The organism is Oceanobacillus locisalsi, from assembly GCF_042675985.1.
Classification (GTDB): Bacteria; Bacillota; Bacilli; order Bacillales; family Amphibacillaceae; genus Oceanobacillus; species Oceanobacillus locisalsi.
Genome location: NZ_JBHTKK010000004.1, coordinates 1 through 57,671, shown reverse-complemented (window position 1 = coordinate 57,671; position 57,671 = coordinate 1). Strand labels below are relative to the sequence as shown.

57 protein-coding genes, 4 pseudogenes and 1 other annotated feature (1 of these 62 running past the window's edge) are annotated in these 57,671 nt (G+C 37.7%); of the genes and pseudogenes, 54 read left to right on the top strand and 7 right to left on the bottom strand.

The annotated features are described in order from the left end of the window. The 14 genes from ACFQ19_RS05530 to trxB all read left to right on the top strand — a co-directional run. Window positions 1-232 carry the 3' portion of a hypothetical protein gene (locus ACFQ19_RS05530; RefSeq protein WP_379591126.1) on the top strand. It extends 74 nt beyond the left edge of the window, so the window shows 232 of its 306 coding nt (coding positions 75-306); its start codon lies beyond the left edge, outside the window; the stop codon is at window positions 230-232. Between the two features lie 474 nt (window positions 233-706). Beyond that, window positions 707-1,690 carry a quinone oxidoreductase family protein gene (locus tag ACFQ19_RS05525; RefSeq protein ID WP_379591125.1) on the top strand — a complete coding sequence of 328 codons (984 nt, stop codon included), beginning with the start codon at window positions 707-709 and terminating at the stop codon, window positions 1,688-1,690. Between the two features lie 235 nt (window positions 1,691-1,925). Further along, entirely contained in the window at window positions 1,926-2,303 is a 378-nt protein-coding gene (locus ACFQ19_RS05520; protein ID WP_379591124.1) for a hypothetical protein, read from the top strand. After that, window positions 2,260-3,018, top strand: coding sequence for a hypothetical protein (locus ACFQ19_RS05515; RefSeq protein WP_379591123.1), 759 nt, complete (start codon window positions 2,260-2,262; stop codon window positions 3,016-3,018). The genes ACFQ19_RS05520 and ACFQ19_RS05515 overlap by 44 nt, the downstream gene beginning before the upstream one ends. 69 nt (window positions 3,019-3,087) lie before the next feature. Continuing rightward, window positions 3,088-3,495: a hypothetical protein gene (locus tag ACFQ19_RS05510; RefSeq protein ID WP_379591122.1), complete on the top strand. Its 408-nt coding sequence runs from the start codon at window positions 3,088-3,090 to the stop codon at window positions 3,493-3,495. A 134-nt stretch (window positions 3,496-3,629) separates the two neighbouring features. After that, window positions 3,630-4,679, top strand: a complete 1,050-nt coding sequence (locus tag ACFQ19_RS05505; protein ID WP_379591121.1) for an IS1096 element passenger TnpR family protein — start codon at window positions 3,630-3,632, stop codon at window positions 4,677-4,679. 137 nt (window positions 4,680-4,816) lie between these two features. After that, window positions 4,817-5,251, top strand: a complete 435-nt coding sequence (locus ACFQ19_RS05500; protein WP_379591120.1) for a VOC family protein — start codon at window positions 4,817-4,819, stop codon at window positions 5,249-5,251. Window positions 5,252-5,264: 13 nt separating this feature from the next. Continuing rightward, window positions 5,265-5,771: an O-acetyl-ADP-ribose deacetylase gene (locus ACFQ19_RS05495; protein ID WP_379591119.1), complete on the top strand. Its 507-nt coding sequence runs from the start codon at window positions 5,265-5,267 to the stop codon at window positions 5,769-5,771. Window positions 5,772-5,995: 224 nt separating this feature from the next. Then, entirely contained in the window at window positions 5,996-6,595 is a 600-nt protein-coding gene (locus ACFQ19_RS05490; RefSeq protein WP_379591118.1) for a class I SAM-dependent methyltransferase, read from the top strand. 73 nt (window positions 6,596-6,668) lie between these two features. Further along, window positions 6,669-6,929 carry a metal-sensitive transcriptional regulator gene (locus tag ACFQ19_RS05485; protein ID WP_379591117.1) on the top strand — a complete coding sequence of 87 codons (261 nt, stop codon included), beginning with the start codon at window positions 6,669-6,671 and terminating at the stop codon, window positions 6,927-6,929. Between the two features lie 328 nt (window positions 6,930-7,257). After that, complete coding sequence (locus ACFQ19_RS05480) at window positions 7,258-8,034, top strand: sulfite exporter TauE/SafE family protein (RefSeq protein WP_379591116.1); 777 nt, start codon at window positions 7,258-7,260, stop codon at window positions 8,032-8,034. A gap of 228 nt (window positions 8,035-8,262) precedes the next feature. Further along, on the top strand, window positions 8,263-9,330 hold the full coding sequence (locus ACFQ19_RS05475) for a DsrE/DsrF/DrsH-like family protein (protein ID WP_379591115.1): 1,068 nt from the start codon (window positions 8,263-8,265) through the stop codon (window positions 9,328-9,330). Between the two features lie 20 nt (window positions 9,331-9,350). Beyond that, window positions 9,351-10,682, top strand: a complete 1,332-nt coding sequence (gene cstB / locus ACFQ19_RS05470; RefSeq protein ID WP_379591114.1) for a persulfide dioxygenase-sulfurtransferase CstB — start codon at window positions 9,351-9,353, stop codon at window positions 10,680-10,682. A 71-nt stretch (window positions 10,683-10,753) separates the two neighbouring features. Next, the gene (gene trxB, locus ACFQ19_RS05465) at window positions 10,754-11,722 is read left to right on the top strand and encodes a thioredoxin-disulfide reductase (protein ID WP_379591113.1); all 969 of its coding nucleotides are present in this window, start codon (window positions 10,754-10,756) and stop codon (window positions 11,720-11,722) included. A 156-nt stretch (window positions 11,723-11,878) separates the two neighbouring features. Here the strand turns inward: trxB and ACFQ19_RS05460 are convergent, their stop codons facing one another. After that, entirely contained in the window at window positions 11,879-12,433 is a 555-nt protein-coding gene (locus ACFQ19_RS05460; protein ID WP_379591112.1) for a cysteine hydrolase family protein, read from the bottom strand. 118 nt (window positions 12,434-12,551) lie between these two features. Here ACFQ19_RS05460 and ACFQ19_RS05455 point away from each other — a divergent pair, with 118 nt between their 5' ends. The 13 genes from ACFQ19_RS05455 to ACFQ19_RS05395 all read left to right on the top strand — a co-directional run bounded on the left by ACFQ19_RS05455 (window position 12,552) and on the right by ACFQ19_RS05395 (window position 20,476). Continuing rightward, complete coding sequence (locus ACFQ19_RS05455) at window positions 12,552-12,992, top strand: Lrp/AsnC family transcriptional regulator (RefSeq protein ID WP_379591111.1); 441 nt, start codon at window positions 12,552-12,554, stop codon at window positions 12,990-12,992. A 188-nt stretch (window positions 12,993-13,180) separates the two neighbouring features. Further along, a complete protein-coding gene (locus ACFQ19_RS05450; protein ID WP_379591110.1) occupies window positions 13,181-13,507 on the top strand; it encodes a metal-sensing transcriptional repressor in 327 nt (108 codons plus the stop codon). Window positions 13,508-13,577: 70 nt separating this feature from the next. Next, window positions 13,578-13,784, top strand: coding sequence for a copper chaperone CopZ (gene copZ / locus ACFQ19_RS05445; RefSeq protein WP_379591109.1), 207 nt, complete (start codon window positions 13,578-13,580; stop codon window positions 13,782-13,784). 82 nt (window positions 13,785-13,866) lie between these two features. Next, a complete protein-coding gene (copZ, locus tag ACFQ19_RS05440) occupies window positions 13,867-14,073 on the top strand; it encodes a copper chaperone CopZ (protein ID WP_379591108.1) in 207 nt (68 codons plus the stop codon). Between the two features lie 82 nt (window positions 14,074-14,155). Next, the gene (locus tag ACFQ19_RS05435) at window positions 14,156-16,582 is read left to right on the top strand and encodes a heavy metal translocating P-type ATPase (protein ID WP_379591107.1); all 2,427 of its coding nucleotides are present in this window, start codon (window positions 14,156-14,158) and stop codon (window positions 16,580-16,582) included. Window position 16,583: 1 nt separating this feature from the next. Beyond that, a complete protein-coding gene (locus tag ACFQ19_RS05430) occupies window positions 16,584-17,159 on the top strand; it encodes a YdhK family protein (RefSeq protein WP_379591106.1) in 576 nt (191 codons plus the stop codon). Window positions 17,160-17,259: 100 nt separating this feature from the next. Beyond that, window positions 17,260-17,928, top strand: coding sequence for a hypothetical protein (locus ACFQ19_RS05425; RefSeq protein ID WP_379591105.1), 669 nt, complete (start codon window positions 17,260-17,262; stop codon window positions 17,926-17,928). 36 nt (window positions 17,929-17,964) lie between these two features. After that, complete coding sequence (locus tag ACFQ19_RS05420; protein WP_379591104.1) at window positions 17,965-18,243, top strand: glutaredoxin family protein; 279 nt, start codon at window positions 17,965-17,967, stop codon at window positions 18,241-18,243. Window positions 18,244-18,394: 151 nt separating this feature from the next. Next, a complete protein-coding gene (locus tag ACFQ19_RS05415) occupies window positions 18,395-19,015 on the top strand; it encodes a nitrite reductase (protein ID WP_379591103.1) in 621 nt (206 codons plus the stop codon). 50 nt (window positions 19,016-19,065) lie between these two features. Next, window positions 19,066-19,278 carry a hypothetical protein gene (locus ACFQ19_RS05410; RefSeq protein ID WP_379591102.1) on the top strand — a complete coding sequence of 71 codons (213 nt, stop codon included), beginning with the start codon at window positions 19,066-19,068 and terminating at the stop codon, window positions 19,276-19,278. A 58-nt stretch (window positions 19,279-19,336) separates the two neighbouring features. Beyond that, on the top strand, window positions 19,337-19,870 hold the full coding sequence (locus ACFQ19_RS05405) for an MFS transporter (RefSeq protein WP_379591101.1): 534 nt from the start codon (window positions 19,337-19,339) through the stop codon (window positions 19,868-19,870). Beyond that, window positions 19,836-20,183, top strand: coding sequence for a hypothetical protein (locus ACFQ19_RS05400; protein ID WP_379591100.1), 348 nt, complete (start codon window positions 19,836-19,838; stop codon window positions 20,181-20,183). Before ACFQ19_RS05405 ends, ACFQ19_RS05400 begins: the two co-directional genes overlap by 35 nt. Next, window positions 20,177-20,476, top strand: a complete 300-nt coding sequence (locus tag ACFQ19_RS05395) for a hypothetical protein (protein WP_379591099.1) — start codon at window positions 20,177-20,179, stop codon at window positions 20,474-20,476. Before ACFQ19_RS05400 ends, ACFQ19_RS05395 begins: the two co-directional genes overlap by 7 nt. A 400-nt stretch (window positions 20,477-20,876) precedes the next feature. Here ACFQ19_RS05395 and ACFQ19_RS05390 read toward each other — a convergent pair whose 3' ends face one another. Beyond that, window positions 20,877-22,439 carry a BCCT family transporter gene (locus tag ACFQ19_RS05390; RefSeq protein ID WP_379591098.1) on the bottom strand — a complete coding sequence of 521 codons (1,563 nt, stop codon included), beginning with the start codon at window positions 22,437-22,439 and terminating at the stop codon, window positions 20,877-20,879. A 428-nt stretch (window positions 22,440-22,867) separates the two neighbouring features. Between ACFQ19_RS05390 and ACFQ19_RS05385 the strand changes: the two genes are divergently transcribed. From ACFQ19_RS05385 to ACFQ19_RS05335, 11 genes are all read left to right on the top strand, one after another. Continuing rightward, a complete protein-coding gene (locus ACFQ19_RS05385) occupies window positions 22,868-23,908 on the top strand; it encodes an ornithine cyclodeaminase family protein (RefSeq protein ID WP_379591097.1) in 1,041 nt (346 codons plus the stop codon). A 20-nt stretch (window positions 23,909-23,928) separates the two neighbouring features. Further along, on the top strand, window positions 23,929-25,476 hold the full coding sequence (gene pruA, locus ACFQ19_RS05380; RefSeq protein ID WP_379591096.1) for an L-glutamate gamma-semialdehyde dehydrogenase: 1,548 nt from the start codon (window positions 23,929-23,931) through the stop codon (window positions 25,474-25,476). A gap of 182 nt (window positions 25,477-25,658) precedes the next feature. After that, on the top strand, window positions 25,659-26,816 hold the full coding sequence (locus ACFQ19_RS05375) for an aromatic ring-hydroxylating oxygenase subunit alpha (RefSeq protein WP_379591095.1): 1,158 nt from the start codon (window positions 25,659-25,661) through the stop codon (window positions 26,814-26,816). Between the two features lie 107 nt (window positions 26,817-26,923). Beyond that, complete coding sequence (locus ACFQ19_RS05370; RefSeq protein ID WP_245833028.1) at window positions 26,924-27,295, top strand: Rieske (2Fe-2S) protein; 372 nt, start codon at window positions 26,924-26,926, stop codon at window positions 27,293-27,295. A gap of 80 nt (window positions 27,296-27,375) precedes the next feature. Continuing rightward, entirely contained in the window at window positions 27,376-28,611 is a 1,236-nt protein-coding gene (locus tag ACFQ19_RS05365; protein WP_379591094.1) for an NAD(P)/FAD-dependent oxidoreductase, read from the top strand. A gap of 261 nt (window positions 28,612-28,872) precedes the next feature. After that, complete coding sequence (locus tag ACFQ19_RS05360) at window positions 28,873-29,970, top strand: alcohol dehydrogenase family protein (RefSeq protein WP_379591093.1); 1,098 nt, start codon at window positions 28,873-28,875, stop codon at window positions 29,968-29,970. A gap of 54 nt (window positions 29,971-30,024) precedes the next feature. After that, window positions 30,025-31,077, top strand: a complete 1,053-nt coding sequence (locus ACFQ19_RS05355) for a proline racemase family protein (RefSeq protein WP_379591092.1) — start codon at window positions 30,025-30,027, stop codon at window positions 31,075-31,077. A gap of 190 nt (window positions 31,078-31,267) precedes the next feature. Next, window positions 31,268-32,839 carry a BCCT family transporter gene (locus tag ACFQ19_RS05350; protein WP_379591191.1) on the top strand — a complete coding sequence of 524 codons (1,572 nt, stop codon included), beginning with the start codon at window positions 31,268-31,270 and terminating at the stop codon, window positions 32,837-32,839. A gap of 103 nt (window positions 32,840-32,942) precedes the next feature. Next, complete coding sequence (locus tag ACFQ19_RS05345) at window positions 32,943-34,466, top strand: BCCT family transporter (protein ID WP_379591091.1); 1,524 nt, start codon at window positions 32,943-32,945, stop codon at window positions 34,464-34,466. Window positions 34,467-34,740: 274 nt separating this feature from the next. After that, window positions 34,741-35,676, top strand: coding sequence for a YitT family protein (locus ACFQ19_RS05340; protein ID WP_379591090.1), 936 nt, complete (start codon window positions 34,741-34,743; stop codon window positions 35,674-35,676). Between the two features lie 611 nt (window positions 35,677-36,287). After that, window positions 36,288-36,950: a TetR/AcrR family transcriptional regulator gene (locus ACFQ19_RS05335; RefSeq protein ID WP_379591089.1), complete on the top strand. Its 663-nt coding sequence runs from the start codon at window positions 36,288-36,290 to the stop codon at window positions 36,948-36,950. 195 nt (window positions 36,951-37,145) lie between these two features. Here ACFQ19_RS05335 and dps read toward each other — a convergent pair whose 3' ends face one another. After that, window positions 37,146-37,697 (bottom strand): DNA starvation/stationary phase protection protein Dps, encoded by a 552-nt coding sequence (dps, locus tag ACFQ19_RS05330; RefSeq protein WP_379591190.1) that lies wholly within the window; start codon window positions 37,695-37,697, stop codon window positions 37,146-37,148. A 422-nt stretch (window positions 37,698-38,119) separates the two neighbouring features. Between dps and ACFQ19_RS05325 the strand changes: the two genes are divergently transcribed. From ACFQ19_RS05325 to ACFQ19_RS05315, 3 genes are all read left to right on the top strand, one after another. Then, window positions 38,120-38,599, top strand: a complete 480-nt coding sequence (locus ACFQ19_RS05325) for a hypothetical protein (RefSeq protein ID WP_379591088.1) — start codon at window positions 38,120-38,122, stop codon at window positions 38,597-38,599. A gap of 106 nt (window positions 38,600-38,705) precedes the next feature. Further along, window positions 38,706-39,272 carry a GNAT family N-acetyltransferase gene (locus ACFQ19_RS05320; RefSeq protein WP_379591087.1) on the top strand — a complete coding sequence of 189 codons (567 nt, stop codon included), beginning with the start codon at window positions 38,706-38,708 and terminating at the stop codon, window positions 39,270-39,272. A 90-nt stretch (window positions 39,273-39,362) separates the two neighbouring features. Further along, window positions 39,363-40,700: a D-serine ammonia-lyase gene (locus tag ACFQ19_RS05315; protein WP_379591086.1), complete on the top strand. Its 1,338-nt coding sequence runs from the start codon at window positions 39,363-39,365 to the stop codon at window positions 40,698-40,700. 75 nt (window positions 40,701-40,775) lie between these two features. On the opposite strand, the gene ACFQ19_RS05310 is transcribed toward ACFQ19_RS05315, so the two are convergent. Further along, window positions 40,776-42,779 carry a copper-translocating P-type ATPase gene (locus tag ACFQ19_RS05310; RefSeq protein WP_379591085.1) on the bottom strand — a complete coding sequence of 668 codons (2,004 nt, stop codon included), beginning with the start codon at window positions 42,777-42,779 and terminating at the stop codon, window positions 40,776-40,778. Window positions 42,780-42,987: 208 nt separating this feature from the next. On the opposite strand from ACFQ19_RS05310, the pseudogene ACFQ19_RS05305 reads away from it, so the two are divergent. The 4 genes and pseudogenes from ACFQ19_RS05305 (at window position 42,988) to ACFQ19_RS05290 (ending at window position 47,432) form a co-directional block, all read left to right on the top strand. Continuing rightward, window positions 42,988-43,614 (top strand): annotated as a pseudogene (locus ACFQ19_RS05305) (Rpn family recombination-promoting nuclease/putative transposase). Between the two features lie 138 nt (window positions 43,615-43,752). Further along, entirely contained in the window at window positions 43,753-43,998 is a 246-nt protein-coding gene (locus ACFQ19_RS05300) for a hypothetical protein (protein WP_379591084.1), read from the top strand. Window positions 43,999-44,163: 165 nt separating this feature from the next. Further along, window positions 44,164-44,432 (top strand) — a binding site (T-box leader). Between the two features lie 64 nt (window positions 44,433-44,496). After that, window positions 44,497-46,182 carry a 2-isopropylmalate synthase gene (locus ACFQ19_RS05295; protein ID WP_379591083.1) on the top strand — a complete coding sequence of 562 codons (1,686 nt, stop codon included), beginning with the start codon at window positions 44,497-44,499 and terminating at the stop codon, window positions 46,180-46,182. A gap of 290 nt (window positions 46,183-46,472) precedes the next feature. Then, window positions 46,473-47,432: a 2-hydroxyacid dehydrogenase gene (locus ACFQ19_RS05290; RefSeq protein ID WP_379591082.1), complete on the top strand. Its 960-nt coding sequence runs from the start codon at window positions 46,473-46,475 to the stop codon at window positions 47,430-47,432. A gap of 74 nt (window positions 47,433-47,506) precedes the next feature. Here ACFQ19_RS05290 and ACFQ19_RS05285 read toward each other — a convergent pair whose 3' ends face one another. Further along, window positions 47,507-47,701: a GNAT family N-acetyltransferase gene (locus ACFQ19_RS05285; RefSeq protein WP_379591189.1), complete on the bottom strand. Its 195-nt coding sequence runs from the start codon at window positions 47,699-47,701 to the stop codon at window positions 47,507-47,509. A gap of 140 nt (window positions 47,702-47,841) precedes the next feature. Between ACFQ19_RS05285 and ACFQ19_RS05280 the strand changes: the two are divergent. The 5 genes and pseudogenes from ACFQ19_RS05280 to ACFQ19_RS05260 form a co-directional block, all read left to right on the top strand. Beyond that, a pseudogene (locus tag ACFQ19_RS05280) lies at window positions 47,842-48,396 on the top strand (bifunctional transcriptional activator/DNA repair enzyme AdaA); the annotation flags it as partial. Window positions 48,397-48,405: 9 nt separating this feature from the next. Further along, the gene (locus ACFQ19_RS05275; RefSeq protein ID WP_379591188.1) at window positions 48,406-48,924 is read left to right on the top strand and encodes a methylated-DNA--[protein]-cysteine S-methyltransferase; all 519 of its coding nucleotides are present in this window, start codon (window positions 48,406-48,408) and stop codon (window positions 48,922-48,924) included. 172 nt (window positions 48,925-49,096) lie between these two features. Further along, window positions 49,097-49,906: a DUF817 domain-containing protein gene (locus ACFQ19_RS05270; protein ID WP_379591081.1), complete on the top strand. Its 810-nt coding sequence runs from the start codon at window positions 49,097-49,099 to the stop codon at window positions 49,904-49,906. Further along, the gene (locus ACFQ19_RS05265) at window positions 49,906-50,430 is read left to right on the top strand and encodes a DUF2975 domain-containing protein (RefSeq protein ID WP_379591080.1); all 525 of its coding nucleotides are present in this window, start codon (window positions 49,906-49,908) and stop codon (window positions 50,428-50,430) included. Before ACFQ19_RS05270 ends, ACFQ19_RS05265 begins: the two co-directional genes overlap by 1 nt. Window positions 50,431-50,439: 9 nt before the next feature. After that, entirely contained in the window at window positions 50,440-50,667 is a 228-nt protein-coding gene (locus ACFQ19_RS05260; RefSeq protein ID WP_379591079.1) for a helix-turn-helix domain-containing protein, read from the top strand. A 574-nt stretch (window positions 50,668-51,241) separates the two neighbouring features. Here ACFQ19_RS05260 and ACFQ19_RS05255 read toward each other — a convergent pair. Then, a pseudogene (locus ACFQ19_RS05255) lies at window positions 51,242-51,379 on the bottom strand (MerR family DNA-binding transcriptional regulator); the annotation flags it as partial. Between the two features lie 261 nt (window positions 51,380-51,640). Continuing rightward, window positions 51,641-51,745: pseudogene (locus ACFQ19_RS05250) on the bottom strand (transcriptional regulator); the annotation flags it as partial. A gap of 244 nt (window positions 51,746-51,989) precedes the next feature. Here ACFQ19_RS05250 and uvrA point away from each other — a divergent pair. From uvrA to ACFQ19_RS05230, 4 genes are all read left to right on the top strand, one after another. Beyond that, window positions 51,990-54,446: an excinuclease ABC subunit UvrA gene (gene uvrA / locus ACFQ19_RS05245; RefSeq protein ID WP_379591078.1), complete on the top strand. Its 2,457-nt coding sequence runs from the start codon at window positions 51,990-51,992 to the stop codon at window positions 54,444-54,446. 194 nt (window positions 54,447-54,640) lie between these two features. Continuing rightward, window positions 54,641-55,360 (top strand): DUF998 domain-containing protein, encoded by a 720-nt coding sequence (locus tag ACFQ19_RS05240; RefSeq protein WP_379591077.1) that lies wholly within the window; start codon window positions 54,641-54,643, stop codon window positions 55,358-55,360. Between the two features lie 116 nt (window positions 55,361-55,476). After that, window positions 55,477-56,262, top strand: a complete 786-nt coding sequence (locus ACFQ19_RS05235; RefSeq protein WP_379591076.1) for an ABC transporter ATP-binding protein — start codon at window positions 55,477-55,479, stop codon at window positions 56,260-56,262. 106 nt (window positions 56,263-56,368) lie between these two features. Then, window positions 56,369-57,484 (top strand): hypothetical protein, encoded by a 1,116-nt coding sequence (locus tag ACFQ19_RS05230; RefSeq protein ID WP_379591075.1) that lies wholly within the window; start codon window positions 56,369-56,371, stop codon window positions 57,482-57,484. Window positions 57,485-57,671: the final 187 nt, after the last annotated feature.

The following is a 57,671-nucleotide window of genomic DNA, read 5'->3' as shown; positions in this document are numbered from 1 at the left end:
GTTTTTCGACCATACTGTTGATACGTCCGGTAAAATTATTAAATCAATTTCAGGTGAAGGAGGACTTGTTGAAAAGGCGACCGATGCTTCGGGAAATATTTTAAAAGGCGCAGCGGGGAAAGCGTACGATATTATCGAAAAAACATCAGAGGCACCCGGAAATCTTTATAAAAGTGTTAAAGGACGAAAAAATCAGAGAGGTGAAGAGAGAAAAGACCATAAAGATGAATAAGATAAGTAACAAGAAGCGACAGGGAATAGGTCCCTGTCGCTTCTTGTGTGTGCCAGGCATGCACACACTTTCCAGGGTTGAAGTCCCGAACTACAAAAACAGTAACAGTAGCCAGCTTAAGACAAGAGTGTCTGGAGCGCCCCAGAATTTGAAGGAAGCGACAAACCTCTGCCCTTAGGAACACGAACTTCATAGAAGGCTAGGTGCACTTGGGTGAGACTGCAATACAAGTCAAATCTCTCCACTGCACAATAGAAGTATGAAGAGATATAAACTTGCTTATATGTATTAAAAAGGGCATTGGAATAATCAGGGGGCAGATCGATTGTATAAAAAATCAAATATATAGACGTGAAAGAAAAATGCCTTTTTGTGATTCGTAAAGAGGTGTTTTTCATACAAAATCAGCAGCCAAAATAATTAAAAACGATTCGCATGTTATACTAAAACAAAATCCCAAAGCAGGTGATATATATGCGGGCTGCTATAAGCAACTATGATAAAGAGAATAATCAATATGTTGTCATCCAAAATGTATCTGTACCAGTTCCGCGAGAAGATGAGGTTCTCGTGGAGGTATATACAAGCAGTTTGAATTTTGCGGATCTCTTGGCGGTTAAAGGAGCATATCATCAGCAATCACGAGAATCCTTCATTCCTGGTTTTGATTGTGCAGGATATGTTGTCGATAAAGGGTCGAAAGTAAAGCATTTTAAAATAGGAGATAGAGTTGCAGGTTTTCCTTCTGGCGGGGCATTTTCAGAATATGTATGTGTGAATGAAGACTTGCTCTATCCTATGGAGAATAATCTTGATTTTGATGTAGCCGCTGCTTCAATCAGTGTGGGAATCACAGCATATGAACTTATACATAAAGTCGCCGGATTACGAAAAGATGAAACAGCAGTCATACATGCAGCTGCTGGAGGTGTCGGGCTCACATTATTACAACTTGCCAAGCATATTGGAGCTAAAGTTATCGGTGTTGTTGGCAGCGAAACAAAAGCAAAGTTTATCAGACAATATGGTGCTGATTATGTCATTCAACACACTGAAGTGGATTTTGAAGAAAAAGTGTTACAAATTACAAAGGATAAAGGAGTAGATATTGTTTTCGATTCCATCGGAGGGCATACATTTGAAAAAAGTTTAGCCTGTTTAGCCCCTTATGGCAAACTAATTACTTTTGGACATGCTTCCGGGAAAAGCGGAACTGTCCGTTCATATGACCTTCATACCACATCAAAATCCGTTCTTGGTTATAGTTCTGGTCAAAGACAAAAAGGCTGTCCGCATTCTTTAAAGACAAGTGCGATTCGCTTTTTCCGTTTAGTAGCAAATGCAGAAATTAAAATACCGATATCGCATCATTTTAAATTAAGCGATATGAATCAAGCATTCAAATGCATGGAGAGCAGAAATGTGATAGGTAAGATTGTCATTTTCAACAATCGATAAAAAAGACAAAACGTTTATCTATTGATAAGCGTTTTTTTGATAACAGTAGTTTTAAGAAAAAATGCTCGCTTTAAGAACAAAAGTTTGGTATAGTAATAAAAGCGAACGAATGTTCTTTTATGATTGGAGAGGATTTGCCAGTGGTTGTACGATGATGTGCAAATAAATTGTAACCGATTTATCTTTTATAAACTGCCTTTATGCAGGAATAAAAACATAAGAGGAGGAGAAAAGGATGGGTGTTTATATTTATATGGATATGTTGCCGTATGAAATTGGCCAGGAGGAATGGGAAGCAGTATATGAGGAATCACTGAAATTAATCCGGGCTTATCCGTTTTTAGGTCCTGGTGCAGACAAAGATACTTATGGTATACCTTGGTTATATGCTGCTCGCGCAGATGAAATGGAATTGGGTACCGATCAAAAAGGGTGGCGTGTATTTGGAGAGTATAAAACGATGCATGGGGCAGAATCTTTCATTCTTTTCCGGGATATCGAATACTACCGAGAACGAAATCCTCTGCCTGAAGGATGTCCCGATATTTTAGCTCGCTTGATGAATTGGTATGTATTTGACGGCCAGAAAGAACGTCAAATACCGGTTATTTGATGGTAAGACGCAAGGAACTCCATATCATAAGTATATATTAGCTATTGCCTGTCTGTTTGAAAGCAGGTTTCCGGAAAAAGTTCTTGTAAGAGGAGACATAACGATTGACCAGATGCATGATGCCATCGAATGGGCAAATACTATTTTGAACAAGCCTGTCCAATTGACAGAGCGGGCTGACAGCGAAAAATTACTGAAAAGAATTCGTAAAATAGCTTGGAACGAGTATGACGCCCTGACATTTTTTATGGATCTGAACATGCAGGGAGTAGACGTTGCTTTGGGAGAATTAGTGAGAAGAGAATTTAGTGATGATATAATAACAGCCTGCTTTACAGAAAAATTTAAAAAATCAGGTATGCGAACAGCTTATTTTGATATTTCATTAAGTCATTTTTTCAGTATGGGATTTTCTGTTGAAAAGGCATGTGAGATTTGTGTACTCAACCAGGATGGCTGTCAGCATAATGCGCAAGAATTTGCAGAAATGATATACACAAAGTTTGGAAAACTCATCATTCCTTCAGATGGTTTCCAGAAAAGTATGATTCAAAATCTGTCTCCGAAAGAAGTTGTGAATAAATTAGAGAATACATTAGGGGGACTGGTGGATTTAGAGACAATAAAGACATCCGTACAAAAAGAAGCAGATCGGGCAAAGGCAGAACAGGAAGAATCGGATCGAATTAAAGCAGAGAAAGAAGAATCAGATTAAAAAGAATCAAAACAAGAGGGTTCAGATAATGGTAATAAAGAATCCATTCAGGAACTTGTGTCTCAATTAATGGCAGAGTATAGAAAAGAAAGAGAAACGGGTGTTTCCAAGTACACCATCAGTGATATAGATTATTTGATTCTCTGGAAGCCGGGAGACACTCTGGATCCGGAAATAGAGGAACGCTTATGGAATTTAAAAGCGATTACCGCTGAGATAATAGAGAAACACAAGGACACATTGAATCAATTTAATAAAGAATCGGAATATGATAAAATGCAAAGGCTAATCCTTGCGAACCGTCATTTTCTAATACGAAAAGACTTTTGGGATTACTATATCGAAAATTTGAATGAACCAGACGTGATAAATAAAGTGCTCAGTGTTTTGTATGTGAAAGCAGACGAAATAAATATGAATAAGCTGTGCAAATCGGTGTTGAATAATAGAAGTTTATTGAAGCATTTCATACTATAGATAAACAGATTGCTCATGTATAAATTATCCTTGCGAGGTTGCATGTAATCTTGTTGGCATTAGAAATAATGTTTCATATAATAAAGTTAGTCATATGAAACTTGTACACAAGTAAGATTGGAGGAGGGAAAAAAGTGAAAAACAATAAGAACATGGCGAACGAAGAAATTGATCCTGTCCGTATGCATCTGGCATTAACAGATGATTACTTGTCGGATTTTGAAAAAAGAATGTTGAAAAGATATGGAGAGTCCTTAGATGGTAAATCTATATCAAGGGATATTCTTATTCCGTCTGACATGCCGCTGCACAATCTGCATTATGCGATCCAAAAATTATTTGGATGGCAGAATTCGCATCTACGCAAATTTCAGCTGCCGGAGTCTGTCTATCAAAAATTAACCGGTAATACGGTGAAAGGCTGGTCCGATTTAGTAGGTGATCTCTTTCAACCGCCTTCTGAAGCAGAGCATGATATTTTTTGGGATGAAGATTACAGAAGCGGAAGTATTAATACGTGGCTGAAGAAAAAGTATACAGGCCCTTATGTATATGGCGGAAATTTAGAGCATCCGGAAGCGGCAAAACAAGACATACAGCAGATGTTAGATCATTTTTCAATGATAGAGGTACAGGAATCAGTCAGGGACTATCTGGATCGGATGAAAGAGGATCCGGATGCCGAAAGGAAAATCTTGCGAAAAGCACCTTTAATTGATCTGACACTTGATGAAATGAATGCTACTCTTACAATGGAGGGCGGTACGGATAGTTTGTTGGAACGTTTAGAAGCAGATAAGCTGCTGGCTGCACAAAATGAACCAATGAATGATGAAACGCTGTTTCCGGTTACCAGAGAACTGTTTTATGAATATGATTTTGGAGATAGCTGGACGGTGACCATAACAAAACATGAGGATTGTGCCGATTTATTGCAACAAAATCTGATTAGTGAAGAGGAACTGGCGATAGCGGAGGCAGAAGTTTTGGATAAGCATAAGCCGGTATGCATTCATAAACAAGGAATTAACGTTTGTGATGATGTTGGCGGATTGAGCGGCTTTGCAGAATTTTTAGGAACGATTTATGAAGGAGAAGATAAATCGGAAGCATCAGAAGCGCGTGCATGGGCAAAGAGTCTTGGCTGGAACGTGCAAAAAATATCCAATAAAAAGATGTTATAATGATTGGTTTACAGCACAATTATAAGAAGGAATAATGGTTTGCAAACAAATCAAGAAATATTGTAACGTTTAACAAGGCATCATCTAAAAGGTACTCTTATAAAAGATGATACACCTATAAAAAAGGAGAGAGCTGAATGGTACAAGGAGTAGAATTTGATTTTGTAGTTAAAGACAGCAAAACAGCATTGGAACAATATAAATCCATTTTTGATGTAGAAGTGGTAGAGGAGACCAATTTTAAGGTTGGGAATAACGAAGCGGTATTTACTATTTATGGTACACGATTCCATATGCTTGATGAAAATCCGGAATATCAATTATTTGCACCAAAAGAAGGTCAAGCCCAATCCTTTTGGTTTAATGTAACGGTTCCAGATATCCAAGAAACATATGATAAAGCAATGGCTGCTAATGCAACGGAGATTCAGCCTGTCACAAGAATGGAAGAAATGGGTATTTCCAATGCAATGTTTTTAGATAGCTTTGGATATGTGTGGATGTTACATGAAGTGCATCGTGAGGTATCTTTTGAAGAACGGGTTGATATTTTAAGTAAAGATTTTGAATAGAGGTGAAGCTCGTATGCCATTTAAAATCATTCAAAACGATATAACAAAAGTCCAAACAGATGCCATCGTGAACCCTGCCAACTCCACATTGTTAGGAGGAGGCGGGGCTGATGGAGCCATTCACCGTGCGGCAGGACCTGAATTATATGAAGAATGCCGTACCCTCGGCGGTTGTGAAACAGGGCAGGCGAAAATAACAAAAGGTTATCAGTTACCTGCTAGTTATGTTATTCACACTGTTGGACCGGTTTGGCACGGTGGAAAAGAGAATGAAGAGAAACTGTTGGCAGATTGCTATCAAAATTCCCTTCATTTAGCGAAAGAATATCAATTGGAAAGCATTGCGTTTCCGCTAATCTCTGCTGGTGTTTATGGATACCCTCAGGAACAAGCGTTTAAAGTTGCTGTTTCCGTTATTCATGACTTTCTATCAAGCAATGAGATGAAGATTTATCTGATTGGGTTTGATGAGGAAACATTTAGCTCGATGAAGAAGTGGTATGCTTCTATTACGGACTGATGAGATATGAATGAGGTAATAAATAAAATAGGAGCGGGAGGCTTTCTCTAGTTATATAGATCTCTTTATAGTTTATCGCAGTATAACTGGCTGCGAGCCTCCCGCTCCAAACATAGAAAAACACAATTCTTTCAGGACATAATAATAAATAAAGTACTATAAGTTTAAATAATTTACATACCCATAGGGGTAGTGGTATATTGTTTAAAGAAAGGGTTGATTAGATGAATCATTGGGATAAGAAATTTAATACAAATGAATATGTGTATGGCAAAGCACCAAACGAATTTTTGAAAGAAATGCATAATAAACATCATTTTTCAGGTGAAGCTTTGGCAATTGCTGAAGGAGAAGGGCGCAATGCGGTATTTTTAGCTGAAGAAGGTTTAGATGTCACGGCATGGGATTCCTCTAAAGAAGGAATCAAAAAGATGCAAAATCTCGCCGATGAACGAAAGGTACATGTTGATACGGAGAATATTGACTTAAACCAAGCTGACTGGGCTGAAAATAAATGGGATGAAGTGGTTTGTATATATGGACACTTCCATTCAGAATTACGTCATAACGTATTAGAAAATGTGAAGCGTTCTATCAAACCTGGCGGCTATTATGTCTCTGAAGTTTATTCAATGTATCAGATTCCATATCAAAGCGGCGGACCGCAAGACGAAGACATGTTATATACACCTCAAGAAATATTAGAAGCCTTTAGGGATTGGAAAATCATTCATTTCTTTATGGGTGAAGTCGAGCGTAATGAAGGAAAATTTCACAGCGGGACTGGACATATTATTCAAATTGTTGCTCAAAAACCAGCTTAAATTGCAATGTTGATTACTTACTTGCAAGGGTATATGGTTTTATATAAATCAATTCGTAAGAGAGGGATATATGATGGAATATAATGATCAAATGAAAAATCGAATTAAACGTATAGAAGGACAGCTTCGAGGCGTTTTGAAAATGATGGAAGAAGGACAAGACTGTCGCGATGTTGTTTCGCAGCTATCTGCTTCACGTACTGCTATTGATCGTACAATGGGTGTGATTGTCAGTTCAAACCTGGCAGAGTGTGTACAAAAAGCCGTAGAAGAGGGAGAAGATACAACAGATTATGTTGAACAGGCAGTGAACTTATTAGTGAAGAGCCGCTAAGATAGACCTGCTTTTCAGTCTATCTTAGAATATATTAAACCAATCACAGATACGGATATAAATTAATGGGCAAAGCTGTATAGTTGGTATGCCATTTTGAAAAGAAAGGACTTTTTACAGTTCGAAATCATTCAGAATGCAAAGAAGAAAAAATAGCCGGTTCGCGTTATATTATGGCAGGCACACTTGTTGATCAAATCGGAGAATCACCTGAAGAAATACGTATTCCATGCTATGTCGTTACAGTGCTCGTTCAGTAACTGCATAGCTATTGCGTTTTACGGAGGAGATAGAAAGAAATAAGTATCGATTGGAAACAGGTGATTAAATGGAATTAGATTTTATGATTGTATTATTTTTAATTGGACTTTTTGCATCGTTTGTATCAGGGATGTTAGGTGTTGGCGGTTCTATTATTAATTATCCACTTTTGTTATATATCCCAGTGCTGCTTGGAGTAGGCTCATTATCTTCATCAGAAGTTGCCGGCATTTTAGCTGTTCAAGTTTTCTTTGCAACAATTGGCGGTATGTGGGCATACAAAAATGATGGATATCTAAATAAATCTTTAATATTAACAATGGGGATTTCTGTTTTAATTGGAAGTTTTCTAGGCGGATTTGGTTCTGATTCGTTATCAGACAGTAACATTAATGTGATATATGGTATTTTAGCAACCATTGCTGCGATTATGATGTTTGTACCGAAAAAACAGGTAGATGAACAAGAGAACAGAGAAGTGACATTTAACTATTTAACTGCTATTATATCAGCATTTATTGTTGGAATAGGAGCAGGAATTGTTGGTGCTGCTGGCGCATTTTTACTTGTTCCGATTATGCTTGTCATATTAAAGATACCTACAAGAGTAACCATTGCTTCTTCTTTAGCAATTACTTTTCTATCTTCCATTGGTTCAGCTGCAGGAAAAATAATCACTGGTCAAGTATTATACGGACCAGCAGCTGTCATAATAATTGCCAGCTTACTTGCTGCTCCAATTGGTGCAAATACGGGCAAAAGAATGAATACCAAAATATTACGGACAATATTAGCGCTTTTAATATTTGCCACCGCCATAAAAATTTGGATAGATATTATTTGAGAGTATGAACCTTTACAATTTGTAGACGAATTAATAATTAAGAGAGAGTCAGGATGAGTTAAAGTCATAATAATATATACATTAACCTTCCATCATCTTTATAACGTCATTTAGATTGTTTAGTTAATATTAGAGTAATTTTCCAATTTGTTTGATACCCCACCAGGTATTTGACAAATGATTCTTTATCATTTATTATACCCCCACAGGTATAAAGAGGAGGCTGTTATGGCAACTTATCAAACAAAACATATGAATGATTTTTCAAAAAAAGAGCTCGAGGAGTTAGGTGAAAAAGGGCAATTAGTAGATGTACGTGAATCCTCGGAGTATGATGAAGGGCATATTCAGCATGCGTATAATTTTCCTTTATCAACAATGGAGAATAAGTATCCTGAAAATGATAAGACATATTATATTCATTGCAAATCTGGTGTCAGAAGCCAAAAGGCAAGTCACTTTTTAGCAGACAAAGGTTTTGATATTATCAATTTAGATGGTGGTTATACGGCTTTTGCTGAAAAGCATCTCTCGCTTGCTGACGAAAAGAAAGAATTAAACATTCAAGCTAATCGTAATGTTGTTAATTATAGCGGTATGCAATGCCCAGGACCCATTGTGAGTTTAAATGCAGAAGTTCAAAAAATGGATGCAGGGAAACAAATAGAGGTTAAAGTTACTGATTTTGGGTTTCACAGTGATGTAAGAAGCTGGGCAGCCCAAACGGGACATTCCATTGTTGATTTAGAAAAGAACCATGAGTATATTAAAGCAATTATTCAAAAAGAAGATCAAGTTAATAAAGAGATGGAAATAACAGAAACTGCGGATAATACAACAATTGTATTATTCAGTGGAGAGCTGGATAAGGCACTGGCAGCATTGATCATTGCTAATGGAGCTAGAGCAGCGGGAAGAGAGGTAACCATCTTCTTCACTTTCTGGGGGTTAAATGCACTAAAGCTTAACAATAAAGCAAAAGTGAAAAAGCGAGGGATGGAAAAATTATTTGATTTATTTTTACCTCGTACGCCTGTTAACATGCCTATATCGAAAATGAATATGTTTGGTTTAGGTAATCGAATGATGCGTTTTATTATGAAGCGGAAAAATGTTGATAGCCTGCCGGCATTGATAGAGAAAGCAATGGAACAGGATATTAAACTGATTGCTTGTACTATGAGTATGGATGTCATGGGAATCAAAAAAGAAGAATTACGCTCAGAAGTTGAATTTGCCGGGGTAGGTACGTATATCGGAGAAACAGAAAAAGCAAAGCATAATCTATTTATTTAAAACAAAGGAGAGGAATTGTTATGTTTTTTAAACAATTTTATGATCAGCACTTATCACAAAGCTCCTATTTAGTCGGATGTCAGCGTACAGGTGAAGCAATTGTTATTGATCCAAAGCGCGATATTCGTGATTATATTGAAGTCGCAGAAGCGGAAGGTTTAACAATTACCCATGCGGCAGAAACGCATATCCATGCAGACTTTGCTTCAGGTATCCGTGATATTGCGGCAAAATTAAATGTGAATGTTTATGTGTCTGGTGAAGGGGATGAGACATTAGGCTATAAAAATATGCCGGATGGTACGATATTTGTTAAGAATAATGATGACATTCATGTTGGCAATGTTACTTTAAAAGTTATTTATACACCTGGACATACCCCAGAGAGTATTAGTTTCCTGCTTATAGACAAAGGAGGTGGCTCTTCTGTACCAATGGGGCTATTCTCAGGAGACTTCTTGTTTGTTGGGGATGTAGGACGTCCGGACTTATTAGAAAAAACGGTACAAGTAAGTGATTCCACAGAAGATAGCGCAAAAAAGATGTATCAATCCATTCAAGAAATAAAAGCTTTACCTGATTATATTCAAATTTGGCCGGGACATGGAGCTGGAAGTCCTTGCGGGAAATCACTTGGTGCAGTTCCAACATCGACATTAGGTTATGAAAAAATAAACAATTGGGCATTTCAAGCGCCAGATGAGGCGACTTTTACTACAGAATTAACAACAGACCAGCCGGAGCCGCCGCATCATTTTGCCCAAATGAAAAAAATAAATCAGTATGGCAATGAATACTTCAAACCATACATTGTATACCCAGCGGGGGATAAATCATTACAAACATTTGATGTACGCACGCGAAATGCATATCATGGCGGACATCGACATGGTACCGTTAATATCCCGTTTGATAAAAACTTTATCAATCAAATCGGCTGGTATCTGGATTATGAACAGCCTATTAATCTTGTAGGTGATAACCAAACAGTTCAAGACGCTGCGTATGTTTTACAATTAATTGGTTTTGATCTTGTTCAAGGATATGTGAAACCGAAAGATGAAGTTATTTCTCAGCATGTGCACAGTAAAGATATCACAGGTAAAGAGAAAAACGTGCTGGATGTCCGCAACGATAGTGAATGGAATCAAGGTCATTTAGAACAAGCTGTGCATATACCGCATGGGAAACTGTTAGGAACAGAAGTCCCTTTTGATACAAATGAACCCTTATTCGTTCATTGTCAATCAGGAGTTAGAAGTTCCATAGCAGTCGGACTGTTAGAGAAAAAAGGCTTTAAAAATATTATCAATATAAAAGAAGGATATAAAGATATTGGGAAGGATGTATAGGAATAAATAAAATTGTCTTCACTAAAATCTATTGTTACCCGAAGAAACATAATAACAAGGGAGGAATTTAAATGTCTGAAACAAAAATGTATGATGTTATAATTGCCGGTGCAGGACCTGCGGGGATGACGGCAGCTATTTATGCGTCTCGTGCAAACTTAGACACCTTGATGCTGGAACGCGGAATTCCTGGTGGACAGATGGCCAATACAGAGGATGTAGAAAACTATCCTGGATACGAGCATATTCTCGGACCGGATTTATCGAATAAAATGTTTGACCATACAAAGAAATTCGGAGCGGCGTATGCGTACGGGGATATTAAATCCATCGAGGATCATGGTAATTATAAAGTCATCCATGCCGGAAAAAAAGAATATCACACCAAAGCTTTGATTCTTGCTATCGGCGCACAATATAAAAAGATTGGCGTTCCTGGCGAGGAAGAACTTGGCGGGCGCGGTGTATCTTATTGTGCAGTATGTGATGGTGCATTCTTTAAAGAAAAAGACATCGCTGTTATCGGTGGAGGAGACTCTGCAATTGAAGAAGGTGTTTATTTGACCCGCTTTGCAAATAAAGTTACTGTTATCCATCGACGCGATCAGCTTCGCGCTCAAAAAATCTTGCAACAGCGTGCATTTGACAATGATAAAATGAACTTTATTTGGGATACTGTTCCAGAAAAATTTAATGAAACAGATGGAAAAGTAAGCAGTATCACCTTAAAAAATACAAAATCTAATGAAGTCTATGACTTTGATACAAATGGGATATTTATTTATATTGGGATGCTTCCATTAAATGATCCATTCACAGATTTGGGTATTACGGATGATACAGGATATATTCTTACAAACGAAAAAATGGAAACGGAAATCCCAGGAATCTTTGCTGCCGGTGATATACGAGCAAAAGACCTCCGTCAAATTGTAACAGCGACCGGGGATGGAAGTATAGCAGCTGAAACAGCCATAAAATATGTAGAAAATCTTGCTGAGGAATTTCATACTGCTGAAAAATCAGTTGTAAATGTTTAATTATTTAAAAGTAATAAGTACCCCTGGATTGTATAATGAGACTTAACAAGCCCGGTTGGATTTTATATTCAACCGGGCTTGCTTGGGTTATAAAATGAGGGTATTCCTTAAAAATCATTTTATCGTTCCTGCATTCGCTTTGCATTTAAAACAAGTTTAATTTTTAGTAGCCAGAAAATTCTCCGTAGAATCTATAGCAGCATACATACCATGAAGCGCTCCGACAAAAGCATAATGCACTTGTTCAGCTGGCACTGTTTTTCCATTATAGGCTACCTCTCTAGTAGCACATGCATCTTCAATAAGCGTTGTTTCATAACCTAAATCCACTGCAGCTCGTACGGTAGCGTCGATACACATATGCGTCATCATACCTGCAACAACTATGTTGGTTATGCCTTTTTCTTTTAATTTGCTTTCTAATTCTGTATTTAAAAAGCTGTTCGGAAAATGCTTTGTAATCACACTCTCGTTCTCTAATGGAAGAACAGCATCATTTATATTAGCTCCTTCTGTATCGGGAAGAAAGAAACCTAATGATGGATCGCTGGCAATATGCTGAATATGAAAAATATTATCTTTATGATGCTGTCTAAACCATTCCAGTACCTTAGCGGCGTTAGCAGCTCCTTTGTCAGTGTTTACTAGTTCCATATTTCCGTTCGGAAAATAGTCGTTTTGAATATCTACAATAATTAAAGCTGTACTCATTCATATCACCTCATTAAAATATTTGTTATTATATAATAATAAAGGATATCTCGATTTTTATCGATACTTTGCTGAAACACTTTTAAAGCAAATTATTTCACAGTGAAAGGAAAAGATTATGGAACTTGATAATATTGATTTTCAAATACTTCAGTTGTTGTCTGAAAATTCGCGTATACAGTGGAAAGACATAGGAAAACAGATTCATATGACGGGACAAGCAGTAGGGAACCGTATTAAAAGGCTGGAAGATAATGGCGTAATTAAAACGTATTCGATTATCGTAGACGAAATGAAATTAGGGCTTTCTTATACAGCATTTGTCATTATTTATATGAAAACAACAGATCATCATTCGTTTGTAGATTTTACTGTTAATCAAAAAGAAATCGTTGAAGTTCATCGTATATCAGGAGAAGGTTGTTATCATTTAAAAGTAAAAGTTAGCTCTCAAGAACAGCTGAACCTTGTTCTTAATAAAATTCTTGATTACGGAAATTATAAGTTGTATTTATCCATAAAAGAAACAAAACAGCATAATTCATTAAGTGCAACCTGATTTATTTAACGATAGAGTGTTAATAACAAGGTTATTCGTATATCAAAGGAAGATTGCTTATCGGAATAACTTAACTGAAATATATTAAAATACATTAATATATAAAATAAATTTGACATACCTTGTAGGGGTATAGTATAGTGAGGATAGATAAAAAATATATTCCTTATTTTGAGAGGAGAATATCTATGGAGAAAGCAATCGAAAATACCCCAGTATGCTGTGCTGAGGAAAATGAATCAGATTTGCATATGCCGGATGATCTTCAAAAACAGCTGATGAACCGTATGAGCCGAATTGAAGGTCAAGTCAAAGGTGTTAAACGGATGATTGGTAAAAATGAATATTGTGATGATATATTAACTCAAATGTCTGCTGTGCAATCTGCATTACATTCTGTATCGCGATTGCTCCTGGAAAGTCATATTAATACGTGTGTCATTGATAAATTGGAGAAAAATGATCCGGAAATTGTTTCTGAGTTTATGACAACTATCTCAAAGCTAATGAAATAATTTTATACTTGACAATACCTAACTAGGGTATGGTAATATTTGAGTGTAATAAAAATTAGGAGGCAATAAAATGGCAAATAAAACATTAAGCGTACAAGGGATGTCTTGCGGACATTGTGTTCAATCCATCGAAGGAAACGTAGGGGAATTAAATGGTGTAGAATCCGTAAAAGTCCATCTGCAGGATGGAAAAGTCGATGTTTCTTTTGATGAAGAAAAAGTCAACTTGAAAGATATCACAGAAATTATTGAAGAACAGGGTTATGATGTAGCCTAATTACAGAAAAATTCTTTTGTTTGATAATACGTATTATGGGTATTATAAAGAAAAGAAAGATTAAAATCAGGAGGTAATGAAAATGACAAGTAAAACATTAGACGTACAAGGAATGTCTTGCGGACATTGCGTTCAAACTATTGAAGGAAACGTAGGAGAATTGAATGGAGTAACATCCGTCAAAGTACATTTAGACAATGGAAAAGTAGATGTCTCTTTCGATGAAGGTAAGATAGACTTAAAGAAAATTACAGAAGTCATTGAAGATCAAGGCTATGATGTTGCTTAAGATGGACGATCGTGCTTTCAGGAGCACGATCCCCTTTTTAAAATTTATATACCCCTATAAGGTATGGTGAGAGGTGAAAACAATGGAAGCACAAAAGGAAGTAAACCTACAGATTCAAGGTATGACCTGTGCTGCATGTGCCAATAGAATTGAAAAGGGTCTTAATAAAATAAATGGCGTGGATAGTGCAAATGTCAACTTTGCGATAGAAAAAACAAAGGTTGTTTATGATCCTGAAAAAACAAATGTACAGGATTTTGAAGATAAAATTGAGAAATTAGGTTATCACGTGGCGCATGATAAACAAACATTCGATATTTCGGGTATGACCTGTGCTGCATGTGCCAATAAAATTGAAAAACGATTAAATAAAATGGAAGGTGTTTCTAACGCTACCGTTAATTTTGCTTTAGAAAACGTGGCAGTAGATTATGATCAAGATCAAGTTACTGCGGGCGATATGATGGAAGCTGTAAAGAAATTAGGATATAGCCTAAAAGTCCAAACATCTAAAGAAGAAACAGCTAATAATAAAGAAGAAGAAATTCGCCATCAAACAGGGAAATTTATTTTTTCAGCCATTTTAACCTTTCCTTTATTATGGACGATGGTGACACACTTTGAATTTACGTCATTTATCTATTCGCCGGATATGTTAATGAATCCATGGGTACAACTAGCATTAGCGGCACCTGTACAGTTTATTGTTGGTGCACAATTTTATAGAGGAGCATATAAGGCATTAAAAAATGGCAGTGCTAATATGGATGTTCTCGTCGCATTAGGTACATCAGTAGCCTTCTTATATAGTATTTTCCTTGGCTACGAGTGGCAGGTGCAAGGTCAAGTTGGAATGCCGGAACTTTATTTTGAAGCTGCGGCAGTAATTATCACGTTAATCGTTCTTGGAAAACTGTTTGAAGTTCGTGCCAAAGGAAGAACAAGTCAGGCGATACAGAAATTGCTTGGCATGCAGGCAAAAACAGCGCGTGTTATACGGAATGGAGAAGAACAAGAAATTGCCATTGAAGAAGTGATTGTTGGCGATACCATCATGGTACGTCCTGGTGAGAAAATTCCTGTGGACGGTCAAATCGTAAAAGGGGAATCAGCAGTTGACGAATCTATGATTACCGGAGAAAGTATCCCTGTTGATAAGAAGACGGGTGATGCAGCTATTGGTACAACGATCAATAAAAATGGATTATTAACCGTTGAAGCAACGAAAGTTGGAAAGGATACGGCTATTTCTCAAATTGTGAAGGTTGTTGAGGAAGCGCAAGGTAGTAAAGCAGATATTCAGCGTGTAGCTGACCGTGTATCTGGTGTATTTGTCCCAGTCGTTGTAGGAATAGCACTTGCAACTGCTCTTGTATGGTATTTCTTTGTCGCACCAGGCGATTTACGAGCTTCACTTGTTCCATTAATTTCAATATTGGTCATTGCTTGTCCATGTGCACTTGGTTTAGCGACACCGACATCTATTATGGCAGGTTCAGGAAGATCTGCGGAATATGGTGTTTTGTTTAAAGGTGGAGAGTATTTAGAGAGTACTCGTACGTTGAATACGATTGTTTTAGATAAGACTGGAACAGTAACAAAAGGGGAACCTGAATTAACAGACGTTTTCCCGGAACAAGGTTTTTCAGAGGAAGAAGTGCTAACCTTAGTAGCTTCAGCTGAAAATAGTTCAGAACACCCGCTTGCAGAGGCCATTGTAAAAGGGGCGAAAGAAAAAGGAATTGCCGTAAAAGAACCTGATTCATTTGAAGCAATACCAGGATACGGTATTCAGGCTGCTGTCGATGGAAAAATGATTTTTGTCGGTACAAGAAAACTGATGAATCGAGAAAATATCGATATTTCTAGGGTAGAAGATAATATGGCAAATCTTGAATCCGATGGAAAAACAGCGATGTTAATTGGTTTAGAAAATCAGTTAGCGGGTGTTATTGCAGTGGCAGATACCGTAAAAGAGAATTCTCAATCAGCTATCCAGAGAATGCATGATTTAGGATTAGAAGTCATTATGCTGACTGGAGATAACCAGCGGACCGCCGATGCAATCGGGAAACAAGTAGGAATTGACCGTGTGATTGCAGAAGTCGTTCCTGAGCAAAAAGCCGATGAAGTTAAAAATCTTCAGCAGGAAGGAAAAAAAGTTGCCATGGTTGGTGACGGTGTCAATGATGCACCAGCATTAGCTGTAGCAGATATAGGCATGGCGATTGGTACTGGAACAGATGTAGCGATTGAAGCAGCAGATATTACGCTTATGCGTGGAGACTTGAATAGTGTTGCAGATAGTGTCTATCTAAGCTCTAGAACAATGCGTAATATCAAACAAAATCTGTTCTTTGCTTTCTTCTATAACACGGCCGCTATTCCAGTTGCCGCTATTGGCTTGCTTGCTCCATGGGTTGCCGGTGCAGCGATGGCAATGAGTTCTGTGTCTGTTGTATTAAACGCCTTACGCTTACAAAAACTGAAGTTAAAAGGAGGCCAATAATATGTCTATTAAGAAATGGGTTTCCTTAGGGATTATCTATGTAGTAGTTGTTTTCGCAGCGTTTACCATTGTTACTGGGCAAAATCCGTTTGCAAGCGGAGAGATGGAACACGATGAACACGAAGGAATGGACCATTCAGCTGAAGAAATGTCCAGTTCTGGAGAAGTACCTCCAGAACTGGAGGTATCAGAAAATCCGACGTATGAAATCGGCAGTGAAGCAGTAATCAATGCCGATCATATGCCGGGAATGGATGGTGCTGCAGCAGAAATTTCTGGTGCATTTGATACAACTGTCTATACTGTTTCTTATACGACAGAGAATGGAGAGGAAATCAGCGACCATAAGTGGGTTATCCATGAAGAATTGGAAAATCCAGATGCTGCTCCACTAGAATCTGGTACGGATGTTGTATTGAATGCGGACCATATGGAAGGAATGGACGGGGCGAATGCAAAAATCGATTCGGCAAAGGAGACCACTGTCTATATGGTTGATTTTGAAACTACAGATACTGGAGAAGAAGTTCAGTACCATAAATGGGTAACGGAAGACGAGTTATCACCGGCAGATTAAAAGTTAACCTCTTTTTATGAAAATTCTTCTCATAGAATATGTCGAAGTAAACGGGAATGCAGTGAATTATCATATGAAAAAATCAAAGGAGGAAGCGAGAATGGATCATAGTCATCACCACCATAATCATTCAGGTGAATCAGAGGTAAATGTAACAGTAACGTATAAGGATGGAAAAATATCTATCGCCTTAGAAGATAAGGCCGGAAAAGCGCCCGAACTAGCTTTAGCACATGAAAAAGAAATGCATTTTATGATGGTATCGAATGATTTGGAACAATATTATCATTTGCATCCGGGAAAAGAGCAGGAAGGACTTTATACCATTAACCAGCCTTTAAAGGATGGAACCTACAAAGCGTTTGTTGATATTACGCCAAAGGAAAAAGCATATCAGGTAGCTCCAAAAACGATTCAGGTAGGAACGCATGAAACAGGTAAAGCTGTTTTGAATCCTAACGATGATTGGACCAAAGAAGTGGATGGAAAGACCGTTACGTTAGAGGATGTCAAAGCAGAGGCTGGCAAAGCAGTTCCTTTAGATTTTAATATGCATGGTGAAACTCCTGAACCGCATTTAGGTGCTTTAGGTCACGTGGTTATTGTAGATGAAGCTGCAGAGCAGTATATTCATGTTCATCCAGATTCGGATGACACAACCACATTCCATGCCCATTTTCCGAAGCAAGGAATGTATAAAATTTGGGCAGAATTTCAATTTGGTGAGAAGGTACACACTTATTCATTCATCATTGAAGTAAGTAAATAAGTGATGTCATAATATCCGGAGGAGGTAAGTTTACAAATGGCAGCATATCATTTGGAAATCTATACAAGACCAACTTGCTCGGATTGTCAGGACTTGAAAAACTTCTTAGAAGAACATCAAATCCCGCATACACAATATGATTTAGCAAAACAGCCAGAAAAAGAGGAAGCATTGAAAAAGATTACAGGAAATAGAATCGTTCCCGGAATCATTTTTTCTCGATCTTCTATGTTAGGTTTAAAGAAAAAATTTAAAAGTATGACCGGATTTGAGCAAAATAAAGAAGAAATCAAGAAGCTGTTAGAAGTCAGTTAAGAAAAAGAAATGGATTCCATAAAGAGAATTGATGAATATTCTATTCCTTTATGGAATCTACTTGTTGTAGTAACTAATTGTTTTCATTATTATAAATACCTTACTGGTGTAATGTATGAAGTGATATATTAAAAAAGTAGGGAGAATCTATATGGAGAGCGATGAAAAAAAGATTAAAATCGCCGTAAATGGAGGTATTGGATTCGGATCAAAACTAAATGCCAAACAGTTGATGGTCATTTCCAAATATATGGATGAAAACGAGGAACTGGAACTGACCACTTTTCAACAACTTTATATTGAAATACCGGAAAATAAAAAAGAAGACATAATAAAGGAATTTGAAAATGTGGGATTAGCTTGTTATCCAGTAGGAAATTACGTGAAGAGTTTGAGAACCTGTAATTTTTGTAAAGGAGAAGAGCGGGAAGGGATGCCTGTTGCCAAAGAAATAAATAAACGATTTGCCGGCAAACAAGTCCCTTTTACATTAAAGATGGCTTATACAGGCTGTCCAATTGGCTGCGGGGAACCAATGGTCAGCGATATAGGCGTTATGAAATTTAAAGATCAATACAATTTATACGTAGGAGGGAAAGGCAAGGGATTCGATGCAGAAGTAGGAATGCTTTTGAAAGAGAATCTGGAGCCAGAAGAGTTATACGAAATGATAGAGAGAATCATCGATAGCTATTCACAGCTGGGCAAGAAAAGAGAACCTTTCTTTAAATTTTGGAGAAGAATTGGGAAAGGTCAATTGGTAAATATATGAATAACCCCTTTATGTAATTAAATACATGTAATATTGGAGGCAACACAACGATGACTACACATGCAAACACCGCTGTACAACCAGATCCGAAACGGTGGAAGGCACTGTTTCTATTAAGTTTTGCAAGCTTTCTCGTAATAATGGATGCGTCTATTATTCAGATAGCATTACCATCCATTCAGGAAGTACTTGGCTATACCCAAGAAAGTTTACAATGGGTAATGAGCGCATTTCTTCTAATATTTGGGGGATCCTATTATTAGGAGGTAATTAGCCGATTTATAAGGAAATCGCCGTATTTTCAACTTGGGTGTTTTCATTTTGGTCGTTTCATCCTTGTTTGCAGGTTTTGCCTGGAGTGAGATGAGTCTAAATATATTCCGAGGGATTCAAGGTTTAGGTTCAGCATTAATTGCACCTGCTGCCCTATCTATGGTAATGCATCTGTTCAATTTTAGTTCGTCTGAAAAAGCAAAAGCACTTATTGTTTGGGGCTTGTCTGCTGCAGCACGTGGAGTATTCGGAATTGTTTTTGGCGGGCTCATAACCGGGTTTCTCGGTTGGCGTTGGACACAGTTCATCTATATACCATTAAGTATTATTGTTCTTGTTTTCAGTCCTAAACTATTACAAAAATCCGGCCAAAGATTAAAAGGACGCATTGATTATATTGGCGCTGTTTTAGTTACAGCATCTCTGATGTTAATTGTTTACGGATATTGTATCAGCAGAACACAGTGGTTGGACATCAAGCAATGTTTTAATCTCTCTCCTCATTGGAGCTGTTCTGTTTCTGATTTTCCTTATCGTGGAATCCAGGATGAAAGAAGCGCTATTACCACTCAATATATTTAAAACACCTAATTTAGGTATTGGTAATGTCGGGGTCTTTTTAACACAGGCAGCATGGTTTCCATTAGTATATATATTAATCCTTTATCTGCAGCAAGTGTTACAATATTCTCCAGCAACCGGTGCAATATTAGTATTGCCAGTTCCTATCTTCATGGCATTCTTCATGGTTGCTGTAGCTGAAAAGGTATTGGCCAAATTTGGTATAAAAATAACGATGGTTGTAGGTTTTGTGGTTCTCGGTTTGGGTAATATTCTATTTTCGCAATTTGCGACAGTAGATGGTACTTACTTCATAAATTACCTTCATTGGTAGCATCTATAGGTAATGCACTGGCTTATTTAGCATCTACAACAGCATCAGTGTCAGAAGTAGAACCGAAAAAATCTGGGCTTGCTTCCGGTTTATACAATACGAACTTCCAAATAGGTTCTGCCATTGGTTTATCCGTTATGGTTGCGATTGCGGGAGCAGTGACCAATGCAAGTGACGCTGCTGATTCAGTTGTTGCTTTAAATGAAGGTTTCCAACAAGGCTTCTTTTGGGCAGGTATCTTTGCTTTCGCTGGAGCTGTGTTAGCTTTGTTGTTTGTTCGAACAAGAAAATAATAAGATGTTAATCAGTTAATATAGGTTCTATGGCAAACATGGAACAGTTCTCAAGATTAAAAGTAACTTGGATTTATTTTTTAATTGATTCAAGTTACTTTATTTGTATATCTAATAAATGCACAGAAGAAAAAAGAGAATAGACACTAAAAAAGATTCCTTCTATATAAAATACTGCTAGTGTGTGTTCAAAAAGTCCGATAAATAGGACCAAGAAGTTCAAGGCGACTAGCAAATTCCAAACGGAGCGTATGTTTTATAATACGTGAGTATTGGAATTTGCTAGTCAACGCAGAAATTCGCCGCGTCATTTTTATTGGACTTTTTGAACATCCTCTGCTAGAAGGAATCTTTATTTTTACAATGTTAATCTAGAATGTGTACTGTATAACTTGTCCATTTATTCAGCACGGGATTTATAATCATAATCACTATATCTTGCAATTTTGTATTTTTTATTTGCAGTTTGTGATTGTCTTGTTTTCTCCTCATTTCTTAACTCTTTCAGCATTGCCCAGCATATAAAAACGGTAATAAGTGTAAAGGGGGTAGCTATGACAATAGCTATTGTTCTGACCGCTTCCAGTCCGCCGGCTAGTAAGAAAACGACAGCGGATCCTGCAGTGACTATTCCCCAGGTTATTTTAAGGTTTCTTGTCGGATTAGGGTTACCATTACTGCTCAGCATTCCTAATACGAACGTAGCGGAATCTGCTGATGTGATAAAGAAAATGAAAATGAGAATGAGCGCTAATATACTTAAAAAGTTACCTAGTGGAAATTCGCTTAGAAAAGCAAATAATGCTCCATCCACATTTGCATTTATCGTCTCAGCTAATTGGCTATTGCCTAAATCATGTATTAAGTGGATAGCACTCCCTCCGAGAACGGAAAACCAGATAAAGGATATGAGGGAAGGCACTAATAATACCCCCAAAACAAATTCTTTAATGGTCCTTCCTTTTGAAATCCTTGCAACAAATGAACCTACAAAAGGAGACCATGTAGTCCACCAAGCCCAATAGAATACTGTCCAAGTGCCTATCCAACTACTTCCTTCAGCATTAAACGGCTCCATCCGAAGACTTGTAGGCAGTATGCTTCCAACATAACTTCCCGTCGTAGAGATCAGTATTTCAAAGATCTGTCTGGTCGGCCCCAAGATAAGTATGATAGACACAACGAAAGCTAAAAGCACTATATTGAAGTAAGATAAATATTTAAGTCCCCGATTTAATCCTGACCACGAAGAAATAATAAATAATAAAGTGGCAAATCCTATGATGATTAATTGAATCGGGAATGTAATGGGTACTCCCCATTGTGCATTCATTCCATTGTTAATTTGCAGAGTACTTAATCCAAATGTACTTGCAACACCAACTGCAGTGATAAATACAGAAACAATATCAATTGTTTTGCCAGGGGCCCCATAAATCCGGTCTCCTAACAAAGGATAAAAAATGGAACTAATGGAAGGGGGAAGCCCCTTGCGAAAATGAAAGTAAGCGAGCCCTAAAGCTACAGTTCCGAATAATGCCCAAGGATGCATTCCCCAATGAAAAAAGGTAGCTCTCATTGCTTCCGTGGCAGCTTCAGATGTTGCGCCTTCCCCGGTTGGCGGTGTTATGTAATGTGAAACAGGTTCAGCAACTGCCCAAAACACCAATCCGACGCCCATACCTGCACTGAACAGCATGGAAATCCATGACAGTGTACTATAAGCAGGCTTATCTGTATCTTTTCCTAACCGTGTTTTCCCGAATTTAGAAAACATTAAATAAATACAAAAAGCTACAAAAATAGTACCTACGAGTAAGTAAAACCAGTTAAAATAAGTCACTGTAAAATCCAAAAATGCAGCTGCTTTTTCTCCTAACCAACTATTAAAGACGACACCGATGACTACGAATAATATGCTTAGTAATAAAGAAATACTAAGAACGCTGTTGCGTTTAAACAAGAAAATTCCTCCTTATTTTTAAAAATGATGTCTACATAATAATGTCTGGCGATCGAAAGAATTTAGATACGTTCTCAGAATAGAATTCCCCCTTTAACAATACAACAAAATATAGTATTATATTACAATTTATTGAAATCGCTTCCAAATGATAATCATGATTATATCATAATCAGAATAATTAGTATATATATAATTTGGATAATTTCCCAAATTAATAATAAAACGAAAAAAATTTTGGAAAAGCTATTGCGTTCTAAAATAATCATGATTATAATATAATCAAAGTAGTAATCATGATTACTTTTGCTACTGAAAGAGGGGATGTGTACATATTAGTTTCACTTTATTTCTTTAAATAAGCACGAAGCAATTTTAGCAAACTATTTCATAACAAAAATAAAAGCGAAAAGGGAGTGTTTCATTTAATGAGTAATTCTAAAGAAGTAGACGTTTTATGGTTATCTCAGGAAGAATGTATTGAAAGTGGCGCAAAAGATATGGACATGATTCTGGAATATGTAGAAAAAGTAAATCTATGGTTAGCAGAAGATAAAGTGGTTGAACCGGAATTATTGCATTTGTTGTGGGAAGAAGGAAATTACTCTGGAAAAAGAATTGGTGTACACGCTGCTTTGATCCAATCGGAAGAAATGCGTGTTGCAGCTGTAAAAGGTATTCCAAGTAATCCTTTGAATCCGGTGGAAAGACAGACGCCAAGATCAAATGGAATGATTATTCTTTATAATGAAGATACAGGCTACCCATTTGCTGTAATGGACGACACAGTTGTAAGCGCTTTAAGAACTGGAGCTTCCAGTGCTTTAGGAGCAAAATATTGTGCTCGCCCGGATTCAGAAGTCCTTGGACTGGTAGGTTGTGGTGTGATTCAAAACGCTCATATCGAGGCTACAAGCAAAGTGATGAAAAACATTAACACCGTACGTTTATATGATATGAATGAAGATCGCGCAAAACAATTCGCTGAAAAGTGGAAGCACTTAGGGTATAAATTTGAGATCTGTAAAAATGTAGAGGAAGCTGTAGCACAATCCGATATCGTATATACAGCTACAAACGTCAACTTAGGAAATGAATACATTCCTAAAGAATGGATTAAAAAAGGCTCTTTCCACTCCGGTGTATCCATGTGGGATCATAAAAACGAAGCAATTTTAGAAGGGTTTAATAAATATTGCATGGACTATAAATTACGCTTAAAAGATGATAAATATCCTTTATCCGAGTTAACGAAAGCTGGTCAAATGGACGCGAATGATATTACAGAGTTAGGCCAGGTCATTAAAGGAGATAAAGTTATTCGGGAAAATGAAGATGACAGCGTCTTTTTTGTAACATTGGGGATTTGTGCGACAGATACAGCAAACAGTTATCAAATATACCAAAACGCGAAGGAACGCGGGTTGGGAACATCAGTAAAATTATGGTCTGAACCAGCAATGTATTAACTTTTTTAGGAGGTGATTTTTTGCCTATCGAACCATTTAAAAATGACGCACCTACAGATTGGGAAAAAACTGAAAATAGAGAAGCGCTAAATAAAAATTTAGAATATGTAAGATCCGAGTTCGGTAAGGAATATCCTCTGATTATTGGAGGAAAAGAAGTTTTAAAAGAACACAAATTGGCTTCTTATAATCCAGCTGCTCACCATGAAACGGTTGGCTATATGAGTCAAGCCGATAAAGAAAATCTTGAAGAAGCAATTACGGCTGCAAAAAATGCTTATGAACATTGGGGTTCTTTAACTTTTCTGGAAAGAGCACGTTATTTATTCAAAGCATCTAAGATTATGCAGCGGCGCAAATCAGAATTGATTGCATGGCAAATATACGAAGCAGGTAAAAATTGGGCGGAAGCAGATGGCGAGATTAATGAGGCAATTGATTTTATAGAGATGTATGCGCGCCAGGCGATAGAACTCATGGAGGGAAAAGACCTAGTAACGTTGCCTGGTGTTGAAAATCATCTTGAATATAAACCGCTTGGGGTCGGAGCTATTATTTCTCCATGGAATTTCCCTATAGCGATTGTAACTGGTATGACTGTATCCGCCATCGTTACTGGCAATACTGTATTGCTAAAGCCAGCTTCCTTAACACCAATTATCGCAGCAAAATTCATGGAAATTATGCATGAAGCAGGAATTCCTGATGGCGTCATTAATTTTGTTCCGGGTTCTTCCCGGGAAATTGGAGATGATTTGGTAACACACAGAGATATCAATTTTATTTCGTTTACCGGATCAAAAGAAGCAGGTTTGCACATTGATGAATTAGCCCATAAAAGAATACCGAACCAACGTTGGATAAAACGTGTTATTGCTGAAATGGGAGGAAAGAATGGCGTTATTGTAGATGAGTCTGCAGATTTGGATGCTGCTGCTGAAGGGATTGTGACATCCGCATTTGGTTATCAAGGGCAGAAATGTTCTGCCGGATCAAGAGCTGTCGTTCATGAAAACGTTTACGATGAAGTCGTTGAAAAAATTGTGGAACGTATGAATCATCTTCATGTTGGAACGGGTACGGAGAATAATCCGGTAGGACCAGTCATTGATGATAAAGCTTTTAATAAAATCAACGAATATATCGAAATTGGCAATAAAGAAGGAGAACTGGTTTTTGGAGGAAATAGTGATAATACAGAAGGGTACTATATTACTCCAGCTATATTCAAAGACGTTCAACCTGATGCAAGAATAATGAAGGAAGAAATCTTTGGACCTGTTCTGGCTATATGTAAAGTAGCAAACTTTGAAGAAGGAATTGATGTATATAATGACACGGAGTTTGGGTTAACAGGAGCATTATATACAAACAATCGGGAACAAATCACTTATGCACGAAGAAAAATGGAATGCGGAAACTTGTTTATTAACGGTAAGTGTACCGGGGCATTAGTAGGCGTTCAGCCGTTTGGCGGTTATTATATGTCCGGCACTGGTGAGAAGACGGGAACGATAGAGTATCTAACACACTTTGTGCAAGCAAAAACGGTTGCTGAAAATTATTAATTTATTGCAGTGTAACTGGCTATAGGACTCCCACTTCAAGAATGGAGAAAAATCGAAAAGTCTAAGTGGGAGATAGGGCAGCCAGTAACGGTCCGATTCGTTCAACTAACCGTCAGCGGGGGACGAAAACCCCACTGAAGGAAGTTTCACTTTATAAATATAAAAAATGGGAGGTTAATAGTATGAAATCAATCGAAGGCGGTTTCCCAAGTTATGCAAAGTTTGAACCTACGTCTCCGGGAAGTGATTATTATGATCCAAATCACTTTCATGAAGAGTTAGAAAAAATTTGGTTTAAGACATGGCTGCTTGCAGGACGGGAAGAAGAAATTCCGAACAGCGGCGATTATAAAACCGTTCAGGTCGCACATGAGAATTTTATTGTTACCCGTGCTTCAGATGGCGAAATCAATACGTACTATAATGTATGCCGCCATCGCGGTTCCCGCTTGTGTACGACAGAGGCAGGAAACTTCCCTAGAGGAAGAATCATCTGCCCTTATCATAGCTGGATGTACAGCGGAGATACTGGTGAATTGACCAAAGCACCAAATATCTCAGATGAGGATGAAGGGTTTGATAGAAGCGAGCATTCTCTGGCAAGCATAAGAACAGAAACTTGGGATGGTTTTATTTGGATTAATGCGGATCCGGATGCTCCTACCTTGCATGAAAGCTTTAATTTACCGGAATCATGGTCCATTTATGAACAATATCAGATGCACAGATTAAAAGTTGGTAAAACAGGAACCTATAATGTGAAAGCAAATTGGAAATTATTAATGGATAACGCAGAGGAATGCTATCATTGCGGAACGATTCATCCGGAATTAAGTAAAGCTACTCCGCCGATGCAACCTAGACAATGGGTGGATGCAGAAGTACCGGAAACAAAGGTTATCAAACACGTTGGCTCTATGGGATTAAATCCTGGATTCGAACGCGTGAATGTAGACGGCAAAGCATATAGACCTGTATTTCCGGGATTAAGTGAAGAAGATCAGCGTAAAATTGCCTATTTGCATATTTTCCCGCATTCCTATCTTTGCATGGCTTCTGACTATGTGTTTGTTGCGGCTATCTTCCCGGTTTCAGCAGAAGAATCAATAGTGAAAGGATACTGGTTGTTCGATCCGGATGTCTTAGAAAAAGAAGACGCCTATCTCGATGATGCAATTGAATTCTGGGATGTAACGTGTCAAGAAGATTGGGAAGCATGTGCACTAGCTCAGCTTGGGAATCAATCCAGATCATATAAGGATGGCGGCACGCTGACACCGATTGACTGGCGAGTTGCTAATTTTAAGAAGTACGTGAAAAACGAACTGGAAAATAATTAAGTGACAGACAGGGATATAGTGAAAGATATTAAATCTGACATCACTATATCCCTTTTTCCAAAAATGCTCTCCCTGTCTTGGCGACCATGAAGGAAGGAGATGAGAACATGACGATTCAAACAGAAAATCTTCAATCGGAGGGAAATATGGAGGAAAACAAATATACATTTGTTGCATCAAGTGATTCAGTTAAAGAAGGTGAAATGATTGATGTGCCACTTGGAACAGAAACCGTAGTTGTGGCACGAGTAGACGGTGCTGTGTTTGCGGTAGATGGTATATGTACACATGCTTATTCAGAAATGGTTGACGGCGAGTTAGAAGACCATTGTTTATACTGTCCTCTGCACTTTGCCTGTTTTGATATTCGGGATGGATCTGTATTAGAAGGTCCTGCTGTTACTCCGTTGTCTGTATATGACGTATTAGAACAAGAAGGTTCTATCTGGATAAAAGCCTTGGATATATACGGTGAATAAAGTTGTAAAATGAATATTGATACCATGATATGACATTGTAAAATATATTCAGATTTAAAGATGATTGGAGAGGATGAACAATGACTACTACTGTTGAAACGATTGTAATTGTTGGCGCTGGTATAGCAGGAACACATGCGGCTGAAGCACTGCGTATAGAGGGGCATGAAGGCCGTATTGTGTTAATTGACCGTGATACGCAGCTCCCGTATGATCGTCCGCCGCTATCAAAGGAATATATGCTGGGAGAATCATCGGAGACAGATATAACTTTGCAAACGCATGAAAATTTAACAGAATTGCGTATTGATTTGAAACTGGGAGTTGATATCGTTTCAATTGATTCAGAGAAACAAACTGCAGTTTTATCAGATGGAGAAACAGTAAAATGGGATAAGCTTTTATTAACAACAGGATCTAGTTTAAGAGAATTACCAATAAAAGGATCAGACCTTGAAGGCATTCACTACTTGAAGACATTATCCGATGCAAAAGCAATAAGGAGGAAATTGGATGATATTCAACAGGTTGCTATTGTTGGAGCAGGTTTTATTGGAGCAGAGCTTGCATCTTCATTTAAAAAGCTGGGTAAAGAAGTAACTTTATTGGAACGTGCGCCACTTCCATTAGCTCATATTCTCGGAGATGAGATGGGAGAGTATTTCCTTCAAATGCACCAATCTGAAGGTGTAGACGCTATTATGGAAGATAGTGTTGTACAATTTAATGGGGATACACATGTGGAAGAAGTTCTGACAGAAGAAGGAAGAACAATTCCATGCCAGGCAGTAATTGTAGGTGTCGGGGTTATACCTAATACTGCATTGCTTAATAAAGAATTACAGATTGACCGAGGTTATATTGTTAATGAATTTGGTGAAACCTCATTGCCCAATGTGTATGCTGCCGGAGATTGTGCAATGTGGCCGTTTTTAGGAAATAACATTCACATAGAACATTGGGATCATGCGATCAATCATGGTAAAAATGTTGCGAAAAATATGCTGGGCGGAGAGCAGACTTCTTATAAAACAGTCCCATATTTTTGGTCCGATCAATATGATTATCGTCTGCAATATTTTGGTCATACAAAGAATTGGGAAACGACTGTCTTACGAGGGAATAAAGAAGATAAAGAATTTAGTTATTTCTATTTAAATAAAAGTAATGTGATAGAGGCAGCTTTACTTGTTAATCAACCCAAAAATGCTTTACCAGTTCGTCGTCTAATTAACCAGCAGCATCCTGTCGTTCCAGAGCTATTGCCAAATACGGATATTAAATTAAAAGAATGCATGTATGTAGAGGCGAATTAGGATAAGTTATCTTAATAGTTGCAATGAAAAAACAGAGATTTTATAGTATTAAATGGAAATACACAGATCTGAGGAATAATAAATTTTCAAAAATCTCTTCCTAAAGTATAGCAAATATGGAATAATATTGTTTATATTATTCCTCAGAATTTAAGAAAAGTTACTAGAGAAATCGTATTTTGTTGCAGGATATTGGTATATTTTTAAATTTTTGAATGGAAAACGTTAAAAAACGTAACTTGTTGTAAAAGGAGAGAAATGATGCATACAATTCCAGAAAAAATGCGTGGCGTATATTTAACAGGAAATGGCGGATTCGAAAAATTAGAATATCGTACAGATATTGATGTTCCAACACCAAAAGCAGGAGAAGTATTGGTGAAAATAGGCGGAGCAGCTATAAATAATACAGATATAAACACACGTATTGGATGGTATTCCAAAAGTGTAAAATCAGAAACGAATGAAGGCGGCGCATCAGGGTTTAAAGAAGAAGTTACAGATGATGGTTCATGGCTTGGGGAGGCAATGCACTTTCCAAGAATTCAAGGAGCAGATGGCTGTGGTACTGTTGTTGCCGTAGGAGAAGGTGTCAGTCAAGACAGACTGGGTGAAAGAGTACTAATACGTACAGTGCAACAAAGAGATTCAAGTGAAAGTGGATTGGAGTCCATTACATTTGGTTCAGAATGTGATGGTGCTTTTGCCGAATATGCATCTGTACTTTCAGAAGAAGCCTTTGTAATTCATTCCAATTTATCTGATAAAGAACTTGCCACTTTTCCTTGCGCATATGGAACCGCTGAAAATCTTATTTCCAGAGTAGGAGTTGAAAAAGATGATGTCGTTCTGGTAACTGGTGCTTCAGGGGGAGTTGGTGCTGCGCTTGTACAGTTAGTAAAAGTAAGAGGTGCGAAGGTTATTGCAGTTTGCGGCAGTGATAAAGTAGAAAGAGTAAAAAGCTATGGCGCTGATGAAATTATCTTAAGAGGAGATAGCTACGTTGAAAAAATTGGAAAAATGAAAGTGGATGTCGCTTTAGATGTAGCTGCTGGAAAGATGTGGCCAGAGCTTTTAGATGTTTTGAAAAAAGGTGGAAAATACGGCGTTATTGGAGCGATTGGCGGACCTCTTGTAGAACTGGATGTTCGAGATCTTTATTTAAAAGATTTAAGTCTGTTTGGAAGCACATATCAAACAAAAGAAGCCTTCTTGAATCTTATTCGTTATATTGAAGAAGGGAAAATCAAACCGGCCATAGCAAAAGAATTTCCATTAAAAGATATTGTAGAAGCTCAAAAAGCTTTTTTGTCTAAAACACTAGCTGGAAAGTTTGTCATTGATGTTACTGCTGAATAGATACAGTCTATTATGAATTGAGGATGAAAAAGCAGTTGATAGGAGGAGTTGCCTGTGAAAATAAAAAGATCGTTTGATGCTATCGAAGTGCATGCTGGATTACCTATGAGAGTTGTTACGTCAGGAATCCCGACAATTCCGGGGAATTCAGTATATGAGCAAGCACTTTGGCTTGAAGAAAATGATGATCAGTTGAGAAAGTTGATGCTTAGGGAGCCCAGAGGATATCCACCTATTTGTTGTAACCTTATTGTGCCGGCAAAGCATCCAGATGCAGCCGCAGGATATATTATAATGGAACAGGTTGAATATCCTATGATGTCAGGTGGCAATACAATAAGTGTTGCTACAGCGCTTTTGGAAAGTGGTATGATACCAATGCAGGAGCCTGTAACAGAGTTTGCTCTTGAAGCACCTGCAGGATTAATTCCTATTACAGCAGATTGTGAAGATGGCAAAGTAACGCAAGTTTATTTTGATAATGTGGCTTCTTATGCAGTTCATATCGATGCAGAGGTTGAGGTTCCTACTCTTGGTAAAGTAAAAGTCGATATTGCCTGGGGCGGAATGTATTATTGTATTATAGATAGCACACAATTTGATTGGCTTGAACTTGTTCCAGAGCAAGGCAAAGAAATAGCAAGAATTTCTGCTCTTTGCACACAAGCGGCAAAAGAACAGCTCGACGTTCCTGAACATCCGGATTACCCGGGTATTGGAATAACCGTTGCAGAAATGCATGGACCAACTGATAATCCCGATGCTGACGGGAAGAGTGTTAATACAATGTTTACTGGTGAAATTAATCTTAATGATGAAAGCACATGGATTGGTGCTTTGGATAGATGCGCTTGTGGTACCGGTACTTCCGCTATGATGGCTGTTAAGTACGCTAAGGGAGAATTAACAGTAGGGGATAAATGGAGAAATGAAGGGCTGATCGGTATTATTTTTGAAGGGAAGGTAACTGATACTTCAAAAGTTGGAGAGATGGATGCTGTCCATTTAAAAGTAGGCGGGCAAGCATGGATTTATGGTTTCACAAAGTATATTTTAGATGAAACGGATCCATTTTCAGAAGGGTACAGAGTAGGGGATATATGGTGATAATTAATAACATATACAAATTTAATCCCCCCTATAGATAAAAATAGAATTTTTACAGAGAGCTTGAAGTTTAGGGAAATTCTTATTATATTAATTTTATTTTCAGGTAAGTTAAATATAAAAGAGAAATCCAGGCTTCAAGCAGACTACCTCTTAAATGTATCTATATATCTGATTGTAGTATAAGTTAATAAGTCAGAAAGTTGGTAATTTTCACTATTGTCCAAGGAGGATTATTATCAAACAAAATATTGTTTTAAGGGTTTCAATAATTATCTCTTGCTGTTTAATTGTTCTGGGTCTGTTATTTAGAAGTTGGTTAGAAAAAGTTGCTCCAATGTTTTTAAGTTTTAATGCTAATTACTTTGGAGTTTTTTATTTATTCGCTGGTTTAATAGTCGTCGGAGTTTGCGGATATTTAGCTTTTTCCAAATACGGAAATATTAAATTAGGGAAAGATACTGATAAACCTGAGTTTAGTACGTTTTCATGGATTTCAATGTTGTTTGCAGCAGGGATGGCAATTGGTTTAGTATTTTGGGCAACAGCCGAACCAATCACGCACTATTTATTTCCGCCACATGGAGAAGGAGCTACCGCAGAATCAGCTGACACTGCGATAAAATATACTTTCTTTCACTGGGGACTTCAGCCTTGGGGGTTATATGGGCTCATAGGTCTGGGTATGGCTTACTTCCAATTTAGAAAAGGGCTTCCTGCCAGGTTTAGCTCGATTTTTTATCCAATTTTAAAGGAGAAGATATACGGTCCGGCAGGAAATGCTATTGATATATTTGTAATCATCATATCAGCAATTGGTTTAGCGAATTCATTTGGATTAGGTGCATTACAAATTTCTGAAGGAGCAAATCTACTATGGGGGTTTTCTAACACTATAGCTGTTTCAATCGTAATCATCATTATTGGAACTATTTTATTTATGACGTCTGCAGTTACTGGACTTAAACGTGGTATTAAGTATCTCTCCAATGTGAATATGATTTTAGCGCTTCTGATTACTTTATTTATTTTGTTTTTTGGGCCGACTAAACACATAATTGATGTGTTTATTACAGGTACTGGCAGTTATTTAAGTGATTTTTTATCAATGAGTACCAGTTTAGCTCCGTTTAATAGTGAAGAACAAAACTGGATTTCAAATTGGACCGTGTTTTATTTGGCATGGTGGTTATCTTGTGCTCCATTTGTGGGTGCGTTTATCTCAAGAGTATCCAGAGGACGAACAATTAAAGAATTTGTATTAGCAGTACTAGTTGTACCTTCGCTCATGTGTTTTGTTTGGTTTTCTGTATTTGGAGGGGCAGGTATCCACCTGATACATGAATTAGGAAATACTGTTTTAGGAGATATTGTAAGTTCCAATGTTACCACTGCATTATTTGCGTTTCTGGATTATTTTCCAATAAGTTCTCTTACAAGTATTCTCGTTATGGTTTTAAGTTTAGTTTTTTTTATAACACAAGCCGACTCTGGATCTTTTGTATTAGCAATGTTCAGCTCAGGAGGAAGTCTTAACCCGTCTAATAAAATAAAACTGGTCTGGGGCGGCGTTCTTTTTAGTTATGCCATTATCTTGGTTATAGCTGGAGGGCTGGAGACTGCCAAATCAGTACTTATAGTTTTCACTTCACCACTTGCTGTATTAATTCTATTAATGTGTTATGCCATTTTAAAAGGATTAATAAATGATGAGTCTGAATTAAACAAGGAATATCCAGCAGGGGAAAAAGAGGTTAGTTGACCTAAAAAACTACAAGAACTTTTAATTTGAAAGCGCTTACTGATTGATGGCAGCATTGTCCTTGTTTTTGTTTATACTAAAAATGAATTAGAAAGGAATGTCTATGTTTAAAAATAATTTAATTTTACGTGTCTCTTTAATCATTTCGTTATCCTTTATGATCTTTGGTATTATATTTAGGAATTGGTTGGAAGAAGTTGCCCCTGCTTTCTTGAGTTTTAATGTGAATTATTTTGGTCCGATTTATCTTGTGGTTACTTTATTAATTGTAATTACCAGTATCTATCTTATGTTTTCAAAATACGGTACAATAAGATTAGGAAAAGATTCGGATAAGCCCGAATTCAGTACGGTATCTTGGATATCTATGTTATTTGCTGCAGGAATGGGAATTGGGTTGGTATTTTGGTCGACTGCTGAGCCCATTACGCATTATATAGCTCCTCCTGTTGGGGAAGGATCCACTTCTGAGTCAGCCGAACTTTCGATAAAATATACATTTTTTCATTGGGGATTACATCCATGGGCATTGTTTGGTTTAATTGGTTTAGGAATGGCTTACTTTCAATTTAGGAAAAACCTTCCTGCAAGGGTGAGTTCAATTTTTTACCCCGTTTTAGGCGATAGAATTCATGGTCCATTGGGTAAAACAATTGATATTTATGCTATATTTATTACAGTTATAGGTATTGCGCAGGCATTTGGTTTAGGGGCACTTCAAATTTCTGAAGGAGCAAATTTTCTTTGGGGTTTCTCTAATACAACAACTGTTTCTATGTTTATTATCATTTTTGGCACCGTATTATTTATGTTTTCCGCACTTACAGGTGTTAATCGCGGGATAAAATATCTTTCTAATTTTAATATGCTGTTAGCTTTTGTTTTGATGATGTTTATTTTCTTTATAGGACCTACAAAACAGATAGTAGATATTTTTATTACCGGAACAGGAAGTTATATCAGTGATATAGTAACAATGAGTTCACAGTTAGCTCCTTTTAATGGAGACCAGCAAAATTGGGTTTCCAATTGGACAATATTTTACCTTGCATGGTGGTTAACTTGGGCCTCGTTTGTTGGCGCATTTATATCCAGGATATCAAAAGGCAGGACAATCAGGGAATTTGTCATGGCTGTGCTTTTCCTTCCTTCCATATTATGCTTTATTTGGTTTTCCATTTTTGGGGGAGCAGGTATACACCTTATTCATGATCTGGGTAATAGTATGTTAGGAGATGCTGTTAATACAGATGTTACGCAAGCATTATTTTCGTTCTTGGAGTATTTTCCAATGAGCTCTTTAACCAGTGCTTTAATGATGCTTCTATGTTTAGTATTTTTCATCACTTCAGCTGATTCAGGTACGTATGTGCTGGCTATGTTTAGCTCTGGAGGGAATATAAATCCTGATAATAAGATAAAGTTTATTTGGGGGTTAATTATTTTTAGTATTTCAGCAGTATTTATCATAGCAGGAGGTTTGGAAACGATAAAGACAGTAGTTATTGTAGTATCCACACCCTTTATTATATTTATGCTATGTATGACATATACGATATTAAAAGCGCTGAGAAGTGAATTTAAAAAACCAGAAGAAAAAGAAGAGATTAAATCAAAAACCGGCTAGGGAACAGATTTCGTTATGTTTTGGTTTGATTAAAAAGAGGTATTTGTTTAGCGACAATATATATTTTGATTTTATCGCAGTGTAACTGGTTGTTGGTTTTCGGCGGGATGAGTAAGCGCAAAAGCACTTCAGTGGGCGAGGAAGCGCAGTCCTAGTCCAGTTCCAGCCCCAACTAGTTACACTGCGATAAATTAGAACATAGTAGGATATCTTCATATTAATATAAATTAGAGGGATAATAAGCAAAGCGTATTTGTTTCCTTTAACGAATTAATTGAGGGGGGTTATTATTAAACTGACAAAACAAATATTTTTTATATTAACCGGTACTTTACTTGTTGCCTTAGCACTCACTGTATTTTCCATGCCTAACCAAATTTCTGATGGCGGAGTGCCTGGGATAGCATTATTGCTTTACTTCCAATTTGGCCTTTCTCCTGGTATCGTTACGTTTATTTCATTTATTATCCTGCAATTGATAAGTATTAAATTTTTGCCTAGAAACGTGCTCATTATAACCACCATTAATGTTCCGCTTCTTTCATTATTTATCTTTTTAACGGAAAATATCATTACCGAACCTCTGGGAGATCCTTTGGTTGCAGCTATATTTGCTGGCCTGATTGGCGGGGTAGGACTTGCATTCATTATTCAAGCTGGGAGCTCAACAGGAGGAACTTCCCAAATTGCAAGGTTATTAGCGCAGAAATTTGAATGGAATATTATACTTACAACGTTTCTTTTGGATACTGTGATTGTGTTTGCGGGAATTTTTGTCATTGGACCATTATACACATTGTATACGGTGATATCGTTATCGGTTGGAAAAATCGCAAGTGATTATGTTATTGGCGGTTTAGATGCGAAAAAAGCGGTTACCATTGTATCCCAAAAGTATCGCGAGATTGGAAAACAAGTGACAAAGAATATGAGTTCAAGTGCTACATATTTTAATGGGTACGGTACATTTACGGATCGGGAACAATTAATTTTATATGTTGTTGTACCAAACTATCGTTTAATCTTTTTAAAACGAATTATTCGGGAAGTAGATCCTGACGCTTTCATTGTTGTTCATAATGTGAAAGATGTATCAGGAGGAACATTTTTCGCTTCACCAGAACCACCAGTAGAAGGGTTAATGACTGATGATTTTATGTATGAAGCAGAAAATGATAATCAGGAAGCAGATAATGAGACTAAGAATTAGACAATTTTCATATTAAAAAAGAAGTCCTATATAAATTGAATTAATAAACCTGTCTTTTGTGCTAAAAATTGAAGCCATTTATTTTAGAATTAAGCACCATAACTAGCGAAGGAAAAAAGCGAACTTCTTTTTTCTACCCGCAGGGCATAAGCGCGACTTTGCTTCTGTCAGCGCCTGACGGCTTGCCAATCAGCAAGTCTTCTTTAAAGGAGGCTGAGGACAAGCCCACGGAAAGCGTAGTGTTTTTCCGTAGCGAGTGTCAGGAAGGAAAATATTAATTTCAAGTTATATAGAGTAAATAATTCGAAATAAAGCAGCGCCTGTAACAAGCGGACGCTGCTTTATTTATGATTAAAGACTATTTTGTATCATTTTGTATTCTTGATTCCCAGCTGAAAAACCTTTATAGTAGTAAAGTAGTTCTGCATGATATGTATCACAGTGTCACTGGTTATAAGATTTCCACTTTAGAATAGAGAAAAAATCGAAAATTTTGAGTGAGAGATTCAGCAGCCAGTAACGGCCCGATTCGTTCAACTAACCTTCAGGGAGGGGGAAAAACACCTCTGCTGAAAGAAGATTCACTTTATAAGGTAAGGGAGGGATTCCAAATGTCTAATAAAGAAATTCAAATGCAGCGTATGTGGCAGTATTTTGTTGATGCTACAACTGAAATTATTGAGCAAAAAGGTATTGATAATGTAACTATACGGGAGATTGCGACGAAGGCAGGATATAACAGTGCAACGATTTATAATTATTTTCAGGAAGTTTCTCACCTGATCTTTTTTGCAGCACTTAAATATTTAAATAAATTTATTGACGAGCTTCCAGAATATATGGAAAAGGGAGATACTCCTTTAGATAAATACTTGTTGAGCTGGGAAAGTTTTTGTAAACATTCCTTTGAAGAGCCCGAAATTTATAACGCTATCTTCTTAGCTGATCTAGGAGAAAATCCAGAAGAGTTATTAAAACATTATTATAATGTCTACCAATCGGATTTGTATGGAGAGGTTACAGAGGATATAAAGACAATTTTAACTGATTATAACCTTTCAACAAGAAGTCGAAATGCATTGGATCAATCTGTTCAAGAAGGTGTATTATCAGAAGAAGAAGCAGCTGTGATTAATGAGAGAACCGTGTTGATATGGCAAGGTATGTTAATCACTGTATTGAATAATCGGCGTCATTTGAATGCAAATGCAGCAACAAATAAAACGATGCAGCACATAAATGAGATTGTAAATGATTATAGATTAGTCAAGTAAGGTGTTCGTTCATTGTTTAGATGGTCTCTTAACCAAGAGAATTTAAATAATGAGCGATTATGTTTTTTTAGGGTATCATAAAAAGCATAGAAGTAATAATAACAAAGACTAATTAATATTGTGTTATTTGACAAATTGGCCCATTCATAAAAAACAAGGAGCTGCAATAGAGCAGTTCCTTGTTTTTTTAGTGAGTTATTCTGAGCTTCCGTCTGTCAGGTGAGATTCTAAGAACCAGAGACTCTTATCCAGTTTTCGGGATACTTCTGTAAATAAATCCGATGTATCCGGGTCCTCATCCGCAGAAACTTCAACAGCTTCTCGAATATTATTTGCCACAATTGCCCAGCGTTCTGTCAGTTTTTCAAGAACTAGAATGTCTTTTGTGTTTTGGAGTTCCCAAGCAGGAAGTCTCGTTTCAGATGCAATAAATTGTACCGGTTTTCCTGCTGAACCGCCTAAAGTAGCTGCTTGTTCTGCAACAGTGTCAATTAATTCCGGCAGTTCGCCCGCTAAATCATCAAAAAATTCGTGGTAGGCAATAAATTGCGGTCCGCGTACATTCCAATGTGCCAGTTTTGTCTGAATAAATAAATCCGTTAAATCTGTTACCTGCTGATTAAGAAGTTCAATCATATGCTCTCTTGATTTTTCTGAATGTGCTTTTCTAAATGTACTCATTTTTGTCCCTCCTGAATCAACTTTACTTTTATTTATAATGATATTTCTAATATTACTATTTCCCAACTTTATATAAAAATAAACATAAGGAATTGGGAGGATCAATAAAGAAGGGGGCATAGTGGATTCCTGCGATTCGGACGTTTTTTAAGGTGACAGAATAAAATGCTCCCATTTCCTGAAGTCAGATTTTTTCTGGCTTCAGGTTTTTTAAAAAGATACAAAAGTATACGATTTCCTTTTTAAATTTTTATTCAGGAATAGCCATGTTCAGCTCCAAGCGCCAAAAACTAGGAGATTTCACGTCGTGCCCTACGATAAGTCATCATCGGTTCGTCACCTCACCGTGATTCCTTTATCTCAGTTACGCCGTTCCAATCTCTACGTTTTTAAACGGGCGCTTTGCGCTTTTCGTTCTGGATTTTTTAGATGCATGAAAGAACCTCTGGCATTCGATACCTCATAAATGATGCAAAGTGACCGACTTTTTGTATAAATATGTAGAAGATAATGAAGGAATTATTTTTAATTTTCATGTACGCTGTTTTATAGAAGATGTTTTAAAAGAAAGGAGTCTGGTTATGAGAGAAGCGATTATGTTGATTGTCAATATCATTAACGATATTCATGATGCCATTGCAGATACATTTGGTGCCGGCATGACAGATAAAGAGCTGCATTTCTGGATTTTTGGCATACTGGGGATTGTCACGTTCTTTTTCGTTTACGTTGTTTTTAAAATTTTATCTAAATTAAAGTGGAGTGTTGCTATTTTAGCATTCCTTTATACATTTACAATGATGGTCGTGCTGGTATTTGCTGTGGAAATCCAGCAGGCTTATACCCAGCGCGGAAATATGGAATTTGCAGATGCTGTGATGGGATTATGGGGCTTTATAGTCTTTTTTGGTGTTTATGCAGTCATCGCTATTATTGGTTATTTTATCTATAAAGCTATTAAAAAATAAACCATGTCTATGGTAGTTTTTACTAAAAAGAGAAGAAAGCGCTAAACTTTTTAGGAGACTCGAAAGTACATTATCTATTAAATAAGAAATAGAAGGGAGTGATACAATGGTATATTTAGGTTACAAACCTTTATTAGAAGGCGAAAAAGTACAACTTCGGCCTTTTAAAGAAGTGGATTTTCCTTTTATAAAAAAATGTTTAACAGACCCAGAAGTTTTAAAATTAACCGGGAGCGACATGGATTTTGACTGGGAGGAAGAAAAGGATATAATTTATGAATGGTACCAGACAAGACATTTGGAAACAGATCGTTTGGATTTGGCTATTATTGATAAGATGCTGGGTATTTGCGTAGGTGAAGCAGTAGTGAACTTATATGATGAAACAAATCATAGCATGAATTACAGGATTCTTATTGGTCCGGAGGGAAGGGACCGTGGTTTAGGTACAGAAGCAACACAACTTATCATTGATTATGTGTTTCATAACACAACGCTTCATCAATTGACATTAGATGTTTTGGACTTCAATCCAAGGGCAAGGCATGTTTATGAGAAAATTGGTTTCGTGAAAAACGGTGTTCAAGAAAACGAGCTACAGTTTGAAGATGAATGGATTGATGCCGTTCATATGTATTTACCCAGGGAAGATTGGTTAAGGAGAACTACTTAATATAAAGTCGGTTGTGAAAGTCATTTATTCAACAAACAACATGTTATCCTTTTACTTACAATAGCATTCACAAAGAAAGGTGGGAGGAAAATGACAACAATAAAGGGGAAGTCCATAGAGGAATGGATGAAGAAGTTTCCGGACTTATATCCTATCTTAAACTATATCCCATTTTATTGGAATAATCCATATGCAAAGAATGATAAGGAAGCATTTCAACACCAGCCGCTTCAGTTGAAAGATATACAAGATGCGGAAGAACGTTTGGAGCGTTTTGCTCCTTTTATCGCAAAAGCCTATCCCGAGACGGAAAGTACAGGAGGAATCATTGAATCTCCGCTGGAAAAAGGGGATCGGATAAAAGCTAGAATAGAAGCCATAACTGGACAACAGATTCCTGGTACATTTTATTTAAAATTAGATAGCCATTTACCAATTTCCGGTTCCATCAAAGCAAGAGGCGGCATTTATGAAGTGCTGAAACATGCAGAAACATTGTTGCTGGAAAATCAACTTTTATCAGCAAAAGATAATTATCGTAAAATTGCAGGGGATACGTATCGAGAGTTTTTCTCTCAATATACGATTTTGGTAGGTTCTACTGGTAATTTGGGACTGAGTATTGGTGTTATCAGTGCCAAGCTTGGTTTTCGTGTTATTGTCCATATGTCGGCAGATGCAAAACAGTGGAAAAAGAACTTATTAAGAGAGCGCGGCGTTAAAGTTGTGGAGCATGTATCTGATTATAGTAAAGCGGTAGAAGAAGGCAGGGAAGAAGCAGAAAAAGATTCAAAAAGCTATTTTATTGATGATGAAAACTCAAGCGATTTATTTTTAGGATATACGGTAGCGGCTATTCGTTTGAAAAAACAATTAGAAGCGCAGGAAATTCAGATAAGTCCGGAAACCCCGATGCATGTCTATCTGCCATGTGGTGTCGGTGGAGGACCAGGCGGTGTGGCGTTTGGATTAAAAGTCATTTTTGGTGATGCTGTAAAATGTTATTTTGCTGAACCGACACACTCCCCGTGTATGTTGCTTGGGATGATGACAAGCATGCACAATGCGATTTCCGTCCAGGATTTCGGACTCGATAACCAAACAGCTGCAGATGGATTAGCTGTAGGCAGAGCATCTGGTTTTGTCGGAAAAGTAATGGAATCGCTGATAGAAGGAATTTATACAGTCAGTGATGAGGAAATGTTTCGTCTTATTACAGAGATGATGGATGTAGAGGGGATTCATCTTGAACCATCAGCTGTTACAGGATTAATGGGACCAGCTTATGTTGTTCAAAACAACACCAGAGTGACAGAAAAAGATATCCATTTGATTTGGGCTACTGGCGGAAGTATGGTTCCGGATGACATAAAACAAGCGGATTATCAGAAAGGGATGGAATATAAAAATAATCCAGATGCAACATAATATGCGAAAAACGCAAACCAGATATTTTTTCTGATTTGCGTTTTTTGATTTCTTGTAAAAGAAGAAGCCTCTCTTTTAGGAACGTTTGCTTTTCAACAATCTGGCATTAAAGGCTACAATAATCGTACTTAGTGACATCAACACAGCACCAACTGCTGGATCCATGACAATGCCCCAAGGAGCCAAAATACCTGCCGCTAATGGGATAGCAATAATATTGTAGCCGGCTGCCCACCAGAGGTTCTGAATCATTTTCCGATAGGTCAAGCGGGAAAGTTCCATAATGGAAACAACATCTACTGGATTGCTGTTCACTAATACAACATCTGCCGTTTCCATCGCTACATCTGTACCGGCGCCGACTGCAACACCTAAGTCAGCAGTAGCTAAAGCAGGGGAATCATTGATTCCGTCACCGGTCATTGCCGTCCTTTTCTTATTTGCCTGCAGTTGTTTAATCTGATCCGCTTTTTGATCAGGCAGAACTTCGGCAATTACATGATCTATACCGATTTCTTTGGCCACACCATTTGCGACGGTTTGATTATCACCAGTCAACATCTGTGCTTCGATGCCAAGTTCATGCAAACGGCGTACGGCTTCTTTAGAAGAATCTTTGACTTGGTCGGCAAGTGCAATCATGCCAATGTATTGTTCTCCCTCTAAAACAAAAATAACCGTTTTTCCAGCTTCAGATAATTTGTCAAAAGCGTCTTTATCATAAGAAAGGTTGTTTTTATCCATATAACCGGGGCTTACTGCTAAATACCACGTATCCTCTAGTTTCGCTTTGATCCCGGCGCCGGTTATCGAATCAAATGTTTCCGGCTGTTTCAAGTCTATATTCTGTTTCTTAGCGGAAGTCATAATACCGGCAGCTATTGGGTGCTCCGACTGTGATTCGATGGAAGCTGCTTTTTGTAAGAGCTTATTCTCGCTGATATTGCCATTAGGTACAATATCTGTTACAGCAAATTCTCCTTTTGTTAATGTCCCTGTTTTATCGAATACGACAGTATCGATTTTTCGTGCATCTTCAAAACTTGCACGATTACGGATAAACAGGCCATTTTGCGCTGACAGATAAGTAGAACGGGCGACGACTAAAGGAATCGCCAATCCTAATGCGTGCGGACAGGAGATAACCAGAACTGTTACCATTCGTGTCATGGCTTCTTCCAGTCCATATCCTAAAGCTATCCAAACTACAAACGTAATAATACCAGCAGAGACAGCTACATAAAATAGTAATTTGGCCGCACGGTCAGAAAACATTTGTGTTTTTGATTTGCTTTCCTGCGCTTCTTTAACAAGCTGAACGACCTGTGAGAGATAGCCTTCCTCACTTGTTTTAGAAACCTCAATTGTCAAGGAACCAGATGTGTTGATGGAACCGCCTATTGTCTCATCTTTTACCTGCTTTTCAACAGGAATGGATTCACCGGTCAGCATCGATTCATCGATAGAAGATTTCCCATCTATAACCATACCGTCTGCTGGTATTTTTTCACCGGGTTTTATCAATACATGATCCCCTTTTTGAAGCTCTGAAACATGAACAATCTCCGTATTACCCGCCTGGTCGATTTTGGTTGCTTCCTGTGGCATCAGTTCCACTAATGATTCCATGGAATCAGAGGCTTTGCTGACTGATTTCATTTCCACCCAATGACCTAGCAGCATAATCGCAATCAGCGTTGCCAGTTCCCAGAATAAATCATGTCCCTCCAGTCCAAGGACAGTTGCTGCACTGTAAACATAAGCTACAGTGATTGCAAAACCGATTAGAGTCATCATTCCAGGAGATTTTTGTTTTAATTCGTCAATAGCGCCTGTTAAGAACGGCCATCCGCCATAGAAGAAAATAAGGCTTGCTAAAACCAGTTCTACCCAGTTATCTCCGGCAAAGGAGAGATTATAGTTAAAGAAAGACTGAATCATGTCAGAAAGCAGAATAATTGGCACGGCTAATACAAGTGAAACGTAAAACCGCTTTTTAAAATCTGCAATCATATGCTCGTGATGATGCTCATGCGAATGTGAACGATGGTCTTCATGATGATTATGTTGTTCCTGCATTTGAATCTGCTCCTTTCTTATTTCTATTATAACTATACCCCTTGTAGGTATATAGAAAACGTAAAAATACATATTGATTTTGTTGGCAATATTAGCGCTGTTCTAACTTTAAATAAAACGAACTTTTGTTTGGTTTTATTCAAATAATGTGTTATTATATATAGAACGTACATTCGATTAAATTATCAAACTTGATTCGGGAAAGGACTTGATTACCTTGCAGTTTCAAAACCCGCATGACAAAATTTTTAAAGGGACATTTTCTAATGTGGATGTTGCCAAAGATTTCATCACTCATTTTTTACCTCCAGCCGTTCACGAAAACATGGATATGACGTCCATTTAGCCCCAGAAAGACAGTTTTATCAGTCCTGATCTTCAAGATTATTTTTCAGATTTATTGTTCAAGACGAAAATCCATGATCAACCTGCTTATGTATATTTTTTGTTTGAGCACAAAAGCTATCACGATTACTATACTTCTTTGCAGCTGCTGCGCTATATGGTGGAGATATGGGAAACCAAACGGGATAATAAAGCAGAAAATAAACTGCCTGTCATCTTTCCGATTGTTTTATATCATGGTACAACGGATTGGTATGTTGGAGCTTCGTTCAGCAATCTTTTGGAAGGATATCTAGATTTCCCGCAAGAACTGAAGAAATACGTTCCTGATTATACATTCTTTCTTTACGATGTATCCGATTATGAGGATAAAAATGTTCAGTTGAATGTATTCTTGCGCATTATTCTGATGGTGTTTCGGGATATCAGGGAAGATGATGTCCAGGTTCTATTGAATACCATTTATCAATCCATCGATTATTTGCAGTAATTAGAGGACCAACAGACAGCAACGCAATTCCTTGAGACATTGTTTTATTATATTTTCCGTGTCAACCGTTATCTTACAAAGAGACAATATTATGATATAATCAACCATATAGAAAACACTTATCAAGAAGGGAGCGAATTGGCAATGACGTTAGCAGAGATTTTTCGGAATGAAGGGAAAGAAGAAGGAAAAGCAGAAGGAAAAGCAGAAGCAAAAGCAGCTTTTACTGAGACTGCTATTGAATTAATCACTAAGTTTGTAGCTCCAGTTTCAGATGAGATGAAGGATAAATTGCATAAGCAGGAAATAAGTACACTGGAAACGCTTATGAAGCAGATTGATGAATGTAAAACAATAGAAGATGTTAAACAATACTTGAAGTAAAACTAGGCCAGAAATATGGCAATGTCATCGATATATTTTAAAAACATAAAACAAAGTAATATTAAACGGATATTTTCAGTATGAATGGGTAAATCCCAAAATAATTTTAAAATTCCCCCTTCCCATTCTCTGATAAATCTGATAAGATAGTGAAAATATCAAAATAGGAATGCAAGGATAAGGAATAGTACTTGTCTGACTTGTTTGCAGAAAGTTGCTGGCGGATGAAAAGCAATAACAAGGAAGCAGGGAACTCACCTTTTGAGCAGCCTTAGTGAAACCAAGAATAAAAGTGAGTAATTAAGGACGGTACCCCGCCGTTACACGGGAAGGATATAAGGCAGAACTGTCTGTATCTGGATAAGTGCATGATAATATCTCATTATCATGAAACCGGGGTGGTACCGCGTAAGCATAAGTCTTTCGTCTCCTAGCAATCTACATTGCTGGAGAAGGAAGGCTTTTTTTAATTGAATGTAATCTGAGGAGGAATGAAACATGTTTAATCATCAAAAATACGGAAAACAATATTTTATGCCGCCGACAGTTTCTCACGACTGGGTAAAGAAAGAAACGCTGGAGAAGGCGCCGTCATGGTGCAGTGTAGATCTGCGGGACGGGAACCAGGCACTTCCGATTCCGATGAATTTAGAAGAAAAGCTGGCGATGTTTCAGTTATTAGTAGATATCGGTTTTAAAGAAATTGAAGTTGGTTTTCCGGCTGCTTCTGATACCGAGTTTACATTAGTACGGACACTGATTGAGGAGAATATGATTCCGGATGATGTAACGATTATGGTGATTACGCAAGCGAGGGAACATATTATCCGCCGGACCTTTGAAGCCATTGAAGGAGCGCCAAAAGCCATTGTCCATCTGTATAATTCAACGTCAGAAGCACAGCGCCGGCAGGTATTTAAAAAATCTAAAGATGAAATTAAGCAGATTGCGGTGGATGGAGCTGTTTTAGTGCAAGAACTGGCTGAACAGACAGAGGGAAATTTCTATTTTCAATATAGTCCGGAAAGTTTTTCGGGAACAGAGGTCGATTATGCATTAGATATTTGCAACAGTGTACTGGATATTTGGAAGCCGGTATCTGATCATAAAGCGATTATTAATATACCGGCAACCGTGGAAGTTGCGATGCCGCATATTTTCGCCAGTCAAATCGAGTATATTCATAAAAATCTCTCCTATCGCGATGGAGTTATTTTATCTATTCACCCGCATAATGACCGAGGGAGCGGCGTGAGTGATGCAGAATTTGGCGTACTCGCCGGAGCAGAACGCGTGGAAGGTACGTTATTTGGTATCGGTGAGCGAACCGGCAATGTGGATTTGATTACCTTAGCGATGAATATGTATTCGCAAGGGTTTGATCCGGAATTGGATTTCAGTCAAATGAATGCGATTCGTGAAAAGTATGAGAAACTGACCAGAACAGAAGTGCATGAAAGACATCCTTATTCCGGTGATCTTGTTTTTACAGCATTTTCTGGTTCCCATCAGGATGCCATTTCCAAAGGGATGAAATACCGTCAGGAAAATGAGATTGAAGAATGGGATATTCCGTATATTCCGGTAGATCCTGCAGATATCGGCAGGAATTATCAGGCCGATGTTATTCGGGTGAACAGTCAGTCCGGAAAAGGCGGCATTGGCTATATCCTTGAAACAAACTTTGGCGTAAAACTGCCGTATAAAATGAACGAAGCAATGGGCTATGCCACGAAAGAAGTATCGGATCAAACCAGCAGGGAGCTGGCTGCCGAAGAAATTTATCAGGTATTCAGAGATAATTATGTAGACTATCATCCGTATTTTGAACTTGTCGATTATCATTTCAACAAAGGAACAGGTCAGGAAGTGGCATTAACCATTCAAAAAGAGAATGAGCAAATCGAGCTGCAAGGAAAAGGAGCCGGCAGTCTGGATGCTATCAGCAATGCATTAAAAACGCACTTTAATTTGGACTATGCATTAGAAGTTTATGAGCAGCAATCGCTAGGAAAGGACTCTTCTGCAGAAGCTTGTGCACAGATTGGTATTTCCCATCAGGGAGCGATTTATTGGGGAGCAGGCATTCATGAGGATATTACGGCAGCGTCCGTTTATGCTTTAGTAGTAGCAGTGAACAGGCTGGAGGACGCCTTGATAAGTCAAAAAGAAACGGTTAAATGATGAAATAAATCCAGAGAAAATATTCTTGTTAAATAAAGTCTCCTTTTTCAATATCCATTGAGAAAGGGGGCTTTATTAATATCTATAATTTCTTCAAAATGATACAGCAGAAAATCATTTCTTGAGAGGGGATAAGAATTAGTCTTATAATAGAATCATACGTTCTAAGTTGTTATACTCCTTTTCGTCGTATTTGAAACAACTGAAAAGGATATAAAAAATGGTGGCGTAAATTATTTCAAAATGGATACAGTAACAGTTGATAAGGTTAGCAAGGAAGGATGAATGAAATGTTAGTCAAATTGTTAGAACCACTTCATGTCTCGGAATCGCTCATTGAGAAATTAGCAGAACCGATTAAACAGAAAGGACATGAATTTACTTACTATAATGAAAAAACAACGGATAGCCATGAACTGGCAAAACGCAGTAAAGATGCAGACGTTGTAATGATTGCAAATAATCCTTACCCTGCCGAAGTAATTGACCAAAGTGATAATTTAAAATTAATCAATGTTGCTTTTACGGGTGTGGATCATGTAGGGGTAGAAGATGCGAAAAATCAGGATATCCTGGTTTGTAACGCTGCCGGATATGCTAACCAGGCAGTAGCGGAATTGACCATTGGTCTGGTGCTGGATTTATATCGCTATATAACACAGGGAAATCAAGATATCCGTGCGACGAATTATCCCGGCGCTTTTCAGGGTAAAGAAATCAAAGGGAAAACAGTCGGTATCATCGGCACAGGAAAAATCGGTATCGAGGTTGCACGTTTATTTAAAGCATTTGGTGCAAATTTAATTGCTTCCAACCAGGCAAGTGTTAATCCGGAAGCAGTCGAGCTCGGTGTTGAGTATATGGATTTGGATGATGTCATGGCTCAATCGGATATTGTTACGCTGCATGTACCATCCATGCCTAGCACGAAAGGGTTAATTTCGAAAGAAAAACTGAATTTAATGAAAGAATCTGCAGTTATCATTAACTGTGCACGGGGGCCAATTGTTGATAATGATGCCCTGGCCGAAGCGCTGAACAATGAAAAAATTGCTGGAGCCGGTATCGATGTATTTGATATGGAACCGCCTATTCCAAGCGATTACAAGCTATTGCATGCGAAAAATACGGTTTTAACCCCACATGTTGGCTTTTTAACAGATGAAGCGATGGAATTACGTGCTAAAGTAGCATTTGAGAACACGTTGGCATTTTTAGACGGGAAACCTCAAAATGTGATGAATCGATAATGTAAAAAAATTGTAATAACAAATAGCTGCCGGTAAATTAAAAACGGCAGCTATTGGTTTAGAAAAGAATCTTATCAGTTCATTTCTTCAATTCTATACCAATACTTGTAAATTTCTGAAAAACCTATTTTGGAATAAAGTCTTAATGCGGGTTCATTATTCATCAGAACAGCCAAGTAACTGTATTTAGCTCCTTTATCTTTTCCCCATTTTAATAAATGCAATATCAGCTGTTCGGCGAGTCCTTGATTCCTGTATTGACTAGTTATATACCTTTTTTATTTCCAAAGAAAATCAGGTAAAAACAAGTTGTAAGAGGAAAATAAAAACTTTCATATCTTGCTTTTTCATCCGTTCTCTCTTTATTTCTTATTGGTCAGGTGTACAATAAAAATAGAGGTGGTAGCTAATGTCTACAAAAATAACTGCAGAGCAGCGAAGGGCAATTATAGAAAATGATAAAGCATATGACGGGCAGTTCTTTTATGCTGTGAAAACAACAAAAATCTTTTGCCGCCCTTCTTGCAAATCAAGAGTACCTAACTTTGATAATGTTACGATTTTCAAAGAAGCGGAAGACGCTTTACAAGCTGGCTATAGACCTTGTAAAAGATGTAAGTCTGGAGGAACTAACTTGCCGGATGAAGAATGGGTTCTGCAGGCGGAAGTATATATGAAGGAAAATTATGCCAGATCCTTAACATTAAGTGAGCTTGCAGAAGCCGTTCATGGCAGCCCATATTACCTGCATCATGTGTTTAAGAGATTAAAAGGAATAACACCTTTGGCTTATTTACAGCAAATTCGGATGGAGAAAGCAACAAACTATTTAATAGAAACAGCTTTATCAGTAAAAGCAATAGCGCCTTTTGTGGGAATTTCAAACGCGTCCCGCTTCACCACCCTATTTAAAGAAAAGAATCACTTAACACCACGTCAATTTAGAATAAAATATAGAGAGAAGGTGCCTGCAATGAAGAATAAACAAATGGACACGATGTATTATGGAAAATTAGAACATAACGGCTGGTCGTTCTATCTTGCAGCCACAGATAATGGACTGTGTTATGTCGGTTCTCAAAATAAAGCATTTGATGAAGTCGAGAATTGGGCAGCTAAAAAAAGACAAGGTGCCATGCTTATTCATGATGAGGAGAAAGTCAGCCTGTATAAAGAACAGTTGATTTCCTATCTGGATGGAACAAGAACACAATTTGATGTTCCAATCGATTTAAAAGGAACGACATTTCAAGAAATGGTTTGGAAAGAGCTGCAAAACATACCTTATGGTGAAACTGTTTCTTATATGGATATAGCGGAAAAAATAGAAAAGCCCAAAGCTGTCAGAGCTGTTGGTGCAGCAATCGGCGCCAATCCTGTAATGATACTTGTTCCATGCCATCGCGTAGTAGCCAAGGATGGTAAGCTGACAGGATTTCGTGGCGGCATTTCTATGAAAGAAGGGTTGTTAGCACTAGAGAGTAAGAAATAGATTCATTTGAAATATAAAACGAGAAAAGATGAAGGCTGAATCAAAGTGGTTTAGCCTTATTTTTTGGTTAACTATATTTTTATCCATTTTTAATAATTATTTATTGATTCTCGATAAATATCTATCTATAATCAATATTAGTGTTACGAAATTAAAAATGGAGATTGAAAAAATGAGAGCAATCAAACAACTTATACGATTTGGCTATCAACAAGCGCTATCCTGTATTTTTCCGGTCATTATTTTTGCGTCTTTAGCAATTACAAAATTTATTGAACTTCCTTTCTTATCAAGATATGATTGGTTATTAGTCATCTGTCTATTGACACAGGTTTTTATGATCGCATCTGGATTGGAAACAAAAAAAGAGCTGGTAGTTATCACATTGTTTCATATCATCGGGTTGAATCTGGAAATCTTTAAGGTGAATATGGGATCCTGGGTGTATCCGGAAGAAGCATACACGAAAGTTTTTGGAGTTCCGTTATACAGCGGGTTTATGTACGCCAGTGTTGCCAGCTACTTGTGCCAGGCATGGAGAAGACTGGATGTACGGCTGGTAAAATGGCCATCTATTCTTTTAGCAGGTCCGCTTGCAGCAGCGATTTACCTGAACTTCTTTACCCATCATTATTGGCTGGATATCCGGTGGTGGCTATCTGCATTCGTCGTTATCGTTTTCTTTCGAGCATGGGTGGATTATAAAGTTGGCAATAAACGTTATCGTATGCCAATTATCATTTCTTTTTTCTTGATTGGTTTCTTTATTTGGATCGCTGAAAATATAGCAACTTTCTTCCAGGCCTGGGAATATCCTAACCAGGCGGAAATGTGGAGTATGGTCCATCTGGGAAAAGTAAGCTCCTGGCTGTTATTAGTCATTGTCAGTTTTTTAATTGTGGCGATGTTAAAACAATCTCAAGCGAAAATTGAAGGATTACTGGATAGAAGTAATCAAGACATTGCCAGAAGTAAAAGTTAATGAAACATGAATTATGGAATTTTATCAATGAGGTGACAGTTATGCCAAAAAGTTCAACAGTATTTTTAAAAACAGTCATTTATTTAATGGGGCTCCTTATATTTGCATTGTGTATCTTCCTGATCCCGCAAATCATAACCAACATTTCGGACGGACCGTCTATGGTAAAATGGGTAATCTACCCAATAATCATCGGATTTCTTTTAACAACGATTCCTTATTATATGGCGCTTTTTCAGGCTTTGAAACTATTACAGTTAATTGATAAGAACGATGCCTTTTCAGAATCCGCCGTTTTTACATTAAAAAAGATAAAGCAATGTGCCTTAATTATTACGGGAATTTATATTGTTATGATGCCATTTATCTATATTTTCGCAGAGAAAGATGATGCTCCAGGGGCTATCATTATTGGCTTTGTTCCGATGTTCGCGTCCTTTGTGATTGCTGTATTTGCATCTGTATTGCAAAAAATATTAAAGAATGCACTCGATATTAAAACAGAAAATGATCTAACGGTGTGAGGTGAGATAATGGCAATTATGATTCATATTGATGTCATGTTGGCAAAACGCAAAATGAGTGTGACAGAACTGACAGAGCAGGTCGGTATAACAATGGCGAATCTCTCTATTTTAAAAAATGGAAGAGCGAAGGCCATCCGCTTTTCGACGTTGGAAAAGATTTGTGAGGCTTTGGAATGTCAGCCTGGTGATATTTTAGAATATGTTCCGGATGATACAGAAGGCGAAAATACATGAACAAACTTTCTTTGTATATAATAATTATGGCTATTCTATCTGTTATAGCGCTGCTTAATTTCTTATTTGTATATCCGTTTCTGTTGATACAGTATACAATTTATATCTTAATCATAGCAGGTTTCTTTTTTAATATGCTGTTCAGTTTGTTTGCAGTCAGAAAAAGGTATCCGTTCATTATTGTTGCTAATGCTCTGATTCTTTTATTGCTTTGCTTATTTGTAATTTTTATTTATTTTATGGGAGAAGGCGGCTATCCACCGGCTATTGATCTTTTCAATAATGAAATAAATGTATAATAAGTCCTTTTATCTTGAGGTTATCCTGTTTTCTGCTATTGTGTATAGAAATTTCGGGATAACCTTTTTTACTGCTTATCCTGTTCCTTTAACAAATCAATCAACTTATACAGATAAAACGCTCCTCTTAATTGCTGTTCAATTTGATAATCCATATAATCAAGTGCATCAATCACCATATTTCTGGCATCTGTTAGACTGTGATGTTGTATTTTATCCAATATATCGCGGACAGTATCCAAAAAGTAAACAGAGGACTGTACGGTTTTAATAATCAGTAATTTCCTCATATCTTCACGCGTATATAGACGGTAGCCATTTTCCGGATTTCTTTCGGGGGTGATTAACCCTTCTTTTTCCCAATGCCTGAGGGTAGTTGCGGCAACATGCAATTCATCTTCTGCTTCTCCAATCGTATAATGTTTCTTTCGTTGCTTTTTCATAAAATCTTGTATATTGTCAGGGTTTAAGGCTGCTACAGCTTCCATGGCCTGTTTTTTTCTTTCATGTAAAGCAGCTTGTACTTCATTCACGTCCCATAACGCTTCAATATATTTATTTTCCTGCAGCAGGGGCATCACTCTGCGGACAGTACCCATGCCAAAACCTGGGTACATGGCACGAATACATTGAAAATAGGCTTCATGAACCTCGGTATACACACGGTATCCATTTGCTTTCCGGATGGCTTTTGGTACAATCCCCCACTCCTCATAGTGTCTCAGTGCACTTGTTCCTACATCTAGTTTTTTAGCAATATCAATTGGTCTCAGCTCCATAATTACCTCCGAAGATTCTATTAAAACCTTATAGACCCATGACGGGTTTTTGTTGATAAACACTATTATAGCTTATCATTTTCTGTAAAACATTGCACTTGCACAAATGTTATATGATGGTAATAGATGTTTTCAAGAAAGGAGTTCAAGATGCAATTCTTTCATATGTCACCATGAAAAAACGTTGTATTTGCAATCAAGCATATATGGATAAAACCAGAAGTTACGGAGGAGGAATATCGATATGCAAAATAGGATGATAGTAAAAGGAGCCCGGGAAAATAATCTAAAGGATTTATCTGTATCTATCCCTAAAAATAACCTAATCGTAGTGACAGGTCCTTCTGGATCTGGAAAAAGCACGTTGGCTCTGGATACTTTATTCAATGAATGCCAGCGCCAATATTTAGAATCAATGGGAATGCAGGGGATCAATAAGCCAAAAGTAGATAGTATCAGCGGCTTATCACCTGCAATTAGTATTAATCAGCATATTACCAACCGGAACCCGCGCTCGACAGTCGGGACGATGACAGATATGTACACCAGCCTGCGAATGGTATTTGAAAAGCTCGGAGAAAGAGCTTGTCCCAAGTGTCAGCATCGAATGGATCCCATAACGTATGAAGGAGAAGTAGAGAGAGAAGCGGACAGCTTCACAGAATATATTTTTTGTCCGAATTGCAATGAGCGAATGGAAAAATTGACGCGTACCCATTTTTCTTATAATACAACAGAAGGAGCTTGCCCGACGTGTAAAGGCTTGGGAAAGACGGTAGCTATTCATTTGCCGTCGGTTTTTCATGAGGAGCTTTCTTTAGAGGACGGTGTTGTGGATATTTTTGCCGGGCGTTATGGAGAATATCAAATTGCTGTTTTGAAAGCAGCTTTTCGCTATTATCAGCTGCCGGATACAGATAATGTGCCTATCAAGCATTTTAATGAAGGACAAAAGGCTATTCTTCACCATGGTGTAGAAAGCAATGAGGTGAAGCTGCTTTTTCCAAACGTTAAGCCTCCCAAAACAGTAGAGAAAGGGAAATTCCCCGGCGTATTAACCTCTATGTGGCGCCGTTATGCAGAGCATGATGGTTCTTCAGTCGAAGCAGATGCTTATTTTTATTCACAAACCTGCCCAGACTGTCATGGAGAACGTTTAAATGAAGTTAGCAGAGCGGTTACGGTAGAAGGATGGACGATACCCCAATTAGTTGTTCATTCTTTAGAAGCGATGGCTGCATGGGCGAATGAGCTGGAGGATTCGCTAAATCAAAATAGTTATCAGCTTGTTGAAACATTTATGGAAGATTTGAAAACAAAACTTTCTCGTATTATCAAAATAGGATTAGGTTATTTGACGCTGGATAGACAAGTTATTACGTTATCCGGCGGAGAGGCACAGCGGATCCGATTGTCTGCACTGCTCGATTCCGCACTCACTGGTGTATTATATATTATGGACGAGCCGACAGTTGGTTTGCATCCTAAAGATACTGCAGGTCTCATCAGTGTTTTAAAGCGTCTGCGTGATTTAGGAAATACCGTCTTATTAATTGAGCATGATGTTGATGTGATGAAGGAAGCAGATCACATTATTGATATTGGTCCGGGAGCAGGAAATCTAGGAGGAACCGTTGTCGGCCAAGGAACCTTACAAGAATTAATTGATGAAGAAATATCTGTTACAGGGCAATATTTGCGTGCTGAAAAACCGGAAAAAATAAATTATCGAACGGGGAAAAAAGAAGGTATAACGATACATCATGCTACTGCTAATAATCTGCAGGATGTGACAGTGACTTTTCCTGCAGGCTGCTTAACGGCAGTAACAGGCGTTTCCGGTTCAGGAAAATCCTCTCTCTTATTTGACGTGCTGACAAAAGCAGATGAGACAATCCATGAAGGATTTGAAAAAGTGACCGGTGTGGAAGCTTATGATCAGATGATTATTGTCGGCCAGTCGCCGCTCAGCAGAATGAAACGGTCAAACACAGCGACTTATATTGATTTATTTACCCCTATTCGTTCGTTGTTTGCTAAATTGTCTGAAGCAAAAGAAAAGAACTTCTCCTCAAAGCATTTCTCTTTTAATACCGCGGGAGGGCGTTGTGAAAACTGTCAAGGGCTCGGGTTTGTAACAACGAACATGCTCTTTTTCCCTGATTTAGAAGTAGTATGCCCAGAGTGTAAGGGGAGAAGATTTAAAAAAGAAGTGTTAGAAGTGAAGTATCAGGGCTACTCTATCAATGATATTCTTGAGTGTTCTGTGCATGAATGCCTTTCTATATTTGAAGGGGACAAGAAGATACAAGCGATATTAAAACTCCTGACAGAAATCGGTTTGGGCTATTTGAAAATGGGACAATCCTTAACTACTTTATCAGGAGGAGAAGGACAACGGCTAAAGCTTGTCAAAGAGTTAATGAAGCAGGGGAAAAAGACTTCTCTTTATTTATTGGATGAGCCAACCACTGGATTGCATCCGAATGATACGATTCAGCTGCTTAAACTGTTAAATCGACTGGTTGATGCAGGCAATACAGTGATCATGGTGGAGCATAACAGTCAGGTTATTGAAGCGGCAGACTGGGTGGTTGATTTAGGTCCTGAAGGCGGCGCAAAAGGAGGGAAAGTGATTGCAGAGGGAACGCCGGAGATGATAAAAGAAAACAAGGATTCATTTACCGGGCAGTATTTGTAGATGAAACTTCATTGAAGTTCAGGTTGTTTTAAAAGGTTATCCGACTAAAAGAAGGATAACCTTTTAAAATTTCTCCATCATAAATAGAATGAATCTTTATCAATAGAATAACGTAAGTAGTAAAAAGAGCGTTGCTTTTCATATAAGTTGTCATATAGATGATACAATCTATCAATAAAAGGCGGTGCGAAAAAATGAGTTATGAATTTCATGCTGTAGCAATGGTTATCGTTGCATGTATAGCTTTCCTGTCCATGTTTTTATTGCGTAAATCGAATAGACACTCTATTCGAATTGGTTTAATCAGTTGGATTGCCTTAAGCGCCTACTTTTTTATAGAAGCAATGGTTATCCGAGCTGCTACAGCACCTTACAGTTTTCTAGACCAACCGATGAGTGACCTGGGAGTAACTAGTTGTGGAACGGACACCTATGTACTTGCAACCTATGCTATTTGTTCCCCTTCACACTGGCTGATGAACTGGACGTTTTTCTTAACGGGTATGTCTATCTTGATTGGTGCTGTTTTCCTTTATCCATTTTGGCCTAAAACCCATTCTGCAACATTAGCAAGTGTTTTTACTGGTATTTTTGGAGCGAGTTATAGCATCTCCGGCATTGTGCCTGCAGATATTCATTTTAATTGGCACACGTTAACGGCACTTCCAGGAATGGTTGTACAGGTGCCGGCAATGATTTTAATTAGTATCGCTATCTACCAAAAGATGCCCCGTCTATTTTGGTGGACGATTATTTGTATGGCAGTCTCAACAGGAGCCCTATTAAGTCTATTCTTACAGCCAGTATTTACGGATCTGCCAGGCGGGTTACTTCAGCGTATACTATATGCTTCGGTATATATATGGTTAACAGGAATTGCCGTTGGCTTTTGGAGAAAACGTTATCCATATTGAATTCACAGTTTTAAGATGCTATGATTTTTATATTCTGATAATTAAAAAGAAACCATTCATGTAGCATTATAAATTACAGATATTTCAATTATATAGAGGTGTAGAGGTGAACAATAATGGATAATATTGTATATTTTGATCAAATAACATGGAGGAGAAATAATCAAGAAATATTAAAGGACATCCATTGGCAAATCAAAGAAGGGGAGCATTGGGCCATTTTAGGTTTAAATGGTTCTGGCAAAACATCGCTTTTAAATATTATTACGGGCTATAATTATCCTACATCCGGGAAAATGACTGTCTTAGACCAGCTTTTTGGGAGAACAGATTTATCTGAATTACGAAAATCAATCGGTTATGTCAGCAGTGCTCTGGACCGCTTTCAGGAAACAATCCAGATGGAACCGGTTGAAAATGTTGTTGTCAGTGGAAAATTTGCTTCTTTTGGTATTTATGAAGAGGTAGCAGAGGAGGATTGGCTGCAGGCTGATAAGATTCTTACAGACCTTCGTTTATCCTATTTAAAAGGTAAAAAATTTCAGGTACTGTCTCAAGGAGAAAGAAGACGAGTGCTTATCGGCCGTGCGTTAATGAGCAGACCAGAGATCTTAATTTTAGATGAACCTTGCTCTGGTTTAGATATTTTATCACGTGAAGAAGTGTTGGAATTAATGGATGATTTAAAAGAGAATACGCATCTGCTGTATGTCACCCACCATATTGAAGAAATTACGGAAGCCATTTCGCATGTTGCTTTAGTGCGTGATGGCAAACTCGTTGCAGCAGGGGAAAAGCGCGATGTTTTAACAGAGGATTTGTTAAGTGAAACATTTAAAATTCCTGTACATGTACATTGGGAAGGAGACAGGCCTTGGTTGACGATTGAAAAACGAAAGTAGTTCCATAGACGCATGCTTAAAAATATACAATCCTCTATGAATAGTCATTTCTAATTTTAAGGAAAAAGTGTATGATAAAGAAGAAATTAGAAATGGAGGAAATAAGATGAAAAGTAAATTTTTTAGGCTGATGGTCATGGCTGCGGCTTTCGTATTGTTGCTGGCAGCTTGCAGTAATGATGAGGAAGAAGCGCAAGAGCCGGCATCAGAACCGGATGAACAGACAGAAGAAATTCCGGAATTAGAGGAAAAAGAAGCGGAAGAAGTATTACAAACCTATGAAGAAACCTATCAAAATGTCATGGAAAATGCAGAGGAAGACGGAGAAATAACCGAATTTGATTCTCTGGAAGGTCTTCATCAAGAATTCCTGACAATAATGTCTGAGGAATTAGCAGAAAGCACCGTAGATACTTATTTTGAAGAGAATGAAGAAGGATTCATCTACATAACTGATTCACAAGAGCCTGTCTGGTTCGATGAAGAAGCGTCGTATGAATTTGAAAAACTGGAAGAAGGTTTATATGAAGTAGAACAAGAACAAACGGGTAATCAGCTTCTTGTTGCATACTCTATTTTCTGGGATGAAACGAAATGGGTTGTTTCCGATGTCGAAACGGAAGAAATACCAGCTGAGGAAAGTAATGCTTCCAATCATGAAGCAGAAGCGGATACGGATACGGACCAATCTGGACAGGAAAATAGTACAGATCATGAAGCAGCAGATGAAGAAACAAATGAACCAACAAATGATGAAACCGCAGGCGAAACAGCGGAAGAAGCAGATGAAGAGCCTTCATCTGAAAATGATGCAAATGGTACAGAGGACACAGAAGAAAATCAGGCCAGTCCGGACAGCGAGGCAAATGATAATGCCGACCGTGATGAAACAGAGTCTGATGATACAGAGACAGAAACTTCCGATAATGCTGTCGGGGATACAGACACCTCCGAAGACAATCAACATTCAAATCCTGTAGAGGAAGAAGAGAACGGAGAAGAACCAGCTGGAGAAATAGATGAATCAGCTGCTGAAACAATTGTTGAAGAATACTTGGATATGGACAATGATGATTTGTATTATGCCGCTGATCATCAAGATGAAAATGGAAACTTCGTCGTTCAAGTATATTCCATTGTTGGACAAGGAGATGCTGCACAGACTTCTACGTATGGCTGGTTTATAGTTCATGCGGATACAGGAGAAGTAGAACCAATGTAAAAAAGGATAGTAAGTAATTGGCGGGATATCCTTCATAAAAGGGTGTTTCGCCTTTTTTTAAAAGATAAGAAAGTATATAAATTTAAATCTACCACAGTGTGAAACACTGTGGTAGATTTAATGTATGGAGACGAACATTCTAAAACGCATCTTATTTGATGAACAGGGACATTGGGAGAGCTTTAAA

What these genes read in the sequence shown, in the direction of transcription:
- ACFQ19_RS05525 (WP_379591125.1), top strand. Translation starts at nt 707, where the DNA reads ATGCGGGCTGCTATAAGCAACTATGATAAAGAGAATAATCAATATGTT.
- ACFQ19_RS05520 (WP_379591124.1), top strand. Translation starts at nt 1,926, where the DNA reads ATGGGTGTTTATATTTATATGGATATGTTGCCGTATGAAATTGGCCAG.
- ACFQ19_RS05515 (WP_379591123.1), top strand. Translation starts at nt 2,260, where the DNA reads ATGTATTTGACGGCCAGAAAGAACGTCAAATACCGGTTATTTGATGGT.
- ACFQ19_RS05510 (WP_379591122.1), top strand. Translation starts at nt 3,088, where the DNA reads ATGGCAGAGTATAGAAAAGAAAGAGAAACGGGTGTTTCCAAGTACACC.
- ACFQ19_RS05500 (WP_379591120.1), top strand. Translation starts at nt 4,817, where the DNA reads ATGGTACAAGGAGTAGAATTTGATTTTGTAGTTAAAGACAGCAAAACA.
- ACFQ19_RS05495 (WP_379591119.1), top strand. Translation starts at nt 5,265, where the DNA reads ATGCCATTTAAAATCATTCAAAACGATATAACAAAAGTCCAAACAGAT.
- ACFQ19_RS05490 (WP_379591118.1), top strand. Translation starts at nt 5,996, where the DNA reads ATGAATCATTGGGATAAGAAATTTAATACAAATGAATATGTGTATGGC.
- ACFQ19_RS05485 (WP_379591117.1), top strand. Translation starts at nt 6,669, where the DNA reads ATGGAATATAATGATCAAATGAAAAATCGAATTAAACGTATAGAAGGA.
- ACFQ19_RS05480 (WP_379591116.1), top strand. Translation starts at nt 7,258, where the DNA reads ATGGAATTAGATTTTATGATTGTATTATTTTTAATTGGACTTTTTGCA.
- ACFQ19_RS05475 (WP_379591115.1), top strand. Translation starts at nt 8,263, where the DNA reads ATGGCAACTTATCAAACAAAACATATGAATGATTTTTCAAAAAAAGAG.
- cstB (WP_379591114.1), top strand. Translation starts at nt 9,351, where the DNA reads ATGTTTTTTAAACAATTTTATGATCAGCACTTATCACAAAGCTCCTAT.
- trxB (WP_379591113.1), top strand. Translation starts at nt 10,754, where the DNA reads ATGTCTGAAACAAAAATGTATGATGTTATAATTGCCGGTGCAGGACCT.
- ACFQ19_RS05460 (WP_379591112.1), bottom strand. Translation starts at nt 12,433, where the DNA reads ATGAGTACAGCTTTAATTATTGTAGATATTCAAAACGACTATTTTCCG.
- ACFQ19_RS05455 (WP_379591111.1), top strand. Translation starts at nt 12,552, where the DNA reads ATGGAACTTGATAATATTGATTTTCAAATACTTCAGTTGTTGTCTGAA.
- ACFQ19_RS05450 (WP_379591110.1), top strand. Translation starts at nt 13,181, where the DNA reads ATGGAGAAAGCAATCGAAAATACCCCAGTATGCTGTGCTGAGGAAAAT.
- copZ (WP_379591109.1), top strand. Translation starts at nt 13,578, where the DNA reads ATGGCAAATAAAACATTAAGCGTACAAGGGATGTCTTGCGGACATTGT.
- copZ (WP_379591108.1), top strand. Translation starts at nt 13,867, where the DNA reads ATGACAAGTAAAACATTAGACGTACAAGGAATGTCTTGCGGACATTGC.
- ACFQ19_RS05435 (WP_379591107.1), top strand. Translation starts at nt 14,156, where the DNA reads ATGGAAGCACAAAAGGAAGTAAACCTACAGATTCAAGGTATGACCTGT.
- ACFQ19_RS05430 (WP_379591106.1), top strand. Translation starts at nt 16,584, where the DNA reads ATGTCTATTAAGAAATGGGTTTCCTTAGGGATTATCTATGTAGTAGTT.
- ACFQ19_RS05425 (WP_379591105.1), top strand. Translation starts at nt 17,260, where the DNA reads ATGGATCATAGTCATCACCACCATAATCATTCAGGTGAATCAGAGGTA.
- ACFQ19_RS05420 (WP_379591104.1), top strand. Translation starts at nt 17,965, where the DNA reads ATGGCAGCATATCATTTGGAAATCTATACAAGACCAACTTGCTCGGAT.
- ACFQ19_RS05415 (WP_379591103.1), top strand. Translation starts at nt 18,395, where the DNA reads ATGGAGAGCGATGAAAAAAAGATTAAAATCGCCGTAAATGGAGGTATT.
- ACFQ19_RS05410 (WP_379591102.1), top strand. Translation starts at nt 19,066, where the DNA reads ATGACTACACATGCAAACACCGCTGTACAACCAGATCCGAAACGGTGG.
- ACFQ19_RS05400 (WP_379591100.1), top strand. Translation starts at nt 19,836, where the DNA reads ATGAAAGAAGCGCTATTACCACTCAATATATTTAAAACACCTAATTTA.
- ACFQ19_RS05385 (WP_379591097.1), top strand. Translation starts at nt 22,868, where the DNA reads ATGAGTAATTCTAAAGAAGTAGACGTTTTATGGTTATCTCAGGAAGAA.
- ACFQ19_RS05375 (WP_379591095.1), top strand. Translation starts at nt 25,659, where the DNA reads ATGAAATCAATCGAAGGCGGTTTCCCAAGTTATGCAAAGTTTGAACCT.
- ACFQ19_RS05370 (WP_245833028.1), top strand. Translation starts at nt 26,924, where the DNA reads ATGACGATTCAAACAGAAAATCTTCAATCGGAGGGAAATATGGAGGAA.
- ACFQ19_RS05365 (WP_379591094.1), top strand. Translation starts at nt 27,376, where the DNA reads ATGACTACTACTGTTGAAACGATTGTAATTGTTGGCGCTGGTATAGCA.
- ACFQ19_RS05360 (WP_379591093.1), top strand. Translation starts at nt 28,873, where the DNA reads ATGCATACAATTCCAGAAAAAATGCGTGGCGTATATTTAACAGGAAAT.
- ACFQ19_RS05345 (WP_379591091.1), top strand. Translation starts at nt 32,943, where the DNA reads ATGTTTAAAAATAATTTAATTTTACGTGTCTCTTTAATCATTTCGTTA.
- ACFQ19_RS05335 (WP_379591089.1), top strand. Translation starts at nt 36,288, where the DNA reads ATGTCTAATAAAGAAATTCAAATGCAGCGTATGTGGCAGTATTTTGTT.
- ACFQ19_RS05320 (WP_379591087.1), top strand. Translation starts at nt 38,706, where the DNA reads ATGGTATATTTAGGTTACAAACCTTTATTAGAAGGCGAAAAAGTACAA.
- ACFQ19_RS05315 (WP_379591086.1), top strand. Translation starts at nt 39,363, where the DNA reads ATGACAACAATAAAGGGGAAGTCCATAGAGGAATGGATGAAGAAGTTT.
- ACFQ19_RS05310 (WP_379591085.1), bottom strand. Translation starts at nt 42,779, where the DNA reads ATGCAGGAACAACATAATCATCATGAAGACCATCGTTCACATTCGCAT.
- ACFQ19_RS05295 (WP_379591083.1), top strand. Translation starts at nt 44,497, where the DNA reads ATGTTTAATCATCAAAAATACGGAAAACAATATTTTATGCCGCCGACA.
- ACFQ19_RS05290 (WP_379591082.1), top strand. Translation starts at nt 46,473, where the DNA reads ATGTTAGTCAAATTGTTAGAACCACTTCATGTCTCGGAATCGCTCATT.
- ACFQ19_RS05275 (WP_379591188.1), top strand. Translation starts at nt 48,406, where the DNA reads ATGAAGAATAAACAAATGGACACGATGTATTATGGAAAATTAGAACAT.
- ACFQ19_RS05270 (WP_379591081.1), top strand. Translation starts at nt 49,097, where the DNA reads ATGAGAGCAATCAAACAACTTATACGATTTGGCTATCAACAAGCGCTA.
- ACFQ19_RS05265 (WP_379591080.1), top strand. Translation starts at nt 49,906, where the DNA reads ATGAAACATGAATTATGGAATTTTATCAATGAGGTGACAGTTATGCCA.
- ACFQ19_RS05260 (WP_379591079.1), top strand. Translation starts at nt 50,440, where the DNA reads ATGGCAATTATGATTCATATTGATGTCATGTTGGCAAAACGCAAAATG.
- uvrA (WP_379591078.1), top strand. Translation starts at nt 51,990, where the DNA reads ATGCAAAATAGGATGATAGTAAAAGGAGCCCGGGAAAATAATCTAAAG.
- ACFQ19_RS05240 (WP_379591077.1), top strand. Translation starts at nt 54,641, where the DNA reads ATGAGTTATGAATTTCATGCTGTAGCAATGGTTATCGTTGCATGTATA.
- ACFQ19_RS05235 (WP_379591076.1), top strand. Translation starts at nt 55,477, where the DNA reads ATGGATAATATTGTATATTTTGATCAAATAACATGGAGGAGAAATAAT.
- ACFQ19_RS05230 (WP_379591075.1), top strand. Translation starts at nt 56,369, where the DNA reads ATGAAAAGTAAATTTTTTAGGCTGATGGTCATGGCTGCGGCTTTCGTA.